The sequence below is a fragment of the Pelagimonas sp. KU-00592-HH genome (genome assembly GCF_040369695.1).
Lineage (GTDB): Bacteria > Pseudomonadota > Alphaproteobacteria > Rhodobacterales > Rhodobacteraceae > Shimia.
This window is the reverse complement of the sequence record NZ_BAABWM010000001.1, coordinates 838269-892870: the sequence shown is the minus strand read 5'-3', so window position 1 is coordinate 892870 and position 54602 is coordinate 838269. Positions and strand designations below refer to the sequence as shown.

53 protein-coding genes, 3 tRNA genes and 1 other RNA gene (1 of these 57 only partly in view) are annotated in these 54602 nt (G+C 62.1%); 29 read left to right on the top strand and 28 right to left on the bottom strand.

Going from position 1 to position 54602, the window contains the following annotated elements; translation table 11 throughout:
• Nucleotides 1-254, top strand: partial view of a T6SS phospholipase effector Tle1-like catalytic domain-containing protein gene (locus ABWV42_RS04410; protein ID WP_353339044.1) — the final stretch only. Its footprint begins 808 nt before the window's first position; the window shows 254 of its 1062 coding nt (coding positions 809-1062); its start codon lies off the left edge, out of view; the stop codon is at nucleotides 252-254.
• 6 nt (nucleotides 255-260) lie between these two features.
• On the opposite strand, the gene ABWV42_RS04405 is transcribed toward ABWV42_RS04410, so the two are convergent.
• The 7 genes from ABWV42_RS04405 to ABWV42_RS04375 form a co-directional block, all read right to left on the bottom strand.
• Complete coding sequence (locus ABWV42_RS04405) at nucleotides 261-938, bottom strand: nitroreductase (RefSeq protein WP_353339043.1); 678 nt, start codon at nucleotides 936-938, stop codon at nucleotides 261-263.
• Nucleotides 939-2045, bottom strand: a complete 1107-nt coding sequence (locus ABWV42_RS04400; protein WP_353339042.1) for a TFIIB-type zinc ribbon-containing protein — start codon at nucleotides 2043-2045, stop codon at nucleotides 939-941.
• Nucleotides 2046-2128: 83 nt separating this feature from the next.
• Nucleotides 2129-3259: an SPFH domain-containing protein gene (locus ABWV42_RS04395; protein WP_353339041.1), complete on the bottom strand. Its 1131-nt coding sequence runs from the start codon at nucleotides 3257-3259 to the stop codon at nucleotides 2129-2131.
• 20 nt (nucleotides 3260-3279) lie between these two features.
• On the bottom strand, nucleotides 3280-4200 hold the full coding sequence (locus tag ABWV42_RS04390; protein WP_353339040.1) for a DUF2927 domain-containing protein: 921 nt from the start codon (nucleotides 4198-4200) through the stop codon (nucleotides 3280-3282).
• An 8-nt stretch (nucleotides 4201-4208) separates the two neighbouring features.
• A complete protein-coding gene (locus ABWV42_RS04385) occupies nucleotides 4209-5408 on the bottom strand; it encodes a toxic anion resistance protein (protein ID WP_353339039.1) in 1200 nt (399 codons plus the stop codon).
• A 21-nt stretch (nucleotides 5409-5429) separates the two neighbouring features.
• Entirely contained in the window at nucleotides 5430-6308 is an 879-nt protein-coding gene (locus ABWV42_RS04380) for a 5-bromo-4-chloroindolyl phosphate hydrolysis family protein (protein WP_353339038.1), read from the bottom strand.
• 314 nt (nucleotides 6309-6622) lie between these two features.
• Nucleotides 6623-7495, bottom strand: coding sequence for a pseudouridine synthase (locus ABWV42_RS04375; protein ID WP_353339037.1), 873 nt, complete (start codon nucleotides 7493-7495; stop codon nucleotides 6623-6625).
• Between the two features lie 62 nt (nucleotides 7496-7557).
• Here ABWV42_RS04375 and ABWV42_RS04370 point away from each other — a divergent pair, with 62 nt between their 5' ends.
• Nucleotides 7558-8010 carry a nucleoside deaminase gene (locus tag ABWV42_RS04370; protein ID WP_353339036.1) on the top strand — a complete coding sequence of 151 codons (453 nt, stop codon included), beginning with the start codon at nucleotides 7558-7560 and terminating at the stop codon, nucleotides 8008-8010.
• Nucleotides 8011-8399: 389 nt separating this feature from the next.
• Here the strand turns inward: ABWV42_RS04370 and ABWV42_RS04365 are convergent, their stop codons facing one another.
• The gene (locus tag ABWV42_RS04365; protein WP_353339035.1) at nucleotides 8400-9575 is read right to left on the bottom strand and encodes a M24 family metallopeptidase; all 1176 of its coding nucleotides are present in this window, start codon (nucleotides 9573-9575) and stop codon (nucleotides 8400-8402) included.
• A gap of 82 nt (nucleotides 9576-9657) precedes the next feature.
• The gene (locus tag ABWV42_RS04360) at nucleotides 9658-10350 is read right to left on the bottom strand and encodes a metal-dependent hydrolase (RefSeq protein ID WP_353339034.1); all 693 of its coding nucleotides are present in this window, start codon (nucleotides 10348-10350) and stop codon (nucleotides 9658-9660) included.
• A 67-nt stretch (nucleotides 10351-10417) separates the two neighbouring features.
• On the opposite strand from ABWV42_RS04360, the gene ABWV42_RS04355 reads away from it, so the two are divergent.
• Nucleotides 10418-11071: a ceramidase domain-containing protein gene (locus tag ABWV42_RS04355; RefSeq protein ID WP_353339033.1), complete on the top strand. Its 654-nt coding sequence runs from the start codon at nucleotides 10418-10420 to the stop codon at nucleotides 11069-11071.
• A 46-nt stretch (nucleotides 11072-11117) separates the two neighbouring features.
• Here the strand turns inward: ABWV42_RS04355 and ABWV42_RS04350 are convergent, their stop codons facing one another.
• A complete protein-coding gene (locus tag ABWV42_RS04350; protein ID WP_353339032.1) occupies nucleotides 11118-11429 on the bottom strand; it encodes a cupin domain-containing protein in 312 nt (103 codons plus the stop codon).
• 190 nt (nucleotides 11430-11619) lie between these two features.
• Here ABWV42_RS04350 and gatC point away from each other — a divergent pair, with 190 nt between their 5' ends.
• From gatC to ABWV42_RS04315, 7 genes are all read left to right on the top strand, one after another.
• Entirely contained in the window at nucleotides 11620-11907 is a 288-nt protein-coding gene (gatC, locus tag ABWV42_RS04345; protein ID WP_255104557.1) for an Asp-tRNA(Asn)/Glu-tRNA(Gln) amidotransferase subunit GatC, read from the top strand.
• Entirely contained in the window at nucleotides 11907-13394 is a 1488-nt protein-coding gene (gene gatA, locus ABWV42_RS04340; RefSeq protein WP_255104559.1) for an Asp-tRNA(Asn)/Glu-tRNA(Gln) amidotransferase subunit GatA, read from the top strand. The genes gatC and gatA overlap by 1 nt, the downstream gene beginning before the upstream one ends.
• 35 nt (nucleotides 13395-13429) lie before the next feature.
• Complete coding sequence (locus ABWV42_RS04335) at nucleotides 13430-14233, top strand: hypothetical protein (protein WP_255104561.1); 804 nt, start codon at nucleotides 13430-13432, stop codon at nucleotides 14231-14233.
• Nucleotides 14234-14238: 5 nt separating this feature from the next.
• Nucleotides 14239-14904 carry an N-acetylmuramoyl-L-alanine amidase gene (locus ABWV42_RS04330; protein ID WP_353339031.1) on the top strand — a complete coding sequence of 222 codons (666 nt, stop codon included), beginning with the start codon at nucleotides 14239-14241 and terminating at the stop codon, nucleotides 14902-14904.
• Nucleotides 14905-14937: 33 nt separating this feature from the next.
• Nucleotides 14938-15355, top strand: an RNA gene (gene rnpB / locus ABWV42_RS04325) — RNase P RNA component class A.
• 184 nt (nucleotides 15356-15539) lie between these two features.
• Nucleotides 15540-15707: a 50S ribosomal protein L33 gene (rpmG, locus tag ABWV42_RS04320; RefSeq protein ID WP_007814563.1), complete on the top strand. Its 168-nt coding sequence runs from the start codon at nucleotides 15540-15542 to the stop codon at nucleotides 15705-15707.
• Between the two features lie 112 nt (nucleotides 15708-15819).
• Nucleotides 15820-16326, top strand: coding sequence for a GNAT family N-acetyltransferase (locus tag ABWV42_RS04315; protein WP_255104565.1), 507 nt, complete (start codon nucleotides 15820-15822; stop codon nucleotides 16324-16326).
• A 17-nt stretch (nucleotides 16327-16343) separates the two neighbouring features.
• Here the strand turns inward: ABWV42_RS04315 and ABWV42_RS04310 are convergent, their stop codons facing one another.
• From ABWV42_RS04310 to ABWV42_RS04300, 3 genes are read right to left on the bottom strand one after another with little or no spacing between them, the layout of a single operon-like run.
• The gene (locus ABWV42_RS04310; protein WP_353339029.1) at nucleotides 16344-17681 is read right to left on the bottom strand and encodes an aspartate aminotransferase family protein; all 1338 of its coding nucleotides are present in this window, start codon (nucleotides 17679-17681) and stop codon (nucleotides 16344-16346) included.
• Complete coding sequence (locus ABWV42_RS04305) at nucleotides 17678-18436, bottom strand: beta-keto acid cleavage family enzyme (RefSeq protein WP_353339028.1); 759 nt, start codon at nucleotides 18434-18436, stop codon at nucleotides 17678-17680. The genes ABWV42_RS04310 and ABWV42_RS04305 overlap by 4 nt, the downstream gene beginning before the upstream one ends.
• Nucleotides 18437-18441: 5 nt before the next feature.
• A complete protein-coding gene (locus ABWV42_RS04300) occupies nucleotides 18442-20835 on the bottom strand; it encodes a GcvT family protein (RefSeq protein ID WP_353339027.1) in 2394 nt (797 codons plus the stop codon).
• 139 nt (nucleotides 20836-20974) lie between these two features.
• On the opposite strand from ABWV42_RS04300, the gene ABWV42_RS04295 reads away from it, so the two are divergent.
• The 4 genes from ABWV42_RS04295 to ABWV42_RS04280 all read left to right on the top strand — a co-directional run bounded on the left by ABWV42_RS04295 (nucleotide 20975) and on the right by ABWV42_RS04280 (nucleotide 26050).
• Nucleotides 20975-21862: a MurR/RpiR family transcriptional regulator gene (locus tag ABWV42_RS04295; protein WP_255104572.1), complete on the top strand. Its 888-nt coding sequence runs from the start codon at nucleotides 20975-20977 to the stop codon at nucleotides 21860-21862.
• A 90-nt stretch (nucleotides 21863-21952) separates the two neighbouring features.
• The gene (locus ABWV42_RS04290) at nucleotides 21953-22924 is read left to right on the top strand and encodes a TAXI family TRAP transporter solute-binding subunit (protein WP_255104574.1); all 972 of its coding nucleotides are present in this window, start codon (nucleotides 21953-21955) and stop codon (nucleotides 22922-22924) included.
• Between the two features lie 85 nt (nucleotides 22925-23009).
• On the top strand, nucleotides 23010-25625 hold the full coding sequence (locus ABWV42_RS04285) for a TRAP transporter permease (RefSeq protein ID WP_353339026.1): 2616 nt from the start codon (nucleotides 23010-23012) through the stop codon (nucleotides 25623-25625).
• Nucleotides 25622-26050: a universal stress protein gene (locus tag ABWV42_RS04280; RefSeq protein WP_353339025.1), complete on the top strand. Its 429-nt coding sequence runs from the start codon at nucleotides 25622-25624 to the stop codon at nucleotides 26048-26050. The genes ABWV42_RS04285 and ABWV42_RS04280 overlap by 4 nt, the downstream gene beginning before the upstream one ends.
• A gap of 54 nt (nucleotides 26051-26104) precedes the next feature.
• Here the strand turns inward: ABWV42_RS04280 and ABWV42_RS04275 are convergent, their stop codons facing one another.
• The 4 genes from ABWV42_RS04275 to ABWV42_RS04260 all read right to left on the bottom strand — a co-directional run bounded on the left by ABWV42_RS04275 (nucleotide 26105) and on the right by ABWV42_RS04260 (nucleotide 28844).
• Nucleotides 26105-26536: a hypothetical protein gene (locus tag ABWV42_RS04275; protein ID WP_255104579.1), complete on the bottom strand. Its 432-nt coding sequence runs from the start codon at nucleotides 26534-26536 to the stop codon at nucleotides 26105-26107.
• Between the two features lie 88 nt (nucleotides 26537-26624).
• Complete coding sequence (locus ABWV42_RS04270) at nucleotides 26625-27623, bottom strand: LLM class flavin-dependent oxidoreductase (protein WP_353339024.1); 999 nt, start codon at nucleotides 27621-27623, stop codon at nucleotides 26625-26627.
• 109 nt (nucleotides 27624-27732) lie between these two features.
• Nucleotides 27733-28509, bottom strand: a complete 777-nt coding sequence (locus tag ABWV42_RS04265; RefSeq protein WP_353339023.1) for a Bax inhibitor-1/YccA family protein — start codon at nucleotides 28507-28509, stop codon at nucleotides 27733-27735.
• Nucleotides 28510-28634: 125 nt separating this feature from the next.
• On the bottom strand, nucleotides 28635-28844 hold the full coding sequence (locus ABWV42_RS04260) for a DUF1127 domain-containing protein (protein WP_255104585.1): 210 nt from the start codon (nucleotides 28842-28844) through the stop codon (nucleotides 28635-28637).
• A 126-nt stretch (nucleotides 28845-28970) separates the two neighbouring features.
• On the opposite strand from ABWV42_RS04260, the gene ABWV42_RS04255 reads away from it, so the two are divergent.
• Complete coding sequence (locus tag ABWV42_RS04255; RefSeq protein WP_255104586.1) at nucleotides 28971-29873, top strand: LysR family transcriptional regulator; 903 nt, start codon at nucleotides 28971-28973, stop codon at nucleotides 29871-29873.
• Here ABWV42_RS04255 and ABWV42_RS04250 read toward each other — a convergent pair.
• Nucleotides 29870-30832: an NADPH:quinone oxidoreductase family protein gene (locus tag ABWV42_RS04250; protein WP_353339022.1), complete on the bottom strand. Its 963-nt coding sequence runs from the start codon at nucleotides 30830-30832 to the stop codon at nucleotides 29870-29872. The two genes, ABWV42_RS04255 and ABWV42_RS04250, sit on opposite strands and share 4 nt — an antisense overlap.
• A gap of 307 nt (nucleotides 30833-31139) precedes the next feature.
• On the opposite strand from ABWV42_RS04250, the gene ABWV42_RS04245 reads away from it, so the two are divergent.
• The 3 genes from ABWV42_RS04245 to ABWV42_RS04235 all read left to right on the top strand — a co-directional run bounded on the left by ABWV42_RS04245 (nucleotide 31140) and on the right by ABWV42_RS04235 (nucleotide 33816).
• Nucleotides 31140-31514 carry a helix-turn-helix domain-containing protein gene (locus ABWV42_RS04245; RefSeq protein WP_255104590.1) on the top strand — a complete coding sequence of 125 codons (375 nt, stop codon included), beginning with the start codon at nucleotides 31140-31142 and terminating at the stop codon, nucleotides 31512-31514.
• A 45-nt stretch (nucleotides 31515-31559) separates the two neighbouring features.
• Complete coding sequence (hisN, locus tag ABWV42_RS04240; protein ID WP_353339021.1) at nucleotides 31560-32363, top strand: histidinol-phosphatase; 804 nt, start codon at nucleotides 31560-31562, stop codon at nucleotides 32361-32363.
• A gap of 118 nt (nucleotides 32364-32481) precedes the next feature.
• Nucleotides 32482-33816, top strand: coding sequence for an 8-oxoguanine deaminase (locus ABWV42_RS04235; protein ID WP_353339020.1), 1335 nt, complete (start codon nucleotides 32482-32484; stop codon nucleotides 33814-33816).
• A gap of 72 nt (nucleotides 33817-33888) precedes the next feature.
• Here the strand turns inward: ABWV42_RS04235 and ABWV42_RS04230 are convergent.
• A tRNA-Gly gene (locus ABWV42_RS04230) sits at nucleotides 33889-33963 on the bottom strand.
• Between the two features lie 27 nt (nucleotides 33964-33990).
• Nucleotides 33991-34065, bottom strand: a tRNA-Gly gene (locus tag ABWV42_RS04225).
• A 246-nt stretch (nucleotides 34066-34311) separates the two neighbouring features.
• On the opposite strand from ABWV42_RS04225, the gene ABWV42_RS04220 reads away from it, so the two are divergent.
• From ABWV42_RS04220 to ABWV42_RS04210, 3 genes are all read left to right on the top strand, one after another.
• On the top strand, nucleotides 34312-34434 hold the full coding sequence (locus tag ABWV42_RS04220) for a hypothetical protein (protein WP_353339019.1): 123 nt from the start codon (nucleotides 34312-34314) through the stop codon (nucleotides 34432-34434).
• A gap of 93 nt (nucleotides 34435-34527) precedes the next feature.
• Nucleotides 34528-35385 (top strand): glycosyltransferase family A protein, encoded by an 858-nt coding sequence (locus tag ABWV42_RS04215; RefSeq protein WP_353339018.1) that lies wholly within the window; start codon nucleotides 34528-34530, stop codon nucleotides 35383-35385.
• A 19-nt stretch (nucleotides 35386-35404) separates the two neighbouring features.
• On the top strand, nucleotides 35405-36286 hold the full coding sequence (locus ABWV42_RS04210) for a glycosyltransferase family 2 protein (RefSeq protein WP_353339017.1): 882 nt from the start codon (nucleotides 35405-35407) through the stop codon (nucleotides 36284-36286).
• Between the two features lie 60 nt (nucleotides 36287-36346).
• Here ABWV42_RS04210 and ABWV42_RS04205 read toward each other — a convergent pair whose 3' ends face one another.
• Complete coding sequence (locus tag ABWV42_RS04205) at nucleotides 36347-39787, bottom strand: pyruvate carboxylase (protein ID WP_255104603.1); 3441 nt, start codon at nucleotides 39785-39787, stop codon at nucleotides 36347-36349.
• A gap of 347 nt (nucleotides 39788-40134) precedes the next feature.
• On the opposite strand from ABWV42_RS04205, the gene ABWV42_RS04200 reads away from it, so the two are divergent.
• Nucleotides 40135-40515 (top strand): rhodanese-like domain-containing protein, encoded by a 381-nt coding sequence (locus ABWV42_RS04200; RefSeq protein WP_353339016.1) that lies wholly within the window; start codon nucleotides 40135-40137, stop codon nucleotides 40513-40515.
• Here ABWV42_RS04200 and ABWV42_RS04195 read toward each other — a convergent pair.
• Complete coding sequence (locus tag ABWV42_RS04195; protein WP_353339015.1) at nucleotides 40509-41645, bottom strand: alpha-hydroxy acid oxidase; 1137 nt, start codon at nucleotides 41643-41645, stop codon at nucleotides 40509-40511. The genes ABWV42_RS04200 and ABWV42_RS04195 overlap by 7 nt on opposite strands.
• A gap of 122 nt (nucleotides 41646-41767) precedes the next feature.
• Here ABWV42_RS04195 and ABWV42_RS04190 point away from each other — a divergent pair, with 122 nt between their 5' ends.
• Entirely contained in the window at nucleotides 41768-44197 is a 2430-nt protein-coding gene (locus tag ABWV42_RS04190; protein WP_353339014.1) for an ATP-dependent helicase, read from the top strand.
• Nucleotides 44198-44669: 472 nt separating this feature from the next.
• On the opposite strand, the gene ABWV42_RS04185 is transcribed toward ABWV42_RS04190, so the two are convergent.
• A complete protein-coding gene (locus ABWV42_RS04185) occupies nucleotides 44670-44885 on the bottom strand; it encodes a DUF1127 domain-containing protein (RefSeq protein ID WP_255104610.1) in 216 nt (71 codons plus the stop codon).
• A gap of 249 nt (nucleotides 44886-45134) precedes the next feature.
• Here ABWV42_RS04185 and ABWV42_RS04180 point away from each other — a divergent pair, with 249 nt between their 5' ends.
• Nucleotides 45135-46211 carry an Mrp/NBP35 family ATP-binding protein gene (locus ABWV42_RS04180; RefSeq protein ID WP_353339013.1) on the top strand — a complete coding sequence of 359 codons (1077 nt, stop codon included), beginning with the start codon at nucleotides 45135-45137 and terminating at the stop codon, nucleotides 46209-46211.
• 84 nt (nucleotides 46212-46295) lie between these two features.
• Here the strand turns inward: ABWV42_RS04180 and ABWV42_RS04175 are convergent, their stop codons facing one another.
• From ABWV42_RS04175 to ABWV42_RS04165, 3 genes are all read right to left on the bottom strand, one after another.
• A complete protein-coding gene (locus tag ABWV42_RS04175) occupies nucleotides 46296-46604 on the bottom strand; it encodes an EthD family reductase (RefSeq protein ID WP_353339012.1) in 309 nt (102 codons plus the stop codon).
• Nucleotides 46605-46711: 107 nt separating this feature from the next.
• Nucleotides 46712-47200: a DUF2244 domain-containing protein gene (locus tag ABWV42_RS04170; protein ID WP_353339011.1), complete on the bottom strand. Its 489-nt coding sequence runs from the start codon at nucleotides 47198-47200 to the stop codon at nucleotides 46712-46714.
• A 113-nt stretch (nucleotides 47201-47313) separates the two neighbouring features.
• Entirely contained in the window at nucleotides 47314-48984 is a 1671-nt protein-coding gene (locus tag ABWV42_RS04165; RefSeq protein ID WP_353339010.1) for a cytochrome c oxidase subunit I, read from the bottom strand.
• A gap of 284 nt (nucleotides 48985-49268) precedes the next feature.
• Here ABWV42_RS04165 and ABWV42_RS04160 point away from each other — a divergent pair, with 284 nt between their 5' ends.
• A complete protein-coding gene (locus ABWV42_RS04160) occupies nucleotides 49269-50114 on the top strand; it encodes an isocitrate lyase/PEP mutase family protein (RefSeq protein ID WP_353339009.1) in 846 nt (281 codons plus the stop codon).
• 55 nt (nucleotides 50115-50169) lie between these two features.
• Here ABWV42_RS04160 and ABWV42_RS04155 read toward each other — a convergent pair whose 3' ends face one another.
• A complete protein-coding gene (locus ABWV42_RS04155; protein ID WP_353339008.1) occupies nucleotides 50170-50604 on the bottom strand; it encodes a c-type cytochrome in 435 nt (144 codons plus the stop codon).
• A gap of 190 nt (nucleotides 50605-50794) precedes the next feature.
• Between ABWV42_RS04155 and ABWV42_RS04150 the strand changes: the two genes are divergently transcribed.
• Nucleotides 50795-51250, top strand: a complete 456-nt coding sequence (locus tag ABWV42_RS04150; RefSeq protein WP_353339007.1) for an Lrp/AsnC family transcriptional regulator — start codon at nucleotides 50795-50797, stop codon at nucleotides 51248-51250.
• A gap of 4 nt (nucleotides 51251-51254) precedes the next feature.
• Entirely contained in the window at nucleotides 51255-51884 is a 630-nt protein-coding gene (locus tag ABWV42_RS04145; protein ID WP_353339006.1) for a LysE/ArgO family amino acid transporter, read from the top strand.
• On the opposite strand, the gene lipB is transcribed toward ABWV42_RS04145, so the two are convergent.
• Nucleotides 51881-52537 (bottom strand): lipoyl(octanoyl) transferase LipB, encoded by a 657-nt coding sequence (lipB, locus tag ABWV42_RS04140; protein ID WP_353339005.1) that lies wholly within the window; start codon nucleotides 52535-52537, stop codon nucleotides 51881-51883. The two genes, ABWV42_RS04145 and lipB, sit on opposite strands and share 4 nt — an antisense overlap.
• Before the next feature lie 168 nt (nucleotides 52538-52705).
• On the opposite strand from lipB, the gene ABWV42_RS04135 reads away from it, so the two are divergent.
• Nucleotides 52706-54316 (top strand): peptidoglycan-binding domain-containing protein, encoded by a 1611-nt coding sequence (locus ABWV42_RS04135; RefSeq protein ID WP_502930936.1) that lies wholly within the window; start codon nucleotides 52706-52708, stop codon nucleotides 54314-54316.
• A 157-nt stretch (nucleotides 54317-54473) separates the two neighbouring features.
• Nucleotides 54474-54560: transfer RNA gene (locus ABWV42_RS04130), tRNA-Leu, on the top strand.
• Nucleotides 54561-54602 lie beyond the last annotated feature (42 nt).

The following is a 54602-nucleotide window of genomic DNA, read 5'->3' as shown; positions in this document are numbered from 1 at the left end:
CGCTGGCCAATGTACCGCTGGTCTGGATGCTGGAGAACGCCGAGACCTGTGGCTTGCCGTTGCCCGAGGGGTGGCGGGAGCGCTATCCGACGGACCCGGATGCGCCTTCGGTGGGCACCTGGCAGAGCTGGGGCAAGATGTTCCTGTTCCGCAAGGGCCGTGTTGTCGGCAATGACCGGTCAGAGCGCATTCACGAAACGGCGCGCGGCCATGTGGATGTCACATCCATCAAGGCCCTGCAGATGGCGGAGTAGCCCGGCCTAGTCGCGCCAGTCGACCATTTCCTCAAGCGTTGCCCGCTCGGTGCGAAAGCCGTTGGCGGGGTGCGCGTCATCCCGGTAGCCAAAGGAGATGGCGGCGAGGATCAGCTGGTCTTCGGGGATGTCGAAATGGGCGCGCACGGTATCGGCGTAGAAGGCGAGGGCCGCCTGCGGGATGGTGGCGATGCCCTGTGACTGGGCGCTGAGACAGAAGGCGGTGATGAAGCCGCCGCAATCCAGCGCACCGTAGGCACCGAGTTCCGCCGCCGTGGTGATGAGCGCGACGTGTGGTGCGCCAAAGAAGGCATAGTTCTCGCGCATCTGGGCGGTGCGGCCGGCCTTGTCCGCACGTTCGATCCCGACAGCTTCGTAGAGTTGCAGGCCGCAGGTCTGGCGGCGGGCCTTGCGGGCGCCGCTATAGCCGGAAGGGGGCGGGAAATCGGTGGCGGCGCTTTCGCTGTCAAAGGCCGTGAGCATGACTTTGCGAAAGGCCTCGGTTGCCTCTCCCGACGTGACGGTGACCTGCCAGGGCTGGGCGTTGCACCAAGAGGGCACGCGGCCGGCATCGGCGAGGATGGTTTCGATCACCTGGCGCGGCACGGGATCGGGGCGGAACCCACGGCAGGAATGGCGGGTGGTCAAAAGCTCTTGCAGGGCGGAATGCGGTGTCATTGTCATCTATTGGTTCTGGGCCACGAAATAGCCGATGGTTCCGGCAAGGATCAGGCCGAGGATCACCGCGAAGGTGATTTTCCAGGCCGACCAGGGGCGTTCACCCTGGACCCGGCCTGTCTGGCCGTTGACCACGAAGCGATAGCTCTTGCCGCGGTATTTATAGGCCGCGAGCCAGACCGGAAGCAGGATGTGCTTGAAGGTGACGTCGCTGACCGTGGTGTCGATGCGGTGAATTTGCTGACGGTCGCCGCCGATGTCAAAACGGACGTCGCGTTCGATGGTGCGGTCCATGATCGCGCGGGCCTCGTCATAGCCTTCGTCCAGCTCGACGGTGTAGGCCTCGGCGCGGAACCCGGCGAGGTACTCGGGGCTGTAAGGCTGGAGGGCGCCGAGATCCCAGGGTTGCAGCGCGTCGGTATAGCGTTTGGGCAGGGCGCGGGAGGCGAGGACCAGAACATCATCGAAGAAGCGTGCGGTGCGGCCCGAAACCGGCGTCCAGCGGATCTTTTGCACCTGCCGCTGTTCGCGTTTGCCATCGACCATCACGGACTGGGTTTCGTAGTAGACGATGCCGCGCTGGCCGGAGTAGCGCGACTTCGTGTCGGCGTCGTAGGTCCAGTAGGGGACATAGATGCCTTCGAGGCGACGGCCCTTGCGGGCGTATTCCTGAAGGCCGTTGGGGGCGAACCAAAGGCGGCCCAGCCAGTCGTTCATCGCCTCGCGGGCGGCGCGTTCGGTCATGGCAAAGGGCAGGACCGCGCGGGGTTTGATGTGCCGGTTGGTGCCGGTGTCGGCCACGATGGGTGTGGCGCAGAAAGGGCATTCGGCGGCATGGGTGGCGGGGTCGAATTCGACCGCTGCGGCGCAGTTCGAACAGGTGGCCACGCGGGTTTCCTCGATCTCCTGCGCGGGCAGCTGATCGGCCAGCGCCTTGCGGAAATCGAGTTCGCGGATCGCGGGGCCGCCTTCTTCCATCGCCAGGCTGTGCCCGCAGTGATCGCAGGTCAGCTGGCCGTTTGTTGGATCGAAACGGTAATCGGCACCGCATTGTTCGCAGGGAAAGCGGTGCAGGTCTTCTGGCGTTGGGGGTGGTGGCGGGGTCGCGACCATGAGTTTTCTTGCCTCCGGCGGGAGTATTTCAGGTGCATTGAAGGCGCAAAGGCCGGTTTGTGCAAGAGGGGGCGGCCCCGGTGTCAGGCACCGGGGGGAGGTGGCGGCAGGATGGTGAAGAGCTGCGCCAGTTCGGCCACGTCTTCGGCGTGTTTCCAGCCGTCTTGTCCCGCGGTCCAGACATAGGTTTCACGGGTGATCTCCCCGGCGGTTGCCATACGCCCCAGCGCGGCCTTGGAGAAGGGGCCCTTGGTGGCGCCGTTCTCGGCGATGTGCCAGACGTGTTCGACCGGTGGGGGCGGCGGTGGGGCCGCCTGTGCGGCTTGCGGTGCCGGGGCCGCAGTGGCCGGGGCCGCGCCCCAGGGGCCGGTGTTGGCCATCTGCTGGGCCATGGCCATGCCCATCCCCATGCCGAGGCCCGCGCCCATGCCGGAGTTCGGGGTTTGCGCCGCAGCGGTCATGGCTTCGGCGGCTGAGAACTGGGTGTAGCGGCCAAGATCACCGGCGATGCCCATCGAGGTGCGCTTGTCCATTGCCTCTTCGACAGCGGGGGGCAGCGAGACGTTCTCAATGTAGAGTTCGGGCATGGTGAGGCCGTATTCCGACAGGGTGCCGGAGATTTCGGCAGCAACCAGTTTGCCGAGGTCGGCGGTGTTGGCGGCCATGTCGAGGACGGGGATGCCCGAGCCTGCAATCACCCGCGAGAATTCCTGAACGATGATGTTGCGGATCTGGTAGGAGATCTCGTCCATGGTGAATTCACCGTCGGTGCCGACGATCTCGGTCAGGAAGCGGGCGGGATCGGTGATGCGGATGGCATAGGTGCCATAGGCGCGCAGGCGAACGGGGCCGAATTCCGGATCGCGGCAGATGATCGGGTTCTTGGTGCCCCATTTCAGATCGGCAAAGCGGGTCGTGTTGACGTAGTAGATTTCCGATTTGAAGGGGGATTTGAAGCCGTGATCCCAGTGGTTGAGGGTGGTCAGGATCGGCATGTTGTTGGTCTCGAGCATGTAGAGACCGGGGGTGAAGACATCGGCCAGCTGGCCTTCGTGGACAAAGACGGCGGCCTGGCCTTCGCGCACCGTCAGCTTGGCGCCGTATTTGATCTCGTGGCCTTCACGCTCGAACCGCCAGACCATTGTATCGCGGGTGTCGTCCACCCAGTGGATGACGTCGATGAATTCACCGGTGAGAAAATCGAAGATGCCCATGGGTCAGGTCTCCTTCAGGTTCAAAGGTTTTGGCCCGTCTGTTCGCGGGCGAGGATGCGGATGATGGGGCGGGCCTGATCAAGGGGCATGCCGATGGACAGGCGCGGATCGTAGAGGATGCGCAGGAGGGCCTCGTCGTGGGTGGTCAGCAGCGCGAATTCGTCATCGTCGTTGAAGATCGAGGGACGGGCTTCGGGGCTGTCGTTGGCGAGGCCGAGGCCCTGCGAGATTTCCTCGTGGTAGCAGGATTTGCGCAGGAGGTCGGGGTGTTCGGCGCGCACCAGCGCGATGGCGGTGCGGTAATCGTTGTCGTCATCGGGGCGCGAGAAGGCCACGACAAGGCAATGGATCGAGCGCGGCAGGTTGCGGAACAGCGAAAGCGTCGAGGTGCTGGCGCCGGGGATGATGGTGTTGACGCGGTCGAGCAGGTAGTCGCGGTCGTCCTCGCCCATGACCATGACGTGGAAGTTGGTGCGCCGGTTGGCCATGCTGATCGGGTGGCCGGTGATCGTGGCAAGGCGGGCGGTGAAATCCGAGACGATCGCGGTGTCTTCGCTGCGAATGGCCTGTGGCACGCTGGGGCCGAATTCGACGGCGAGGCGCACGGGGCGTGACCAGCGGCGCAGGGTGCCGGCTTCGCCGGAGGAGCGTTCGAGACCCTGACCACGGGCGTATTCGTCGAAAAAGGCGATCTGTTCGAAGTTGCGGGCCAGCATGTCGGCGGTGAAGGGCGTGTCCGGGCCGCCGCCATCGGTGCGCAGGAGGCCGCGGGTCAGGAGATCGGTCTCGGTATGGGCATAGTAGACACGCAGCTGTTCCGAAGCCGCCGAGGTGGTCGGCGGCTTGGGGGTGGTTTGGCCGGGGCGGCTCGGGAGCAGGTCGTCGCAGGCGGCCAGGGCCGTCAGAGCGATCAGAAGAAGGGTGGTCTTGAGCCGCGTCACTTGGGGTATCAGGCTCCCGGAACCGAGGTCGCGGCGGTGTCGCCGAGGCCGGTCTGCTTGGCCTTGGCAGCCGCGAGGGTATCGCGCAGGTCGGCTTCCATCTTCTTGAGGTCTTCTTCGGCGGCGGCACGGCGGGCCTTGCCTTCATCGGCGATTTGCAGGCTTTCCTCGATGGTGCCGATCAGGTCGGCGTTGGCCTGTTTGACCGCCTCGATATCAAAGACGCCGCGTTCCATTTCCTCGCGGATCATCTTGTTGGACTGGCGCAGGTTGGCGGCGTTCGAGGTCAGGAGTTCGTTGGTCAGGTCATTGGCGTCGCGCACGGCAGCGGCGGCTTCGGCGCTGCGCTGGATGGTGACGGCCTGTGCCAGCTGGGTTTCCCAGAGCGGCACGGTGTTGACCAGAGTCGAGTTGATCTTGGTGACCAGCGACTTGTCGTTTTCCTGAACCAGTCGGATCGAGGGCAGGGACTGCATGGTGACCTGACGGGTGAGTTTCAGGTCGTGGACACGGCGTTCGAGATCATCACGTGCGGCGCGCAGGTCGCGCAACTCCTGGGCTTTCATGACCTGATCGTTCTCGTCTGCGGCCTGAACCTCGGCTTCCTTGGCCGGGATGTCATTGGCATCAAGATCGGCGATCTTGGCCTCGCCCGCGGCGATGTAGAGGGCCAGTTCGTCATAGAAGCTCAGGGTCTTTTCGTAGAGCAGGTCGAGCGACTTGATGTCCTTGAGAAGCGTGTGTTCGTGTTCCAGAAGGTTGTCGGTGATGCGGTCGATCTGGTCCTGCACCTGTTCGTAGCGGGCGGTGAACTTGGCAAAGGGCGCGGCGCGGCCCAACAGCTTTTCCCAGAAGGAGCGTTCACGGCGCACGTCGAGTTCGGAGATCGAGAAACCGCGGATGGTGGTGACGATGTTGCGCAGGGAGTCACCCGCGGGGCCGACATCCTTGTTGCGGACGTCCTGAAGCATGGCCTGGCTGATTTCCTGCAGTTCGGCCTGCGCGGCCGAGCCGAAATGCACGATCGAGGTGGTGTCGGTCATGTCGAGTTCGCCCATGCGGCGGTTGATCTCGGCCGAAAGTGGCGCATCGGCATCGGCCAGGGCGATTACCGCGTTGGCCTCGGTGGGTTCGGGCAGGATCACGGCGGTCACCTGATCCACTTCGGCCAGCGCGGCCTCGGCCTTTTGACGAACTGTGTCAGACATAAAACTTCCCCCTTGTTGGGCTTACAGGGTGTCGCGGGCGACACCTTCGCGCTGCAACCTGTCGCGCAGCACTTCGATTTCGATTGTCAGGTCGCTCTTGTCATCCAGCAAGAGCTTTTCGGTGCGGGCGGCGAAATTCTGCTCCAGATCGTCGAGCAGCGCCTCGTAATCGTCCCGCGCGGCGGTATCGCGCTTGCGGGCGTAGATGTCGGCGAACTTGACCGTGGCATCGCGGGCACCGCGTAAATAAACGCTGAGGTACTTGCGGGCGGCGCTCAGGTCGCGGGGGTCTTCCTCGACCGTGCGGAAGAGATCGCGGACGGTGGTCTGGAATTGTGCGACGCGGCCTTCAAGGCGACGGTCGCCACAGCGCAGGATCGCGTCTGTCATGGCGGTGAGGTGTTTCTCGGCCTCTTCCACGGCGCGGGCGACGCGGTCGGTCTGGTATAGATCGACGCCTTCGATGCCCTTGTCCTTGAGCGGATCAAGGCCGAAGGCAAAGCCGTGCAGAAGGGTGCCGATCACCGCATAGATGGCCGGCGCGATGATGCCGCCGGTGGCGGCCCAGCCGGCCAGCGCCAGGCCGGTTCCGGTGAGCAGGGAGCCTGCCATTTTGCGCGGAAAGGCGGGACGTCGGGCAACCTTGCGGGCTTCATAAGCCTCTTGCGCCAGCAGGCCTTCGCGGGTCAGCCATGCGGCCAGCAGAAGAAGGCCAAGCGCGGCAAGGTTCAGGGCAAGCTGCACCGGGCCGTTGCCGAAGGCCTGCCAGATCAGGGGCAGTGGGGCGATGAACAGCAGGTTCACGCGGCCACCAACGCGGCTGCGGCGGGCGTTCTGGAAGGTACCCGAGGCCCCTGCGTTTCCATCGGGGCTGTACTTGCCGCCAAATTTCTGAGCCATCAGACGCCTCCTGCGATGGAAACGTAGACGATCAGTATGACAAGAAGACCAAAGGCAAGTTTTTGCAACGTCGTGCCGGTCATGTGGTTCCATCCCCTCGTAAACCTGCCAGAAACCTAGGAGTTTCGGCGGGTTTTCGCTAGGGGGAAGATTGGTGCTTGGGCGTCAGATTGCCAATGCGGTGTTCGGCATTTGGGCAAGTGGACCAGGAATGGTCGTCCATCGCGCATCTGGCCAACGCTGTTTCCGGCGCGGCCGGAGACGGTCCTGAGGGCTTCGGACGATCCTTGTGACCTGTCAGACTGCGGGACGACCTAGCGGCGCGGACCCTTGCGAGGTGGTTTGGCACTTTTAGACGTGCCGGGTTTGCCGGAGCGTGCGCCGTCTCGTGCGGTGGGCTTGGGGCCGGGTTTGCGCTTGCGGGTTGGCTTGGGGCGTTCCTCGGCGGGCTTGGCCCCGTCCAGGCCCAGCTGGTCGCGCATGACGCGGCGGCGCACTTCCTCGACCTCACCGGATTTCAGGTTGCCTAGCTGGAACGGCCCGTAGGAGACCCGCATCAGGCGGTTCACCGGCAGGCCGACGGCCTCCATCGCGCGGCGGATTTCGCGGTTGCGGCCTTCGCGGATGCCGACGGTGAGCCAGGCGTTGGCGCCTTGCTGGCGATCCAGAGAGACCTGCATGGGCTGGAAGGTCTCGCCGTCGATGGTGATGCCCTTGCGCAGGGGGGTGAAGGTGTCTTCGGTGGGCCTGCCGTTCACGCGGACGCGGTACTTGCGCAGCCAGCCTGTCGCTGGCAACTCGAGCTGGCGTTTGACGCCGCCGTCGTTGGTGAGCAGCAAGAGGCCCTCGGAGTTGAGATCGAGGCGACCAACCGACATCACGCGGGGCAGATCTTCGGGCAGGTGGTCAAAGATCGTCTCGCGGCCCTGTTCGTCCTTGTGGGTGGTCACGAGGCCGGTGGGCTTGTGATAGAGCCAGAGTCGCGCGGGTTCCGGTGCGGCCAGCGGCTTGCCGTCGACAAGGATGCGGTCGCGGCCGGTCACGTTCAGCGCCGGGCTGTCGATTGTCTTGCCGTTAACCGCAATGCGGCCAGCTTCGATCATGCGTTCGGCTTCGCGGCGGCTGGCAACACCGGCGCGGGCGAGGACCTTGGCGATGCGGTCGCCTTTGGGGGTATCTGTGCTCATGGCAGGGCCATAGCGTGGATTGGGGGATTGCGAAAGGGGGCTTGTCGGGGGTACGGGAGGGCATGGCGTTTCGCAGTTTCATGCATATCGCGCTGGAAGAGGCGCGGGCGGCGGCCGATCGGGGCGAGGTTCCGGTGGGGGCGGTCGTGGTCTCTCCTGCGGGCGAGGTGGTGGCGCGGGCGGGCAACCGGACCCGCGAGCTGAGCGATCCGACGGCACATGCGGAAATCCTGGCGATGCGCGCGGCTTGTCAGGCGATTGGCTCGGAACGTCTTGTAAATCATGATCTTTTTGTCACGCTAGAGCCGTGCCCCATGTGCGCGAGCGCGATTTCGCAGACCCGGATCGCGCGGCTTTACTATGGTGCGTCTGATCCCAAGTCGGGCGGGGTCGCGCAGGGTCCGCGCGTGTTTTCCCATCCGCAAAGCCACCATGTGCCCGAGGTCTATGACGGTCTTGCGGCGCAGGAATGCGAAGACCTTCTGAAGCGGTTCTTCGAGGCGAGAAGGGGCTGAAAATCAACGTCGGTATCACGTCGGTATTGCGACGGTATCACGGAGGTGCAGCTTTCCGGCATTGGTTGAGACCCTGTTAACCCGCGCCGTCTCCGTTCACACGCCATTAAGGTTAACGCCTTGTTCAGACATGCGGAAATCGCGGCGTTCGGGGTTTTCATTTCCTGTTCATTGCGCGAATTTGAGATCGGAATTTCAGGCAGGGATTGAGTGATGAAGGTTCAGAGGTTTCTTGATGGCGTGGCGATGAGAGGTTTTTTCGGAATTGGCCCAAAGTTTCAGACAATCGAGCCATTCAAGGAAATCAACTTGTTTGTTGGTGTGGACACCCTTTCGAGCTAGCGGGAAGGCGTTTCGAAACGCCTTGGGAAGCGGTTTGCAAACCGCTTCTAGGTTGCGACCACCACCAGGTCGCGCGGGATATCTGCCAGGGGTTTGCCGCCTTCGGGGGTGATCACGAAACTTTCGGTGATGGCGAGGCCCCAGTCCGGGGTCCAGAGGCCGGGCATGAGGTGGAAGGTCATGTTTTCCTCGAGCGGTGTGGTGTCGCCCGGGCGCAGGCTCATGGTGCGTTCGCCCCAGTCGGGCGGGTAGCTGAGGCCGATGGGATAGCCGGTGCGGTTGCCTTTGACATAGCCTGCGCGGGCGAAGCTGTCGTAGACGCAGGCGGCGACCTCTTCGCAGGTGGTTCCGGGGCGGGCGGCGGCAAAGGCGTCTTCGATGGCGCGCAGCACGGCGGTTTCGGCGCGGCGGATGTCGTCGGGTGGGGTGCCGAGGAAGAGCGTGCGGCTGACCGGGCAGTGATAGCGGTGGTAGCAGCCGGAAATCTCGAAATAGGTGGCCGCGCCGCGGGTGAGGGGGCGGTCGTTCCAGGTGATGTGCGAGGCCGAGGCTTCGCGGCCTGACGGTGCGATGGGTGCAATGGCGGGATAGTCGCCGGCGATGCCGGGCAGGCCCGCGACTCCGGCGGCCTGCATCTCGGCCACCAGTTCGTGTTTGGCGCGGCCTTCGCGAAAGCCCGCGCGCAGGGTGGCGTGCATATGGGCGCTGAGCTGGCCGGCTTTTGTCATCAGGGCAAGCTCGGCGGGGCTTTTGACGGCGCGTTGCCAGTTCACGAGGCCGGTGGCGTCGGTGATGGTGTCGCGGCCGAAGGCGGTTTCGAGGATGCGGTGGGCGGCGGCGGAATAGTAGTAGTTGTCCATCTCGACTCCGAGATGGCTTGTCCAGCCACGGTCGCAAAGCAGGGTGACGAGGGCGTCATAGGGGTGGTGGTCGGGGTGCTGGACATGTTCTTCCGGCCAGTCGAAGAGGGCCTCGGGTGCCAGATAGGTGGTCTGCGCGGCGCCGGGTTTGTCCTGCGTGCGGCCCCACCAGAGCGGGCTGCCGGAGGCGTGCAGGATGACGGCCTGCGGGACATAGAAGCTCCAGCCGTCATAGCCGGTGAGCCAGGCCATGTTGGAAGGGTCGGCGACGATCAGCGTGTCGATGCCGCGGGTGGCCATCTCGGCGCGGGTGCGGGCGAGGCGGTCGGCATATTCGGCGGGCGAGAAATCGGTGGCGGGCATGGGCTGTGCTTTGCGGGGGAGGGGTGGGCAAGGCGTTTCGAAACGCCTTGCGCAAGCGGTTTGGAAACCGCTTTGGCGTGGGCTAGAGGGTGATCGGCACCATGACCTCGGGTTCGATCACCTCGACGCCGGGCAGGCCGTCGACCAGCGCCTCAGCCGATTGTTCGAGGATCGGGAAGGTTTTGTAGTGACAGGGGATCACCGTCTTGAAGTCGAAGTAACGTTTGGCCGCATAGGCCGTGCCCTTCATGTCCATGGTGAAATGGCCGCCGGCCGAGAGGATGCCGATGTCGGGTTTGTAGTAGTCCCCCATCCAGTCCATGTCGGCCATGATGTCGGTGTCACCGGAGATATAGACCGTGCGGCCCTCGGCCATGAGCATGTAGCCGACCTCGGAGCCGGCGGCCTTGGGGCCTTCCTCGGTGGCGAAGGTCGAGCTGTGCGAGGCGGGCACCATTGTCAGCGCCGCGCCGCCGAGATCGACGGTGCCGCCCTTGTTGAAGCCCACGGTGTCGAGGTGTTCGTGTTCGTTCCAGTAGGACATCAGGTCGTACTGGCCGACGATGGGCACGCCGAGTTTGCGGGCCAGCGGCAGCATGTCGGCGACGTGGTCGAAATGGGCATGGGTGAGGATCAGGTGGGTGGCCCCTGCAATGGCGGCCTCGTGCTGGTCTTCGGGCAGGACGGGGTTGCCGGTGAGCCAGGGATCGACCAGCAGGACGAGGTCATTTGTTTCGATGCGGAAAGAACCGTGGCCAAGCCAGATGATTTTCATGAAAGGGCTCCCTATTTCATAAAGTGTTGGAGACAGGTTAGCACGGACTGGGATTGAGGGAAGAGCCATGGACTTGATGCAGGCGATTGACGGCTATTGCGAGCGCACCGGGCCGGAGTACTGGTCGGAGCCGGTGAACGCGGTGACCAATGCGGCCTTTCTGATCGCGGCCGTGGTGATGTGGCGGCGGCTGGGGGACATGCAGGCCCCGATGGCGCGGCTTCTGGTGGCGGTTCTGGCGCTGATCGGGTTGGGCAGCTACCTGTTTCACACCCACGGTCAGGTGTGGTCGGCGATTGCCGATGTGGCCCCGATTGCGGGTTTCGTGCTGATCTATGTCTTTGTCGCCAACCGGGCCTATTGGGGCATGCCGACCCTTTGGGCGCTGGGCGCGACGGCGCTGTTCTTTCCCTATGCGGCGCTGACGGTGCCTTTGTTCCAGAAGGTGCCGGGGCTTGGGTCGTCGGCGGGTTATGCGCCGGTGGCCTTGCTGATCTTTCTTTACGCCGTGGCCCTGTGGCGGCGGTTGCCCGAGGTGGCACGGGGGCTGGCGATCGGGGCGGGTATCCTGAGCCTGTCGATCTTTTTCCGCAGCCTTGACGAGCCGGTCTGCGGTGCCTTTCCGCTGGGCACGCATTTCATGTGGCACGTGTTGAACGGGATCATGCTGGGCTGGATGATCGAGGTGTACCGGCGCTTTCTGGTGTCGGGGCGGGCCTGACGGGCGGGTGCCTCCGGCGGGAGTATTTTGGGTGCATTGAAGCCGCTTATGTGGGGCGCGGTTCGAGGAGTTCGATCTCGATGAAGGCGCATTCGAAATCATTGCCGTTGATCACGTCATGTTCGACGCCGAGATCGCGGTAGTAGGGTACGCCCTTTTGCAGTGTGGCGGTGGTGCGTTCGCCATTGCCGAGGTCGATTTCGAGGATGCCGTCAAACTGTGGCACGACAATGTAGTCATAGGCGTGGCGGTGCCAGCCGGTGTTGTCGCCGCGTTTCTTGAAGCGCCATTCGGTGACGCGGACACGATCATTGTCGATCATGACGGTTGGAATCGCGGTGCCTGTTGCGTTGCACATGGCGTGGTCTCCTTGCTGGCTGTGTCTACTGTGCCGTTGATGCGCGGTTTCGGCTAGGGCCAAACTGCCGGAAGCGATGGCATCAGGGCGCGTCCGGCGGGCTTTCGGCGGGTGGTTCCGGGGTGAGTGCTTGCACCGCAGTTCCGGGGGCGCTAAAGGCTTGGGCCAAGTTGCAACCGGAGAACACCCGATGTCGATTGACAAGGACACCGCCGCGCGCGTGGCCAAGCTCGCGCGGATCAAGGTCGAAGATGACGCGCTGCCTGCGCTGGCGAATGAATTCAACACCATTCTCGGCTTTATCGAACAGCTGAACGAAGTCGATGTTGACGGCGTGGAGCCGATGACCTCGGTGACGCCGATGCGTCTGAAGCGGCGCGAAGACGTGGTGACCGACGGAAGCCAGCAGGAAAAAGTGCTGAAGAACGCGCCGGATGCGCGCGAAGGGTTCTTTGCCGTGCCGAAGGTGGTGGAATAATGACTGAGCTGAACAAACTCACCCTTGCCGAGGCCCGCGACAAGCTGCGTGCCAAGGACGTGACCTCGGTTGAGCTGACCGAAGCCTGCCTGTCGGCCATCGACGGCGCCGGTGCGCTGAATGCCTTTGTTCACAACACGCCCGAGCTTGCGCTTGAGCAGGCAAAGGCGGCGGATGCGCGTCTGGCGACGGGCGATGCGCCTGCGATGTGTGGCCTGCCGCTGGGCATCAAGGACCTGTTCTGCACCAAGGGCGTGCCGTCGCAGGCGGCCTCGGGCATCCTGGAAGGGTTCACGCCGGAATATGAATCGACCGTGACCCAGAACCTGTTCGATGCCGGCGCTGTCATGCTTGGCAAACTGAACATGGACGAGTTCGCGATGGGGTCTTCGAACGAGACTTCGGTTTATGGCAACGCGGTGAGCCCGTGGCGTCGTGGCAACGAAGAAACCCCGCTGACGCCGGGTGGCTCGTCGGGTGGTTCGGCTTCGGCGGTTGCGGCTGACCTGTGCCTTGCGGCAACCGGCACCGATACCGGTGGCTCGATCCGCCAGCCTGCGGCCTTTACCGGCACCGTGGGGATCAAGCCGACCTATGGCCGCTGCTCGCGTTGGGGCATCGTGGCCTTTGCCTCTTCGCTCGATCAGGCCGGTCCGATGACCAAGTCGGTGCGCGATGCGGCGATCATGCTGGAAGCGATGTGTGGTCATGACCCCAAGGATTCGACCAGCGCCGATCTGGCGGTGCCGAATTTCGAGGCCATGCTGACCGGTGACATCAAGGGCAAGAAGATCGGTATTCCCAAGGAATACCACATGGACGGTATGCCCGAGGAGATCGAGCAGCTGTGGGCCGACGGTCGTGCGATGCTGGAAGCCGCGGGTGCCGAGATGGTCGAGATCAGCCTGCCGCACACCAAGTATGCGCTGCCTGCCTACTATGTGATTGCGCCGGCGGAAGCCTCGTCGAACCTTGCCCGTTACGACGGCGTGCGTTTCGGCCACCGCGCCACGCTTTCTGCGGGGGATGGCATCACCGAGATGTACGAGAAGACCCGCGCCGAAGGGTTCGGTTCGGAGGTCCAGCGCCGCGTGATGGTTGGGACTTACGTACTGTCGGCGGGTTTCTATGACGCCTATTACAATCGTGCCCGTCGGGTGCGTGCACTGATCAAGAAGGACTTTGACGACGCCTTTGCCGCCGGGATCGATGCGATCCTGACACCGGCCACACCGTCGGCGGCCTTTGGTCTGGGCGAGATGAACGACGAAGATCCGGTCAAGATGTACCTGAACGACGTCTTCACCGTAACCGTGAACCTTGCCGGACTGCCGGGCATCTCGGTGCCGACCGGTCTGGATCATCAGGGGCTGCCGCTGGGTCTGCAGCTGATTGGCCGTCCGTGGGAAGAGGGTGATCTGCTGAACACCGCCTATGCGCTCGAGAGCGCGGCGGGGTTTGTAGCCAAACCGGGCAAATGGTGGTAAAGAAGCTCAAAACAAACTGAGCAGGCATTGCACCCATGTTGCGAGCATTTCTGAGCGGCTGTGCCCTTGTGGCCATGGCCGCCTGTCAACCCGCGATCCCCGATAGCGCGGCAGGTGTCGGTTTCGACAACCAGAACCTGTCGCCGCGACCCGTCAGGAACAATCGAACCGTGACATCGGCCATTCCGCCCGCGGATGCGGTGTCGGAAGAGGCGCTTTTGGCGCCTGCACCGGTACGGACCGCGCGGGTTGCGACGCCGCAACCGGTGGCGAGCCCTGCGCCAGAACCGGCCCCGGCTCCGCAGCCACGGGTGCGGACGGCGCCTGCGCCCGCTGCGACGGGAGAGGATACGCCGCGCGTGCGTCAGGCGGGGGCACCTCAGACCACCGAGGACGGTATCGTGCATGCCAGCCCGTCGAACCCTGCGCCGACGGTTGTGACCAATGCGGGTATCTCCGACGAGAATGATTTCGAGGCCGTGGGCGCGCGCCGTTCCATCGAGGATGACGCGCAGCGCCTTCAGGCGAACCGGCAGAATTACCAGGTGATTGCGCCGACGGCCCTTCCGGAACGCACCGGCAATGCGCCCAACGTGGTGCAATATGCGCTGTCGACACGGCATCCGGTGGGCACCAAGCTGTTCCGTCGTCTTGGACTGAATACCAAGGCGCGGTACGAGAAGGCCTGTGCGGCGTTCCCGTCGTCGGGCGAGGCGCAGGCGGCGTTTCTGGCGAAGGGTGGCCCGAAGCGGGATCGCCTTGGGGTGGATCCGGACGGTGACGGGTATGCCTGCGACTGGAACCCCGAAATCTATCGCAAGGCGGCGCGCGGCGGGTGAGCGGCTTGGGCGAGGTCATTCAGGCGCGCTGCGAGAGTTTTGGGCCGCGCAGGGATGGTTTGGAGCCGCGGTTCATCGTGCTGCACTATACCGCCATGGAAAGCGCCGAGGCGGCGCTGGAGCGGCTGTGTGATCCGGGCGTCGAGGTTTCGGCGCATTACCTGATTGGCGAGGATGGCCGCGTCTGGCAGATGGTGGACGAGGCGATGCGGGCCTGGCACGCGGGGGCCGGATCGTGGCGGGGGCTTGAGGATATCAATTCCCGTTCGATCGGGATCGAGTTGGCCAATCGCGGGGATCATCCGTTTTCTGAACCACAGATGGTGGCGCTTGAGGCGCTGATGGGTGGGATCATGGCGCGGTGGTCGATTGGCCCTGAGGATGTGATCGGCCATAGCTGCATGGCGCCGGGGCGCAAGATTGATCCGGGGCCGCGTTTCGACTGGCACCGGCTGGCGCGGCGGGGGCTGGCGGTCTGGCCGGATGTCGGCGCGGCGCGGGACGTTGATGCGGTGCGGTTCCGCGACGCCGCGCTGGCCTACGGGTTTCCGGATGTGCCGGATGATCTCTTGTTGCAGGCGGTGCGGTTGCGGTTTCGCCCCTGGGGGTGTGGCGCGCTTGGCGGTGAAGATATGGCCGTGGCAGAGGCGCTGGCCGCGCAATCCGTTTGACGGCGCGCATGTGACACCCTAAGTGGGGCGGGCGCAGAGGGCCGGATGGCCGCCTTCGGCGGGGCAACCCGCCTGGGAGGAAAGTCCGGACTCCACAAGGCAACGGTGCCGGGTAACGCCCGGCCGGAGCGATCCGAGGGAAAGCGCCACAGAGAACAGACCGCCCGGCGGCGTCGCTTGCGACAGGTCCGGGTAAGGGTGAAACGGTGGGGTAAGAGCCCACCGCGGGCCTGGCAACAGGACCGGCATGGCAAGCCCCACCGGGAGCAATGCCGAATAGGGACCGCGCGCGGGCTGATCCTTTCGGGGATATCGCCGCAGGGGCGCCTTGCCCCGAGCAGGTCCGGGTTGGCAGCTAGAGGGTGTCCGGTAACGGGCGCTCCAGATGAATGGTCATCACGGGCGGGGCGACTCGCCCGGACAGAATCCGGCTTACAGGCCTTCTGCGCATGAATTTTTCCAAGGTCGGGGGCGAAAACGGCCGCTGACGGGCCCGGTTTCGCGGAAGAAACCGGAGCTATGGCCGCAAAGTCATTTTTCTTGCATATACGGTGTTGACTCGGAGCGGTGCATCATTAAAAGGCAGGCTTCATGAGAATTTCACGGGCGCTGCTGCCCGGCGCAGGAGAAGAACAATGGCGAAGCCGACGACTATCAAGATCCGTCTGAACTCGACCGCGGGCACGGGCCATTTCTACGTGACCAAGAAAAACGCACGCACCATGACCGAAAAGATGGTCGTACGTAAGTACGACCCGGTGGTGCGCAAGCATGTCGAGTACAAGGAAGGCAAGATCAAGTAAGATCCCCTTTCGAGACCATGCAAAAGCCGCGCCAGACCAAGGCGCGGCTTTTTGCTTTTGAAGCTCCCGGTCGCGCCCTGAGACCCCAGATTTCTTTTCAGGACGCAGACCCATGTCAGAGCCCATACAGATCAGAGCCGCCAACCCCGCCGACAGATCGGCGGTGACGCAGCTGTTCCGGCGGTCCTATCCCCGCCTTCTGCCCGACCATTACGATGCCAAGACCCTGCAGGCGGTTTTGCCGCTGATCACCACGGCGCAACCGGCGCTGTTGGAGTGCGGCACCTATTTCCTTGCCCATGACGAGAGAGGCCGCGTGATCGGTGCTGGCGGGTGGACCGATGTCAGCCCGGCGCGGGGTGTGGGGGCGATCGACGAGGGCCATGTGCGCCATGTGGCGACCGACCCCTGCCATCTTAGGAAAGGGGTGGCCCGGCAGTTGATCGAGACCTCGGTGGCCTCTGCGGCGGCCTATGGGATGCGCAGGATGCATTGCATGAGCACGCGCACGGCGCGAGCGTTCTACGAGGCTATGGGGTTTCAGCCAACCGGCGAGATCGAGTTGACGCTGGCACCGGGGGTGTATTTCCCGGCGGTGCAGATGGTGCGGGAGCTGTAAGGCCCCCGCAGCCGGTGTCAGGTGGGTTGGACCGTCGCGAGGGTGCTGTCGATGGCGCGTGAGAGCGCGTCGAGCGCGCCGTCGAGTTCGGCCTCGGAGGCGATGAAGGGCGGGGCGAGCAGGATGTGATCTCCGTTGCGGCCATCGCGGGTGCCGGGCATCGGGTAGCAGATCAGACCTTCGGCAAAGGCGGCTTTCTTAAGCTTGCCGGCAAGCCCGTTGGCAGGATCGAAGGGGGCTTTGCTGTCGCGATCCGCGACGAACTCAAGCCCCCAGAACATGCCGCGTCCGCGGATATCACCGATATGGGGGTGTTGGGCAAAGCGGCTGCGCAATTGCTGTTCGAGATAGGTGCCGCGATTGCGGGCCTGGGTGACGAGATCCCCTTCGAGGAGTTCCTGAACCACGGCAAGGCCCGCGGCAGCGGCGACCGGGTGGCCAAGGTAGGTGTGGCCGTGCTGGAAGAAGCCCGAGCCGTTGGCGATGGCCTGATAGACCTCGGAGGAGCAGAGCATTGCGCCGATGGGCTGATAGCCCGCGCCCAGACCCTTGGCGATGCAGAGGATGTCGGGGGCGATGCCCTCGGCCTCGCAGGCAAAGAGATGGCCGGTGCGGCCCATGCCGCACATGACCTCGTCGAGGATCAGGAGGACACCGTATTTGTCGCAGATCTCGCGGATGCGTGTGTAGTAGCCTTCGACGGGTGGCACGGCGCCAAGGGTGGCTCCGACGACCGGTTCGGCAATGAAGGCCATGACGGAATCGGCCCCGAGGCGCAGGATTTCCTCTTCCAACTCGTTGGCGACGCGCTGGCCGTAGTCGTAGAGCGTTTCGCCTGTCGTGCGTTCAGCATATTCGTAGCAGGGGGCGATGTGGCTCATTTCCACCAGGAGCGGGTCGAATTGCTGGCGACGCCATGCGTTGCCGCCTGCCGAAAGCGCACCAAGGGTGTTGCCGTGATAGCTCTGGCGGCGGGCGATCAGGTGGCGGCGGTTCGGCTCGCCGCGTTCAAGGTGATACTGGCGGGCGAGCTTGATGGCGCTTTCCACCGCCTCCGAGCCGCCGGAGACGAAATAGACCCGATCCAGCGTGCCGGGGGCGTTGGCGATCAGCAGGTCGGCGAGTTGTTCCGCCGGTTCAGTCGTGAAAAAGCCGGAGTGGGCAAAGGCCAGTTGATCGACCTGCGCCTTGACGGCCTTGGCGACGCGCGGGTTGGAGTGGCCGAGGCAAGAGACGGCAGCGCCGCCCGAGCCATCGAAATAGCGTTTGCCTGTCTGGTCGATCAGGAAACAGCCGTCGCCGGAGGTGGCGGTGGGTAAGCTGGCGTGACAGTGGCGCGGGAATACGTGGCTCATGCGGCCTTCCTTTCAAGCATCTGGCAGAGGGTGGCCACGGATGTGGCGTTGTCTTTGTGAGGGGTACCGTTGGCGGCGGTGAGGCTGTTTTCAAAGCCGACGCGCAGGTTGCCGCCAAGGGCGGCTGCAGCGGCGAGGCAGGCGTGTTCCTGCGGGCCGAAGGCGCAGACCATCCAGTTGCTGACCTGCGGCAGGGCGGCGCGGAAGGGCGCGATGTCTGCCGGGGACGAGCCGTCGGCGGTGGCGTAGCGGCCCAGCACGAAGATGGCGCTGGTCTGGTGGGCGTGGACGATGCCCTGATCCCACCAGTCCCGTAGCAGGGCGGCGTCATCGGTGTTGTAGAGGATGTGTTGCACTTCGGTGCCCTGTGCGGCGCAGAGATCATAGACGCGGGGGGCGAGGGTCGGATCGCGGGCCATCTCGCGCACCGAGATCGAGGCCCATTCCGGTTTCACATCCCGCAAACAGGCATGTTGGGTGCGCACATCGAAAAGGCCTGCGGCCTCGGTGGTGATCTGGATGCGCAGGCTGGGCAGTTGCGCCCCGAGTTCGGCAAGCGCCTCGTTGTAGCGGCCCGCGTCGAGGGTGTGCTTGCCGTCGGCGTCGCGCACGTGCAGGTGCAAACCATCCGCGCCTGCAAGGTGGCAGGCGCGGGCGGTGTCGAGGATGTCGGTCAGGGTGACGGGCAGGGCGGGGTGATCCGCCTTGCCACGTCTGGCCCCGTTGGGGGCGACCATGATGAAGGGTCGGGACACTGGGGTCAGCCTTTCATGCGGGTGCCGTCCGGGTCGAACAGCGGCCCGTGGACGATGGTGGCATCAAAGAGGGTGCGGGCGATATCGATCTGCACGCGCGCGCCATCTTCGAGCGGGGTGTGAGTGTGGCCAAGGGCAACGGGTTTGCCGACCCGGTAGCCAAAGGCGCAGGAGGATGTCTGGCCGACGATCTCGCCCTCGAAATAGATCGGTTCGTGACCAAGGGGCATGGCGTTTTCGTCGTCGAGCCTGATCGAGACCACCTTGTTGATCGCGCCGCTTTCGCGGGCTTCGGCAAGGGCCTCAGCGCCGATGAAGCCGCCTTTCTTGCGGGTGGCGAAATCGAGGCCGGTGGCGATCGGGGTGGTATCGCCGTCGAGTTCATGACCCATCGCGCAGAAGCCCTTTTCGATCCGCATCGAGGTTTGGGCAAAGAGGCCCGCAGGCTTGGCCCCCGCCTCGGTGAGGGCGGCGTAGACGGCGGATGCGTTCTCGGCCTTCATGGTGATCTCCCAGCCAGCCTCGCCCACATAGGACATGCGGGCCGCGCGGACGTGTTTGCCCGCGATATGGGCGGGGCCGACCTTGAAGTAGCCCAGCTCGTTCAGCTCGGGCGCGCCGCATTCGGCGACGATGCGTGCGGCTTCGGGGCCCATGAGGCCAAGCACGGCATAGTCTTCGGTCGAGTCGGTCAGGGTGACGTCAAAGCCCTCGGAATGACGACGGAACCACGCGAGATCGCGTTTGATCGCGGCGGTGCCGACGAAGAGGCGATAGTGGTCTTCGGCGATGCGTTGGGCGGTGATGTCACTTTCAAAAGTACCACGTTCGTTGAGAACAGAGGTATAGATCACCGACCCCGGTGCGCGGCCGAGGAAACCGGCGCAGGTTTTCAGTAGGAAGGCTTCGGCATCAGGGCCTTGCACTTCGATCTTGCCAAAGGGCGAGGCGTCGAAGATGGCCGCGCTTTCGTGGGCGGCGGCGACTTCGGCCTTTACATTTTCGAACCAGTCGGGCCGTTCGAAGGTCATGCGCGGCTCTTCGGTCTTGCCAAAGTAGAGCGGGCGTTCCCAGCCGTAGAACTGGCCCATGTGCGCGCCTGCCGCGCGGTATTCGCTATCGAGCGGCAGGGCGCGGAGGTTCCGGGCGGTTGAGAGCTGTTTGCCCGGATAGGCGATGTCGTAGTGGGTGCCGAGGATCTCGGGCGCGCGGGCCATAAGGTGTTCGACCGAGTTGAAGATCGGGGCAAAGCGTTTGGCGTCGGCTTCGCCGAGATCATAGGCGGTGTGGCCGTGCACGATGGCATGGGCGAGGTTCATGCCCGCGCCGCCACCCGAGGCGATGCCGACCGAGTTCATGCCGCAGCCAAGGAACAGGCCCTTGGTCTCGGCGGTTTCGCCCAGCATGAAGGTGCCGTCCGGGGTAAAGCTTTCGGGGCCGTTGAGGAGCATTTTGACTTCGGCGTTTTCCAGCGCGGGCAGGCGGTGGAGCGCGTTCATCATCATCGGCTCAAAGTGGTCCCAGTCTTCGGGCAGGAGGCCGAATTCGAAGCTTCCATCGAGGCGGCCGGGTTCGATGGGTTTGCCCATGGGCTCAAAACAGCCGACCAGAAGGCCACCGGAATCGTCGCGGATGTAGAGATGGTTGTCGTGGTCCGAGAGGGTGGGGGTGTTGCCGACGATGCCGTCGATCGGCTTGGTCAGCAGGTAGAAGTGTTCACAGGCCAGTGCGGGAACCTCGGCGCCTGCCATCGCGCCCACTTCGCGGGACCAGAGACCGGTGCAGAGCGCGATGGCATCGCACATGACCGTGCCTTGGGTGGTCTCGACCCCCTTGATGCGGCCGTTTTCTGTCAGGATGCCAGTGACGCCAGTGCGTTCGAACAGTTTTGCGCCAAGCCCCTTGGCGGCCTTGATCAGCGCGGCACAGACATCGGAGGGCGAAACACGGCCATCGTCGGGCGACCAGACGGCGCCCAACACGTCATCGGCATTCATCAGCGGCCAGCGTTCCTTGGCCTCTTCGGGGCTGACGGACACGGCGTCGATGCCGTAGGCGTGGGCGAGGGCTTCCTGACGTTTGACGTGGATCAGGCGGTCGGGATTGGTGGCAATCGAGAGCGAGCCTTTTTGAATCCAGCCGACGTTCTGGCCGGTTTCCTGCTCGAGTTGCGAGTAGAGATCGACCGAATACTGGATCATGCGGGTGAGGTTCTGCGAGTGGCGCAGGGCGCGCACCTGGGCCGCCGAGTGCCATGTGGTGCCAGAAGTCAGCGCGTTGCGTTCCAGCAGGATCGCGTCGGAAACGCCCATCTTTGCAAGGTGATAGAGCGTCGAACAGCCCATGATGCCGCCGCCGATAACGACGACTGAAGCGTGTGCGGGCAGGGTTTGTGCCATGTTGGTATCTCTCGTGGCCTGCCGGTGGGCAGGGGTGGGGTGTGATACGAAAAGGATGGAGAAATTACGGAATCAGTCAATCTTTCGGAAAAATAACTTATGTTTTGAACCCGAGGATGGGCAAAGGGGATGATTCGCGATGGATCCGACATTAAAAAACAAAACGATTTCAGAGCTTAAGGCGACGCTGCCTGACCTGTCGCCGCGCCTGAAGTCGGTGGCGAAGTACATCGTGGACAACCAGTCGGACTTTGGATTGGACTCGATCCGGGAGACCGCGCGCAAGGCGGGAGTGAGCACTTATACCCTGGTGAGGATGGCCGAGAGGATGGGGTTCGAGGGCTATGACGAGATGCGCGAGCCGTTTCGCCATGCGCTTGTTTCGGCCACCGCGGTGGTGGACCGGCCCGAGTGGATCGACACCCTTCGAGAAGACGGGGAGCTAGGGCGCGTGCAGGCAGATGCCGCGTTCAACACGATGGCGATTGTGGAGCGGTCTCTGGAACGGCAGTCTTCGGACCAGATGGAACGGGTCGCAGAGATGTTGCTGGGTGCGCGAAATGTTTACCTGACGGCAGTCCGTGCGAGCTATGCGCTAGCGTACTACCTGCATTACGTTGGCCGTATGGCTTTGCCATCATTACAATTAATTCCCAGACACATGAACAGCGCCATCGACGAATTGAACTATGCCGGCGAGGGAGATGTGATGATTGCGATCACTTTCACGCCCTATTCGCGGGAAACAATCGAGGCCTGCAAGTTCGCGGTTCGCAAGGGCGTGAAGTTGATCATGATCTCGGACAGCGACGTGATTTCCTCAGAATTCACGGCCCAGGAGACGCTTGTTGCCTCGGTTCTGTCGACCCATCATTTCGGATGTTACGCAGGGGCAATGGCCGTCATCGAAAACCTGCTCGCGCTGTTGGTGGCGCAGGGTGGAGTTGATGCAAAACACCGAATCAAGTCTTATGAGAGTCTGCGCAAAGAAAATAACGCCTACTGGATCGCCCAAAAAAAACATTAGTTTTTAGGTGACATAAAAAATAACCTTGGCGACTCTGCGCATGTTCTTTAGGCGCCTCGGCGCTAGACCACTGACAGGGAGATTATCAGTATGTCGATCAAACAGACCATTTTTGGCGCAGTTGCCGTTGCGGCGATGGGCGTTGCGGGTGCGGCTTCGGCAGCAGACCAGCAATTCGTGACCATCGGGACCGGCGGTGTGACTGGCGTTTACTATCCGACTGGCGGCGCGATCTGCCGTCTGGTCAACAAGGGCCGCAAAGAGCACGGCATCCGCTGCTCGGTGGAATCGACCGGTGGTTCGGTCTACAACACCCGCACCATTCGCCAGGGTGAGCTGGACTTTGGTGTTGTTCAGTCCGACGTTCAGGCCGCTGCTGTTGCAGGTACCGGCAAGTTCGCGGAAGACGGTGCTTATCCGGGCCTGCGCGCGCTGTTCTCGGTACACCCGGAGCCGATGCACCTGATGGCGCGTGCCGACGCTGGCATCGCATCGGTTGACGACCTGAAAGGCAAGAAGGTCAACATCGCGAACCCCGGTTCGGGTACCCGCGTTCTGGCGGAAACCCTGATGAAATACTCGGGTCTGACCGCGGATGACTTCTCGCTGGCAGCCGAGCTGAAATCGTCGGAGCAGGCAGCAGCGCTGTGCGACGGCAAGATCGACGCGACCATCTGGGCCGCAGGTCTGCCGAACGGCTCTTCGCAAGAGGCCACCTCGACCTGTGACGTGACCCTGGTTCCGCTGGCCGGCGCCAACATCGACACCCTGCTGGGCGAGAACTCGGCCTATGCCGCAGCCACCATCCCGGGCGGCATGTACCCCAACAACCCCAACGACGTTCCGTCGTGGGGCCCGAAAGCCACCTTCGTGACCTCGGCTGACGTGTCGGACGAAGTGGCCTATGCCGTTGTTTCGGCTGTCTTCGAAAACTTCGATGCCTTCAAGAAACTGCACCCTGCCTTCGGTCGTCTGAAGGAAAGCGAAATGATCGTTGACGGTCTGACCGCCGAGATCCACCCCGGTGCGATGAAGTACTACAAAGAGCGCGGCTGGAAGTAAGCCTGTGATTTGACGAAGAAATCGCCTCCGGCGCCCAAGCGGTGCCGGGGGTTTTTGTGATACGTATAAACGCAACGAGGGTGGTATGGCTCAGAACGAGACCGCAGCGGCGCAGGATACCTCGCTAGAGGATTTTGTAGCTGACAGCGACACCGGCGGACGGCTTCCGCAAGACAAATTCGGGCGCAGTGCGCTTTGGTATATTCCTCTGGTTTGGTCGCTCTACCAGTTATGGATCGCATCTCCGCTTCCGTTCATCCTTGGGGTGGGCGTGTGGAACGACACGCAGACACGGGCCATTCACCTCGGGTTTGCGGTGCTTCTGGCCTTCATCGCCTTCCCGGGTTTCAAGAACAGCCCGCGCAACCGGATTCCGATTGATACCTGGGTGATCGCCATCGTGGGCGCGCTCTGTGCTTCGTACCTGTTCTATGCCTATAGCGGCGTGGCGGCGCGGACCGGGAACCCGAACACCACCGATGTTGCTGTGTCGGTTGTCGGCATCGTGCTTCTGCTGGAAGCGGCGCGCCGGTCTCTGGGCTTTCCGCTCATGGGGGTGGCCCTGTTCTTCCTGGCCTACGTGTTCTTTGGATCATGGGACGGGTTGCCGGAAGTGGTGCAATGGAAAGGCGCTTCGCTGAACAAGGCGATGAGCCACATGTGGCTGACCACCGAGGGGGTTTTTGGGGTCGCGCTGGGTGTGTCTTCCGGCTTTGTGTTCCTGTTCGTGCTGTTTGGTGCCTTGTTGAACCAGGCGGGCGCGGGCAACTATTTCCTGCAACTGGCCTTTGCTGCGCTGGGGCACCTGCGTGGCGGTCCCGCCAAGGCGGCGGTGATCGCGTCTGCGGCAACCGGCCTGATTTCGGGCTCGTCGATTGCCAACGTGGTGACGACCGGCACCTTCACAATCCCGCTGATGAAAAAGGTTGGTTTCCCAGCCACCAAGGCGGGCGCGGTTGAAGTCTCGTCCTCGATTAACGGGGTTCTGACACCGCCGGTGATGGGGGCCGTGGCCTTCCTGATGACGGAATATGTTGGCATCTCTTATGTCGAAGTGGTGAAAACCGCGATCGTTCCGGCGGCGATTTCCTATGTCGCGCTGGTTTATATCGTGCACCTTGAGGCCCTGAAGATGGGCATGACCGGCACCAGCCGGATGCACCCTCTCAAGTTCATCCTTGGCGCGATCTTCATCATTGCCTCGTCGATCGTGATTGCCGGTGGCACCCTGTTCCTGTGCGGTGTGATCGTGGATACGCTGCAAGGCATGTTCGGCGGCGCGTCGACATGGATTATCGTGGTGGCGATGGCCGTGCTCTACGTGCTGGCCGTGCGCTTTGCCGCGAGCCGTCCGGACCTTGAGATGAGCATCGAGTCGATGCAGCATCTGCCGCCCGCGCGCGAGATCTTCAAGACCGGCATCCACTATATCATGCCGATCCTCTTGCTGATGTACCTGCTGATGATCGAACGGAAATCGCCGGGTCTGTCGGCCTTCTGGTCGGCGATTGCGATGCTGGTGATCCTGGCAACGCAGAACCCGCTCAAGGCGTTCTTCCGTGGCAACAGCGACATCATGGGCGAGTTGAAGCGCGGCTTTGACGATATCGCCGAGGGGTTGATCATCGGTGCGCGCAACATGATCGGCCTTGCGGCCGCGATGGGTGTTGCCGGGATCATCGTTGGCGCCGTGACCCTGACCGGGATCGGGCAGGTGATGGCCGAGTTCGTCGAATTCCTGTCGGGCGGCAACCTGCTGGCGATGCTGTTCTTCGTGGCGCTGATCTCGATCGTGTTGGGTATGGGGCTGCCGACCACTGCGAACTATATCGTGGTGTCGTCGCTCATGGCGGGTGTGGTTGTTGAACTGGGCGCGCAGTCTGGCCTGATCGTGCCGCTGGTTGCGGTGCACATGTTCGTCTTCTACTTCGGGATCATGGCGGATGTGACGCCACCTGTGGGGCTTGCGAGTTTCGCGGCTGCGGCGATTTCGAAAGGCGATCCGCTGCGCACCGGTTTCCAGGCGTTCTTCTATTCGATCCGGACCGCGCTGTTGCCGTTCCTGTTCATCTTCAACACCGATCTTCTGTTGATCGACGTTGGGCCTGTACAGGCGGTGTTCGTGTTCGTGGTGGCGCTGATCGCGATGCTTTTGTTCGCGGCGGGGACGATGAACTATTTCATGGTCAAGTCGCAGATTTGGGAAAGCGCGGTTCTTCTGCTGGTGGCCTTTACGCTGTTCCAGCCGGGGTTCTGGCTGGATCGGGTGTCGCCCAAGTATTCGGTTGTCACCGGGGCTGATGGTCTGGCTCAGATGAGCGCGCAGGCCGATGGTCACGAGGTGCGATTGTCGATCTCGGGGCCGGACTTTGGCAGCGGAGAGATCACGCCAACCACGATCATCGTGCCCACCAAGGCAGGTGATGCCGAAGGGGCGCTGATGGATCAGGGGCTTGCCGTGATGGTAGACGGTGGCCAGCTGGTTCTGGAAGAGCCGTTCCCGGGCACGCCGCATTTCGAAACCCTTGGCAATGATTACGACTTCTATGGCGATACGCCGGTCACGATCTCGGCCATCGAGATCGAGAACGAGCGGATGCCGAAAGAGGTGTTCTATCTGCCGGGATTCCTGTTGCTGGGTCTTGTGTACCTGCTGCAGATGCGCCGCAAACGTAAAGAGACGGAAGGAGTGCCAGCATGACCGAACATGTTCTTTGCGCAATCGACCTGACCCACCTTGAAGACGAGGCCGGCCTGCTAAAGCAGGCCGCCGCCCTTGCCAAGTTTCACGATGCCAGCCTGAGTGTGGTGACCGTGGTGCCGGACTATGGGATGACCATTGTGGGGTCGTATTTCAAGGAAGGCACGATGCGGGAGGCGCTTGATGCGGCGAACGCGCAGTTGCACGACTTTGTCGCGCGGACCCTGCCGGATTTCGGATCGGTCCAGCATATTGTCGAGAAGGGGACGGCCTATGAGCAGATCCTTGCGGCGGCAGAGCTGAGCAAGGCGGACCTGATCGTGTTGGGGGCGCACAAGCCGAACCTGATGGATCACTTGCAGGGGCCGAACTCGGCCCGCGTGGCGCGTCACGCCAAGTGTTCCGTGCTGGTTGTGCGGGACTAAGAGAAGGCGGGCCGCCTGTTCCTTGCCCGGTTTCGGGATGGGCGGCCTGACCGATTATTCGACGAGAATTGTCGCGTTCTCGAGAATGGCCGACTGCCAGGTTTCCGGGTCGGTCACCGGGGTCAGAGCACCCCGCAGTGTCATGCGGCGGCTTTCGTCAAAGGTTTCGATCGGATCGGCCAGCGTGATTTGCAGGCTGGCACCATGTTCGGCGCTGCCGCAGAGCGGGCAGAGGCCCATGTCAGACACAAGGATCAACTCGCGGATGGCTTCGCCCGGCAGGGCAGGGACGGCATAGCCGGTGATCTCCACGTCCAGAGCGCCCTGTTGCAGGGCCTCGGGGAAGGTTTTGCGCACCTCGTAGGAGGTTTCGGTGACGATCTCTTCGATCTCGATCTGGTCGAGGATCTGCCAGGCATCGGCATGGGCCGTGGACCCGTAAGCGGCGGCGAAGGCGGCGGCAATGGCAATGGGTCTGGTGGTCATTGATATTGGTCCTGCGTGTCGTCTTGTCCGGCGCATATGACACCAGGGACGCGCGGTTTTGAAGTCTCTTTGTCGACGCAGGCGGGAATTAGGCCGATTCTTGCAGGTCGGAGAGAATTTCCGCAGCCATTTCAAAGGATTTGATGCGGGCGGCGGGGGCGTGGATCATGCCGGTGACCATCAGCTCATCAGGTTGGTAGCTGTCGATGATCTGTTTCAGACGCGCGCGGGCGGTGCTGGGGCTGCCGGTGGCCGATACCGACAGGGCGTGCTGAACCTGCGCGAGCACCGGGCCGGGGATGTGATCGGCGATGGTGTCGACGGGCAGGGGGAGCTTGCCGGGCTTGCCGGTGCGCAAGCGGGCAAAGGCGAGCATCTGGGAAGAGCGCAGGAAGGCGGCCTCTTCATCGGTGTCGGCAATGCAAACGCCGGCGGCCACGATGGCGTAGGGCTCTTTCAGGGTGTCGGACGGGCGGAAGGTGGTGCGGTAGACGTGCAGGGCCTCTTCCAGCATGGCGGGCGCGAAATGCGAGGCAAAGGCATAGGGCAGGGCCAGCATGGCCGCGAATTGTGCGCCATAAAGGCTTGAGCCGAGCAGCCAGATCGGCACGTTGGTGCCCTGGCCGGGAATAGCACGGACGCGGGAGGTCTCGTTGGTGTCGGTCAGATAGCCCATGAGTTCCTGGACGTCCTGTGGAAACCCGTCTTCCGGGGCCATGTGGCGGCGCAGGGCGCGGGCGGTGGCCATGTCGGTGCCGGGGGCGCGGCCCAGTCCGAGGTCAATGCGGTCGGGGAAGAGGGTGGCAAGTGTGCCGAATTGTTCGGCCACAACGAGGGGCGCGTGGTTGGGCAGCATGATGCCGCCCGCGCCGATGCGCATGGTGTTGGTGGCGGCGGCGACCTGTCCGATCATGATGGCGGTGGCGGAGCTGGCGATACCGGGCATGTTGTGATGCTCGGCCAGCCAGTAGCGGTGATAGCCCGCAGCCTCGGCCGCGCGGGCGAGGTTCAGGGTGTTGGTCAGCGCGTCGGCGGCGGTGCCACCTTCGGGGATCGGGACGAGATCGAGCAGGGAAAAGCGTTTCATGAATGGCAGTTAGGTGTGAAGGGGCGGGGCTGCAAGGTGATGGAGGACACAAAAAATCCCGCCGGGGCAGGGCCACGGCGGGATCGGGATTGTCAGCTGTGCGCGAGGATTATTCGCGGTTGCCCAGCAGGCTCAGCAGCATCATAAACAGGTTGATGAAGTCCAGGTACAGGTTCAGCGCACCCATGATCGCCGCCTTGCCCAGCCATTCGGTATCACCGTGGTGGGCATGGGCCAGGTAGGTGTTCTTGATGTTCTGGGTGTCGTAGGCGGTGAGGCCTGCGAATACGAGAACACCGATCACCGAGATGGCGAATGCCATTGCCGAGGACGCCAGGAAGATGTTGACGATCGAGGCAACGATCAGGCCGATCAGACCCATGATCAGGAAGGCACCGATCGGGCCGAGATCACGCTTGGTGGTGTAGCCGTAGAGCGACAGGCCCGCGAATGCGATCGAGGTGATCAGGAAGACCTGAACAATCGAGTCACCGGTGAAGACCAGGAAGATAGAACTGATCGACAGGCCCATGACGGTTGCGAAGATGTAGAACACCAGCTGTGCGGCAGCGGCCGACATGCGGTTGATGCCCGCGCTGAAGCCGAAAACGAAGAGCAGCGGTGCGAACATGATGACCCATTTCAGCGGCGAGGTGTAGATCGCGGCACCGAAGCTGGTCAGGTATTTGGTTGCGCTGATCTGGGCCGCGGCATTGGCCGGATCAGTGGTGACAGCCAGGCCGGAAATTGCCCATGCAGCCAGGAAAGTGATGAACGTACCTACGGACATGGTGCCGTAGACCTTGTTCATGTGGGCGCGCAGCCCGGCGTCAATCTCGGCAGCGCGTGCACCGGCAACGCCGCGGATTGTGTCAAATTCAGCCATTCAAGCCTCCGATATTGAACCTTTTGGCCACCGCAACGTGGCGATGGCCTTTGGGGGGAATATCGGTGAGCTTGACGCCGTTTTCAAGAAAATCCGCCCCAAAAGACGCGAATTTTCCGTACCTTTTAGCGCAGCCAGGTGCTGGGCACGTCCCAGATCTTGCGGCGGGCTTCGGTGATGGCTTCCTGACGGGTCAGGCCGAGGTCGCGCAGGGCGGCATCGTCGAGGCGGGCCAGGGCCTTGCGTTGACGGCGCAGTTCCGCGAGCTGGCCGAAGGTCGGGGCTTTCGGCGAGGAGAGGCCGACTTGGCGACCGAGGGTTGCAATGAGGGTCATCGTCTTGTCCTTTCTCTGCTTGCGATGAATTTTCAGTTTTTCATCAAGTTGCTTGATGTATATGGCGATGTGTGGTTATTTTGAAAACGAATGTTTGTGAGATGATACATCAAGGATGTTGATGAAATGCGGAATCTCGATGTCACCACGTTGCGTAGTTTCGTTGCGGTCGCCGATCTGGGCGGTGTGACCAAGGCTGCAGGGTTTCTTCACTTGACCCAGTCAGCGGTTTCCATGCAGTTGAAAAGGCTGGAGGAATTGATTGGCGTGTCATTGCTTGACCGGTCGGGGCGCGGGATCGCGTTGACGCCGGCGGGTGAGCAGCTGTTGGGCTATGCGCGGCGCATGGTGTCGCTGAATGATGAGGTGATCCGCCGCCTGACTCATGATGAATTCGAGGGATCCATTACGCTTGGTGTGCCGCATGACATCGTTTATCCGGTGATCCCGCGCGCGATGCAGCAGTTCGCGGCAGCCTATCCGCGGATCAAGGTGCATTTGATTTCGTCTTATACGCGGGCCTTGCGTGGCCAGTTCGAAAAGGGCGAATGCGATCTTATCCTCACGACCGAAGCGGAAACCGGGGCCGGGGCAGAGTTGCTGTGCACCCTGCCGATGGCCTGGATCGGTGCGCCGGGCGGGGCCACCTGGCGGCGACGTCCGTTCCGGTTCGCAACGGGCGAGAACTGTCTGTTCCGTACGCCGTCTATCCGGGCCTTGGACGAAGCGGGAATCGAATGGGAGATGGCGGTCGAGACCACATCCGAGCGCACAGTGGAGGCAACGGTCAGTGCTGACCTTGGCGTGTGTGCGATGATCAAGGGAACCGAGCCACCCTTTCTGGAAGTGATCGAGCATGGCGGCGCCTTGCCTGATCTCGGATGCCAGAACATCAACATGTATGGGGCGCAGGCCGGCAAGGGGGACGTGATCGCCTATCTTGCCGATCTGCTGAGAGCGGGGTTCCATCCGATGCGGGGCAACCTGGAACTGGTCACGCCGAAGCGGATGTCCGCCGTCGGACGTTAATCCATCGTCACCACGACTTTGCCGGTGGACTTGCGCGTGCGCAGCAGGTCCATCGCGTCGTTTGTCTGCTCGAGTGGCAGGATGTTGCTGACGTGTGGTGTGATCTTGCCTTGGGCGTACCAGTCAAAGAGCGTGGACAGGCTATCGGTGATGACCTTGGGGTTGTGAGCAAGATAGGCCCCCCAGTAGAGGCCGATCACGGTCAGGTTCTTGACCAGCAGGTGGTTGGCCGGGATTTGCGGCACGTCGCCGCTGGCGAAACCGATGGGCAGCAGGCGCGCGTCGGGGTTGCAGGCCCGGAAGGCCGCTTTGAACTGATCTCCGCCAACCGGATCATAGACAACGTCAGCGCCGCCGAGGGATTTTACAACCTCGCGGATATCTTCCGTCGTGGCGTCGATCAGGTGATCCGCGCCCGCCTGCTTGGCAATCTGAAGCTTATCAGCGCCACGTGCGCAGGCGATCACCTTGGCGCCCATGACCTTGCCGATCTCGACAGCAGTGAGGCCGACACCACCGGCCGCGCCAAGCACCAAAAGGGTTTCGCCGGGCTGCATGCGGGCCCGATAATCAAGCGCGACGTGACTCGTTCCATATGCGACCAAAAAGGCAGCTGCGTCGGTAAATGACATCGTTTCCGGAATCGCGACACATCGTTTCACATCAAAGCAGCCATACTCGGCCAGGCCGCCTTTTCCCCCGAATACCGCTATGCGTGTGCCAACCGCAGGCCCTTCGGTGTCCGGCCCGAGGGCATCAACGACACCCGCCACTTCGAGACCGCCAACAAAGGGCAGAGGGGGGGTATCCTGATAGGTGCCCTTCTGCATCAGCAGATCGGCGAAATTCAGCCCGCATGCACCAATTTTAACGCGAATCTCGCCTTTTTGGGGTATTGGGAGGGGTAAATCGACGATTTCGGGCTTGGTTTCGAAAGAGGCGACCTGATACGCGCGCATTGATTTTCTCCTGGCTGGGTGACTGGCTTTTTAATGGGATATGACGCGCCGTCAAAAAACAATTGCTATCACGCACTTTACGTTTGTTCCGTTGCGTGCGGAAAACGCGCTATGATTGTATTGTTCACAACTTCGCTAGCGGCACACTTGTGTCAAAATTCTTGATCCGTGAGGAAAAACTGTTACATTGCCCATATCGCTGTAGGGATGCATAGCGACGCATAAAGGTACCCGGAATAGGCCAGTTTAATGTCCTGACGGGGTTAAATTCGGCGGGGAGCCGGGAAGGTAATTAAGGAGTCGTGTGATGGCCCACCCAGTGGACGTGCATGTAGGTAAGCGGATTCGGCAGCGCCGATGGCTCACCGGAATGACGCAGCAGCAGCTTGCAAACCAGGTTGGAATCAAATTCCAGCAAATTCAGAAATACGAAACCGGTGCGAACCGCGTGAGTGCATCCCGTCTTTGGGACATCGCTGACGCACTGGATGTTCCTGTCAGCTTCTTCTTCGAGGGCATCGAAGGCGACGAGGGCGCGAACGAAGCGGCATCGGCAAAAGTGCCTGCGGACATCATGGGCGACAAGGAAGCTCTTGATCTGGTCCGTTCGTACTATGCGATTCCGGAAAACCAACGCCGCCGACTGTTCGAGCTGGCGCGGGTCTTATCTGACGTCGCTTGAGTTTAAGCCTTTGCTGCGATAGCGGGGATGCAAAGCGGCAAAGGGATGGCTCAGGTGGATCAAGACACTCAAAGAGATATTGTACGGGCGGCACACGCGATGGCGGATGCCGCCCGATCTGCGATCATGCCCTACTTTCGGCAATCGGGCCTTTCGGCGGACAACAAGCTGGAGGGCGGGTTTGATCCGGTGACCGAAGGCGATCGCGCGGGCGAGTTGGCCATGCGGGCGGTGTTGGCCGAGATGCGGCCCAATGACGGAATTCTTGGTGAAGAGTTCGGCCAGAGTGAGGGGACCAGCGGTCTGACCTGGGTTCTGGACCCGATCGATGGCACGCGTGGGTTCATCAGCGGTACGCCGACATGGGGGGTGCTGATTGCCGTGTCGGATGCGAACGGGCCGGTTTTCGGGATCATCGAACAACCCTATATCAAGGAGCGGTTTGTCGGCGGTTTCGGCGAGGCCTATGTGGATGGGCCTTACGGAAAGAGCGACCTTGCCGTGCGCAAGGACAGCCGGCTTGGCGATGCGATTGTCTTCACCACCTTCCCCGAGGTCGGCACGCCTGCGGAAGCGGCCGGGTTCAAGGCGGTTTCGGAGCAGGCGAAGCTGACGCGCTATGGCATGGACTGTTACGGTTACGCGCTCTTGGCGCTGGGGCAGATCGATCTGGTGATCGAGGCGGGGCTGCAATCCTACGATATTCAGGCACCGGTGGCCGTTGTCGAAGCGGCGGGCGGGATCGTCACGGACTGGCAGGGTGGCCCTGCGCATGAGGGCGGACGAGCCCTTGCGGCGGCGAACCCGGAAATCCATGCGGAAGCCTTGAAAATCCTCAAAGAATATTGAGTTGCGCGCGGCGCCGGTCTAACCTGTTCCGGCGTCGAGTCCTTTGCCCGTCTTCTGTCGGCGCGTTTCACACTTCACCTTACCGAAGCGGGCCACAGGAAGTGTGAAAGGACGTCTTATGCCCGAAATTCTGATCCGAAATGCCGACCACGTTTTGACAATGGACGACGACCGCCGCGAGCTGCGCGGCGCAGATGTGCGGTTGCGCGACGGGATGATCGTCGAAATCGGTGTTGGGCTGGCAAGCGAGGGTGAGGTCGTGGAGGCCGCGGGCTGTGTTGTGACGCCGGGCTTGGTGAACACGCACCACCATCTTTACCAGACCCTGACGCGGGCTGTGCCGGGCGGGCAGGATGCGCTGTTGTTTGGCTGGTTGCAAACGCTCTACCCGATCTGGAGCCGGTTTGGTCCGGACGAGATGTTTGTCTCGGCGCAGGTGGGGATGGCCGAGCTGATGTTGTCGGGCTGTACGCTGACGTCGGACCACCTGTATCTCTATCCCAACGGCGCGCGGCTGGAGGATACGATCCATGCGGCGCGCGAGATCGGGATGCGGTTTCATCCAACCCGCGGCGCGATGAGCATCGGCGAGAGTGATGGCGGTCTGCCGCCGGATTCGCTTGTCGAGCGGGAGGAAGACATCCTGAACGACATGGTGCGCGTGGTGGATGGGTTCCATGATGCCAGCGAGGGATCGATGTGTCGCGTTGGTCTTGCGCCCTGTTCGCCCTTCTCGGTCAGTCGGGGGCTGATGCGGGATGCGGCGATCCTTGCGCGGGACAAAGGGGTGATGCTGCACACCCACCTTGCCGAAAACGACGAGGATATTGCCTATTCGCTCGAGAAATTCGGCTGTCGGCCCGGGCAATATGCCGAAGACCTTGGCTGGACCGGAGACGACGTGTGGCATGCCCATTGCGTGAAGCTGGACATGCAGGAGATTGATCTTTTCGCACGCAGTGGCACCGGGGTGGCGCATTGCCCCTGTTCCAACTGTCGCCTTGGCAGCGGCATCGCGCCGGTGCGCCAGATGCGGGATGCGGGGGTGACTGTCGGTCTTGGTGTGGACGGGTCGGCCAGCAATGACACCAGCAACATGGTGCTTGAGGCGCGGCAGGCGATGCTGTTGCAGCGGGTCAGCCAGGGTGCGGATGCGATGAGCGCGCGCGAGGCGCTTGAGATTGCCACACGCGGCGGGGCCGAGGTTCTGGGGCGTGATGACTGTGGTCAGCTGGCTGTGGGCAAGCGGGCCGATCTGGCGCTTTGGGATGTCACGGGAATCGAGAGCGCCGGCAGTTGGGATTCGGCGGCGCTGTTGCTGGCGGGGCCAAGCAGGGTGCGTGATCTGTTCATCGAGGGGCGACAGGTGGTGCGGGATGGGCATGTAACGACGGTTGATTTGCCGCGCGTGATTGAGCGCCAGAATGCCTTGGCGCGACAGCTGGCCCAATAAATCGCGGTCTTGAAACGATGCCCTGAAAAACGAAAAGGCGCTGGAACATCCAGCGCCCTTTTCGGTTTCTTTTGGAGCGGGCGAGGCGATTCGAACGCCCGACCCTAACCTTGGCAAGGTTATGCTCTACCCCTGAGCTACGCCCGCATGCCAAAAGACAACTTTTTTACTCAATGGAGCGGGCGAGGCGATTCGAACGCCCGACCCTAACCTTGGCAAGGTTATGCTCTACCCCTGAGCTACGCCCGCCTCCTTGAGTGAGGCGTGAGATATAAAGTCTGGGCCGGAGCCGCAAGAGGAAAAATGCGGTCAGGCGAAAAAAATTTCGAAACGGGCGACGGGATTTAGCGGGCGGCGCGTATCACCTGGCAGATGTTCAACAGGATGCGTCGTCGGGTGGTTGTCGAAGGGCCTTTGCTTATTGGGCTTTGCCGATCCCCGAGGCCGCGACGCGGGGAAATTGCCGGTCAACGGCGTGGGAGAGAGAAGATGTGTGTGAGTCAAAATCTGCGAATGGGGCTTTTGGTTCTGGCGATCATGGCGGGGCTGGCGGCCGAGCGTCACATGCAGGAGATCGTTGCCGATCTTGATGCGGTGGTGGTTGTGCGGGTCGGCTGATTTCCGGTTGGTTTTCCAAGGCTTCCCACGCTTTGACGCATCGCCTGGATATGCTAGGGGAGAGGGCAAGAGCAGCCTTGGAAGGAACGGGATTTGAGCAGGTACATCATTACGCTCTCGTCGATCCCGCCACGATTCGACACCCTGTCGGAGACGCTGGACAGCCTTCTGACGCAGACCGTTCCGGCAGAACGGATCATTCTTTACATCAACGACAGTTATCTGCGGTTCCCTGACTGGGATGGCACCCTGCCCGTGGTTCCCGACGGGGTGGAAATTCGCCGCGTGGCCGAGCATTGGGGACCGGCGACCAAGGTTTTGCCGGCGCTGCGCGATTTCGCGGATGAGGATGTCGATATCCTGTTCTGTGATGATGACCAGATCTATGCGCCCTACCTAGCCGAACGGATGCTGAACGAACGCAAGCGGCGGCCCGAAGACTGTATCGGTATCAGCCCGATGGATGACTATGCCCCCCCAGAAGGGGAGACCCGCAGGACGTGGGATGCGCGGCCGCGTGTGCTGCGACTCTGGAAAGTGACCAACGTGCTGCATCGTCTCCAGCTCGGCCTTGCCAACTGGCGGGCGCGGCGCACGGGTGTGTTTCATGAGCCGCTGCGTCGGCATGTCATGCGGTCGGGCTATGCCGATGGGTTCGAGGGCTTCATGGGGGTGCTGGTGCGGCCCCGCTTTTTCCCGCCGGAGGTGTTCGACCTGCCCGATTTTGCGCGGCCTGTGGACGATGTCTGGCTGTCTGGTCATGCGACCCGTGCGGGGCACCCACCGTGGATTCTGGGCGGGTTCTCGGAGCCGGTGCTGATGCCGCGGTCAAAACCGGCACATCTGGATGAAACGGCGCTGCATCGCAACGATTTCGACGGGCGGGACCGGGATGATTCCAACCTAGAAGTGGTGCGCTACTTCCAGGAGACCTATGGTCTCTGGCGCTAGGATGGCGGGGAGCGTGTGAATGACGGCGGATGCGGGGACTTTGGGTAAGGTGAACTCCGGGCAACGGCCCTATGTGATTTCGCTGTCATCCATTCCGTCACGCTTTGACCGGCTGAGCGCCACGCTCGAGCTTCTGGTGCGCCAATCGGTGCCTCCGCTTGAGGTGCAGGTGAACATTCCGCACAGCTATCGCCGGTTCCCCGACTGGGACGGTGTTCTGCCAGAGGTGCCGGAGGGCGTGACGATCTTTCGCTGCAACGAGGATTTCGGCCCGGCGACCAAGCTTTTGCCGACATTGCAACGCTTTGAGGGGCAGGATGTCGATATCCTGTTTTGTGACGACGACATGCGCTATCCGCGCCACTGGGCCTCGTGGTTCCTGCGCCAGAGGGCCCGCCAGCCCGAGGCCTGTATCGCGCTATGTGGCGAGGATATCGAAGACATTGCGCTGGAAGATCGTACGGATGCCGCCTTTCCCCGCCCCAAGCTGATGTGGAAGATCACCGATCCCGAGCATTGGGTGCATCGGGGCATCGATGCCTTTGGCAAGCGGTGGCTTGGCTGGCCGGAGCGGTTCCTTGGCCGCAGGCAGTATCTGACCGGCGGCTATCTCGACATGTTTCAGGGGTTTGGTGGCGTCATGGTGCGTCCGCATTTCTTTGACGAAGGCGTCTTTGATATTCCGCCGGTTCTGTGGTCGGTCGATGACTTCTGGCTGTCCGGGAATGCGGTGAAGAACGGGCATCCGACATGGGTGATACCCTATCGCCGCGCGCCGAACTCGCATCAGCATTACATCGCGGATGCGCTGACCACCTCGGTGATTGACGGGCATGACAGGGACTCGGCCAACCTGTTTGCCGAACGCTATCTGCGCGAGCATTTCGACATCTGGCGGTAGTTTCAGGCGATGTGAGGCCCAGAAAAAAGCCCCGCCGGAGTGGCGGGGCTTTGTTTTGTCTTACTCGAACTCGACGAGGAGGTCTTTTGCGTCGATCTGCGATCCGGCGCTGGTGTGGACCGCCTTGATGGTGGCGTCCCGTTCAGCGTGGATGCCGGTTTCCATCTTCATCGCCTCGATGGTCAGCAGCAGGTCGCCTTCCTTGACGTCCTGGCCAGCCGAGACCGCGACCGAGGCCACGACGCCCGGCATCGGCGCACCGATGTGGTTGGCGTTGCCGACTTCGGCCTTGGGCCGCGCGGCGGTCGAGGATTTCACCAGACGGTTCGGCACGCGGATCACGCGGGGCTGACCGTTCAGTTCGAAGAACACCTTCACTTCGCCGTTCTCGTCGGTCTCGCCGATGGCCTGAAGGCGGATTTCCAGCGTCTTGCCCGGATCGATCTCGGCGTTGATCTCTTCGCCCGGCTCCATGCCGTAGAAGAAGGTCTTGGTCGGCAGGGTGCGGACCGGACCATAGGCGCGGTGGCGGCCCATGTAATCCAGGAAGACCTTGGGATACATCAGGTAGCCGTTGAGATCCTCGTTATCGACCTTGAAGCCTTCGAGTTCCTTCGACAGCTCCTTGCGGGTTGCTTCGAGATCCACCGGTTCGAGGTGGGCGCCGGGGCGTTCGGTGTTGGGTGCTTCGTCCTTCAGCACCTTCTTGATGATGCCTTCGGGGAAGCCGCCCGGAGGCTGGCCGAGGTTGCCGCGCATCATGTCGATGACCGAGTCGGGGAAGGCCACGTCGTGTTTGGGATCTTCCACTTCCTCGCGGGTGAGGCCCTGGCTGACCATCATCAGCGCCATGTCGCCAACCACCTTGGAGGAGGGTGTCACCTTGACGATGTCGCCGAACATCTGGTTGACGTCCGCATAGGACTGGGCCACCTGCGGCCACTTTTCCTCGAGGCCGAGGCTGCGGGCCTGTGCCTTGAGGTTGGTGAACTGACCACCCGGCATTTCGTGCAGGTAGACTTCGGAGGCCGGTGCCGCGAGGCCGGATTCAAAGGCGGTGTACTGTGCGCGCACGCCTTCCCAGTAGTCCGAGATTTCGCGGATCGCTTCGATGTCGAGGCCGGTGTCACGATCAGTGTGGCGCAGGGCTTCGACGATCGAGCCGAGGCAGGCCTGGCTGGTGCCGCCCGAGAAGGCGTCCATGGCCGCATCGACCGCATCCACGCCGGCATCTGCCGCCGCAAGGATGGTTGCCCCGGCAATGCCCGAGGTGTCGTGGGTGTGGAAGTGGATCGGCAGGCCGACCTCTTCCTTGAGGGCCTTGATCAGAACCCGTGCCGAGGCCGGTTTCAGCAGGCCAGCCATGTCTTTCAGGCCGAGGACGTGTGCGCCTGCGGCTTCAAGTTCCTTGGCCATGCCGACATAGTAGTTGAGGTCGTACTTGGCGCGGTCGGGGTTCAGGATGTCACCGGTGTAGCAGACGGTGCCTTCACAGATCTTGCCCGACTCGACCACGGCATCCATGGCAACGCGCATGTTTTCGACCCAGTTCAGCGAGTCGAAGACGCGGAAGACATCAACACCGGTTTCCGCCGCCTGGCGCACGAATTCCTGCACCACGTTGTCGGGATAGTTGGTGTAGCCGACGCCGTTGGAGGCGCGCAGCAGCATCTGGGTCAGGAGGTTTGGCATACGCTCGCGCAGGTCGCGCAGACGCTGCCAGGGGCATTCCTGAAGGAAGCGGTAGGCCACGTCGAAGGTCGCGCCGCCCCAGCATTCCACCGAGAACAGCTCGGGGATGTTGGAGGCATAGGCCGGGGCCGCCTTGATCATGTCGATCGAGCGCATCCGGGTTGCCAGAAGCGACTGGTGGCCGTCACGCATTGTGGTGTCGGTCAGCAGCAGGCGCTGTTGGTCTTTCATCCAGTCGGCAACGGCCTGTGCGCCCTTGTCTTCCAGAAGGTTGCGGCTGCCGTAGGCCGGCTCTGCGCGTTTCGCGGGCGGGATCGGGGCCTTGAGATCCGCAGCCGGGGCCGGACGATCGGTGGTTTCCGGGTGACCGTTCACCGTGATGTCGGCTATGTACGTCAGAACCTTGGTGCCCCGGTCCTTGCGCTTGGCAAACTGGAACAGGTCCGGCGTCTCGTCGATGAACTTGGTGGTGTACTGGTTTGTCAGGAACGTCTTGTGCTTGAGGAGGTTCTCGACAAAGGCGATGTTGGTGCTTACGCCGCGGATACGGAATTCGCGCAGGGCGCGGTCCATGCGGGCGATGGCCTTTTCCGGGGTGGGGGCCCAGGCGGTCACCTTGGTCAGCAGCGAGTCATAGTAACGGGTGATCACGCCGCCCGCATAGGCGGTGCCACCATCCAGACGGATGCCCATGCCGGTGGCCGAGCGGTAGGCAGTGATGCGGCCATAGTCGGGGATGAAGTTGTTCTGCGGGTCCTCGGTGGTAATCCGGGTCTGCAGCGCGTGGCCGTTCAGGCGGATGTCGTACTGCGAGGCCTTGCCGGTGGCTTCGGCAATGGATTTGCCTTCGGCGATCAGGATCTGGGCCTGCACGATGTCGATGCCGGTGACTTCTTCGGTCACGGTGTGTTCCACCTGAACGCGCGGGTTCACCTCGATGAAGTAGAACTTGCCGCTTTCCATATCCATCAGGAATTCGACGGTACCAGCGCATTCATAGTTCACGTGGGCGCAGATCTTGCGGCCAAGTTCACAAAGCTCTTCACGCTGTGCTTCGGACAGGTACGGGGCCGGGGCGCGTTCGACAACTTTCTGGTTACGACGCTGGACCGAGCAGTCACGCTCGTAAAGGTGATAGATGTTGCCCATCTTGTCGCCAAGGATCTGGACCTCGACGTGACGGGCGCGGGTGATCATCTTTTCGAGATAGCCTTCGCCGTTGCCGAAAGCGGCTTCGGCCTCGCGGCGACCTTCGAGTACCTTTTCCTCAACCTCGTCTTCGGAAAAGATTGGGCGCATACCGCGGCCACCGCCGCCCCAGGAGGCCTTGAGCATCAGCGGGTAGCCGATTTCGGCGGCCTCTGCGCGGATCGCATCCATGTCGTCGCCCAGAACCTCGGTGGCGGGGATGACCGGAACACCAGCGGCAATCGCGACCTTGCGGGCCGAAGCCTTGTCGCCAAGCGCGCGCATGGTTTCGGCCTTGGGACCGATGAAGGTGATGCCGTTGGCGGCGCAGGCGTCCACGAAGTCCGGGTTCTCGGACAGCAGGCCATAACCCGGGTGGATCGCGTCGGCGCCACATTCCTTGGCGACGCGGATGATTTCGTCGATGCTGAGATAGGCCGCGACCGGACCCATTCCTTCACCGATGCGATAGGCTTCGTCGGCCTTGAAGCGGTGCAAGGACAGCTTGTCCTCTTCCGCAAACACCGCGACCGTGCGTTTGCCCATTTCGTTGGCAGCACGCATGACGCGGATCGCAATCTCACCACGGTTGGCGATCAGGATTTTCTGAAAATCAGGCATGGGCAGGCTTCCCCTTCTTTGCTCTGTCCAAAACAAGTGCCCTTGGGTAGGGCGCGAGAAAATTCCGCGCAATACCAAGGACTGCGTATTTTTGTAACTTTTATGAAAGGATTTGTTCCCGTTTTTGCTCATCTCAACGGCAATTCTTTCTGCAGTTGCGACATGAGGGGGCAAAGGTGAAAGAATCTTCGATGGTTTTTTCACTGTTGAGTTGGGAAAGCATGTCTGGCACTGCTGTTTTGTATTTAGAAATTGGAATGTGAATCATGCAGAATCGCCGATCTTTCCTAATGGCCGTTGGGGGACTTGCCCTTGTCCCGACTTTTGGCCGTGCTGACGCCGGCCACTTGACGGCACAAGCTGCGATGGACGGGATGGCGCGGGGCGAGTTGATCCTGATCGACATTCGCAGGCCGGAAGAATGGCAGCAGACCGGGGTCGCGAAAGGCGCCTGGCCGCTGGACATGACCGCGCGGGATTTCGGGCCGAAACTTCTTGCCGTGCTTGAGCGCAACCCGAACCGCAAGATCGCGATCATCTGTCGGACGGGGAACCGTTCGAACTACCTCAGGGGCGTTCTGGCCAAGAATGGCATCAAGGGCGTTCTGGATGTGGCCGAGGGGATGGCCGGCGGGCCACGCGGCAAAGGCTGGATACCCTCGGGTCTTCCGGTTGTAAGCGGGGCAGAGGCGGTTGAGGCCCTGCCTCAGGACTTGATCGCTCAGTGATCAACCAGCGCGTTGCGGGCGTCTGACGGGGTCTTGAGGCCCATCTGTCCCATGTTGGCCTCGAGGTCTTTGCGCAGGATGTCGATAAGGTGGTCGGGGCCTGCCTGTCCAAGGGCGGCAAGGGCATAGTGAAACCCGCGTCCCAGCATGACCAGATCCGCGCCAAGGGCCTTGGCGCGCAGGATGTCGAGGCCGGTTTCAAAGCCGCTGTCGATGACCAGCGGCAACGAGGTGGCGGCGCGAATGGCGGGCAGGGCCGAGATGCTGGCTGGGGCGGCGTCGAACTGGCGGCCCGCATGGTTTGACACCCAGATGGCATCGGCACCTTCGGTTTCCAGACGGGCTGCATCTTCGGCGCGCATCACGCCCTTGATGATCAAGGGGCCGTCCCAGTGGTCACGCACCCATTTGTAATAGTCCCAATCGGGCGCGGCACGCAGTTGATAGCCCGCGTGGGCCGTGGACCCGAGGCCGGTCAGGTTGCCGGCGTACTCGTCGATCAGCCGCATGCGGGGCATGCCGTGCCGGAGCGTGGCCAAAGCCCAGGCCGGGCGTTGCGCCACTTGCCACATCAGGCGCGGTGTCAGGCGGGGTGGCGTTGTCAGGCCTGAACGGACTTGCCGTTCGCGGCGGCTGGCTGCGGGGAGATCGACGGTGAGCACCAACGTTGAGAAACCGGCGCGTTTGGCGCGGGCCAGCATATCCTTGCGGATGTCGATGTCGCGGGGCGGGTAGAGCTGGAACCACGCGTGCGGGCCGATATGCGGGGCAACCTCCTCGGGTGTTTGGGCTGCGACCGTGGATAATGTGTAGGGAATGCCAAGGCGGGCGGCGGATTGGGCGAGGAGAAACTCGGCACCGGGCCACATCAGGCCCGACATGCCCACGGGGGCGATGCCGATGGGCAAGGCATATGTTTCAGCCAGAAGGCGGGTCGTGAGATCGGGGGTGATCTCGCCATGCAGGATGGACGGGTTGAACAGGATTGCATCCAGAGCCGTGCGATTGCGGGCCTTGGCGCGTTCTTCCCCCGTGGCGCTGTCGAGGAATTCCCAGACAAAGGTGGGCAGGCGTTTGCGTGCCTTTTGGCGCAGATCGCTGAGGGCGGGATATTTGGCGTGCAGATCCATATGATCTTTGTTGGCAAGACGGCGGGATTTGTCTAGCGGGAGTATTCGGAAAGATGGGAAAATGCGAAAAGGGAACATAATGGGAACTTTTCATCAATTCCCGCAGGGAGTAGAGTGTCGCCATGAGCAGTTTCGACGAATTCGACGCCTTTGAAGGCGCTTCCCTGTCCGCGCGTGCGATGGCGGCGCGGCCGATGCCCTATCTGGACGAGCTGAACCCGGCGCAACGCGAGGCCGTGGAGCAGATGGACGGGCCTGTGCTGATGCTGGCCGGTGCGGGGACAGGCAAGACCAAGGCGCTGACGGCGCGGATCGTGCATCTGTTGAACACAGGGCGCGCGCGACCCAACGAGATTCTGGCCGTGACTTTCACCAACAAGGCCGCCCGCGAGATGAAAAACCGCGTGGGCGGCATGCTGGGCGGCAACATCGAAGGGATGCCGTGGCTGGGTACGTTCCACGCGATCTGTGTGAAACTGCTGCGTCGCCATGCCGAGCTTGTCGGGTTGAAATCAAATTTCACCATTCTGGACACCGACGATCAGCTGCGTCTGCTCAAGCAGTTGATCCAGGCAAACAACATTGACGAAAAACGCTGGCCGCCGCGCATGTTGTCGGGGCTGATTGATGACTGGAAGAACAAGGCGCTGACACCGGACAAGTTGCCGGCGGCGGATGCCGGGGCGTTCAACCATCGGGGTGGGGAGCTTTACGCGCAATACCAGACACGCCTGAAGGACTTGAACGCCTGCGATTTCGGGGATCTGTTGCTGCACGTTGTGACGATCTTCCAGACCCATGGTGATGTGCTGGAGCAATACCAACGCTGGTTCCGCTATATCCTTGTGGACGAATACCAAGATACCAACGTTGCCCAGTACCTGTGGCTGCGCCTGTTGGCGGGGGGGCACAAGAACATCTGTTGTGTCGGCGATGATGACCAGTCGATCTATGGCTGGCGCGGGGCCGAGGTGGGTAACATTCTGCGCTTTGAAAAGGATTTCCCGGGCGCACATGTTGTACGACTGGAACAGAACTATCGCTCGACACCGCATATCCTTGCGGCCGCGTCGAATGTGATCAAGGGCAACGAGGGCCGGCTGGGCAAGACGCTTTGGACTGATCGTGATGACGGGGAGAAGGTGCGTCTGATCGGCCATTGGGACGGCGAGGAAGAAGCGCGCTGGATCGGGGAAGAGATCGAGGCGATGCAGTCGGGTACGCGGGGCATGACGCCCCTGTCGCTGGATGACATGGCGATTCTCGTGCGGGCCTCGCACCAGATGCGGGCCTTCGAGGATCGTTTCCTGACGATTGGCCTGCCGTACAAGGTGATCGGTGGTCCGCGATTCTATGAGCGGCTCGAGATTCGCGATGCGATGGCCTATTTCAGGCTGGTGGTGTCGCCAGAAGATGACCTGGCGTTCGAGCGTATCGTGAATACGCCCAAGCGGGGCCTTGGCAACGTGGCGCAGCAGAAGATCCAGACCTGCGCGCGTGACAACGGCGTGCCGCTGGTGGAAGGCGCGCGTATCCTGCTGGCCGAGAAGGGGATTGGCGGCAAGGGGGCGAAGGAACTTCAGATCCTTGTCGACAGCCTTGCGCGCTGGCATGCGATGCTGGCGGTGCCCGAAATCCCGATGCCGAATGACGATGACTTGCTGGATGACGATTCCGCGCCGATGCCACAGGCCTTGCCGCTTGGCCAAAGCGACGTGAGCCATATCGAGCTGGCCGAGATCATTCTCGACGAATCCGGCTATACGACGATGTGGCAGAACGACAAGACGCCGGAAGCGCCAGGGCGGCTGGAGAACCTCAAGGAACTGGTCAAGGCGCTTGAGAATTTCGACAACCTGCAAGGGTTCCTCGAACACGTCAGCCTGATCATGGACAACGAAAGCGAAGACGGGGAAGCCAAGGTCACGATCATGACCCTGCACGCCGCCAAGGGGCTTGAGTTCCCGGCAGTGTTCCTGCCGGGCTGGGAAGACGGGCTGTTCCCCTCGCAGCGCAGCATGGATGAAAGCGGTCTCAAGGGCCTCGAGGAAGAACGGCGGCTGGCCTACGTGGGGATCACCCGCGCCGAGGAGCTGTGCACGATTTCCTTTGCCGGCAACCGTCGGGTCTATGGCCAATGGCAGAGCCAGATGCCCTCGCGCTTTATCGATGAACTGCCCGAAGACCATGTGGAAGTGCTGACACCTCCGGGGCTTTATGGTGGGGGCTATGGCGCGGCAGCAGCACCAAGCGCGACGAGCTTTGATCAGCGGGTGGCCAGTGCGAACACCTATAACTCTCCCGGCTGGAAGCGGATGCAGGCACGGGCGGGGCAGCGTGGGCTGTCGCAACCCAAGGAAAGCCGCACCACGGTGATTGACCTGTCGGCGGTGTCGAGTTTCACGCTGGGGGATCGCGTGTTCCACCAGAAATTCGGCTATGGCACCGTTGAGCACATCGAAGGCGACAAGCTTGAGGTGGCGTTTGACAAGGCAGGCATCAAGAATGTCGTGGCCAGCTATGTGACAGCGGCGGACGACATCCCGTTCTAGGGCAGAGACACGAGACAGACATAAGGCGCGTCCCCTTTGGGGGGCGCGTTTTTCGTTTGGCATCCGGGCAAAGAAAAACGGCGACGCCAGGGAGGAGGAAGGCGCCGCCGTTCTTGTCAACAAGATGCTTAGGGAGGAGGAGAAAGCACCTTGGTAGTCTGGACCCTTGGGCCCGTATTTTTGAGCGGCAGCACCAGGGAGGAGGAGAGGTGCTGCCGCTTAGTTACAAGATGCCAAAGGGAGGAGGAGGCATCTTGATCTCGTGGACCTTGCGGCCCGGTATTCTGTTGCGGCGACACCCAGGGAGGAGGAGGGGTGCCGCCGCTTAGTCACAAGACGCTAGGGAGGAGGAGAAGCGCCTTGATCTCGGTTGGGTCGTTCAGACCCGGAATTTTGGCGGCGACACCAGGGAGGAGGAGAGGTGTCGCCGCATGAATCGGAAAGCAGAGGGAGGAGAAGCTTTCCGAATTCGTTAACCTTCGTAGACCGCCTGATATGCCATCCGGCGGATCATCGAACGGTGCAGGCCCATATCCTTGAGCTGGGCGTCAGGAAGAGCGGCAAGCTCACGGTATGCCTTGTTGAATGCCCGGGCTTTCTGGATGTGCGCGAAAAGGTCGGTGACAAAAGTCGCGACGCGTTCGGCAAAACCATGCTTTGCGGGGCTGTATTCAGAGGCCAGAGCCATTACGTTTCCTTCAAATCCTGACAGCGTTCGCTGCTGTGTTGTTCGTGTTGAAAGAGATATAGGACTATGCTGCAGCTGCACAATGGATAGCTATGCAATGCTGCTATGCAGCAGGGGAATAGGCGACGCAAGGTCAGGTGTGGGTGGTTGTTTTTTATGCAAGTATCTGAAAATGGTTGCGAAAGTTGAAAAGAGGACTTCCAGATGAAGCTTTTTAAGCGCATGGGATGGTCGCAAAAGGAGAAAGAAATGGCGGTTTCAGAAGGGGCTGTTTTGGAGGCGCTCGGGCGTCTTGCCTTGCCTGATGGAGGCGACCTTGTTTCGCGCGATATGGTGCGTGCAGTTACGGTTGACGGCGAGTCGGTTCGCTTTGTGATCGAGGCGCCGAATCCCGATATCGCGCGCCAGATGGAGCCGCTGCGCAAGGCGGCGGAAGAGATTGTCGGGGCGCTGGACGGGGTGTCGTCGGTGTCTGTTGCTCTGACGGCGCACGGGCCGGCACCTGCGCCGCAGAAGGAGCCGCCAAGCCTCAAGATCGGTGGCCACCCGAAACCCCAGCAGGGGCCGATGAAGGTTGCTGGTGTGAAAAGCATCATCGCCATCGGGTCCGGCAAAGGCGGCGTGGGCAAATCGACCGTGTCGAGCAACCTTGCGGTGGCGCTGGCCAAGCAGGGGCGGCGTGTCGGGCTTCTGGATGCCGACATCTACGGGCCGTCGCAGCCGCGCATGATGGGGATCAACAAACGGCCTGCCTCGCCGGATGGCAAGACGATCATTCCGCTGAAATCCCACGGGGTAACGATCATGTCGATCGGCTTCATGCTGGAAGAGGATCAGGCGGTGGTCTGGCGCGGGCCGATGCTGATGGGCGCCCTGCAGCAGATGCTGGGCCAGGTGCAGTGGGGCGAGCTGGATGTTCTGCTGGTCGATCTGCCGCCGGGCACGGGTGACGTGCAGTTGACGCTGTGCCAGAAGACCGAGATCAGCGGTGCCATCGTGGTGTCGACCCCGCAGGACGTGGCGTTGCTGGATGCCCGCAAGGCCTTGAACATGTTCGACAACCTCAAGACGCCTGTATTGGGGCTGATCGAGAACATGTCGACCTATGTCTGCCCGAGCTGTGGCCACGAGGCGCATCTGTTTGGTCATGGGGGCGTCGCGAGCGAGGCCGAGAAGCTTGGTGTTCCGCTGCTGGGGGCCTTGCCGATTGATCTGGACACCCGTCTGGCGGGCGATGGCGGTACGCCGATTGCCGCGGGAGACGGGCCGATGGCCGAGGCTTATGCGCGGATTGCCGACGGGCTGGTGCGCGGCGGAATGGCCTGATTTTCCCTATCGGTATAACGTCGGTATTACGACGGTATCGCGGCGGTGCGGATTTCGCACCGCCGCTTTTTTATGAAACCGCCTTTAGGCGATGACCTCGCCGATCAGGGTATGCGGTTTCGAATTGGTAAAGTTCGGAATGTCACCAACCACCGGACCAGCATTGGCCATCGCGGCCTTCATCGCGTCCTGATCGGCAAAGACGATGGTTGCGATGGCGTGGAAGGCGGGCGGGGTCTTGGGGCCACCGGTCAGACCCTTGGTGGCTTGTGCCGATTGCATGTGCGGGCCGAAGTGTTCCGCCACCAGCGCCATGTGGGTCGAGGTGTAATAGTCATAGTCGAAATGGCTGTCTTCGGTGATGGGATAGATCACCTGCATGGAAACGGGCATCGTGGCGCTCCTGTTCGTTAGGGTTGGAGGTCAGGATAGCCTTGGTCTCGGGTCAGGGATAGGCCCGTTTCATGCGGGTTGTGTCTTCGTCGCGATGGCGCGCAACGTCACTTTGCCTGCTTCAGGTAGTCGTCCAGTTCGGTGAAAAGCACCTTGCGTTCGTCCTCGGAGAGGAAGCTGCCGATCTCGACCGTGCGGCCGTTGCCGGTGAGGGTGACGTAGTGGGGCAGGGGACCGCCGTGGACGTGCATTTCGGGGCGGGCCCAGTAGATGTTGCAGTCCCATGACTGGGTCTGGCCGCGGGCGGGGCGGTGGGTGAGGGTGAGGATATCGCCGTCGCGGCGCAGTTCCTCGAGGATGTCGCCATCCCTGTAGGAACGTTCCAGCCCGTACCAGAGTGCCCCGACCATCAGCAGGATGAAGGGCAGGATGCCCCAGAGCACGACCGAGCCCAGGAGGCCGTAGAGCGGCACGGTGCCGAGGGTGAAGGCCATCATGACCATTGCGGCAAAGCCACGGCGCGGCAGGGACCGGTGCGGCCAGAGCGTGAGAACAGTGTGGGTGTCGGGGGTGTCGACGGTCCAGGTGTAGGGCATTGGGTTCGCGCGGATGATTGACGGCTAGGACGCCATCTAGAGTGTTGCCGGAAAAGAAAAGGCCCCGGGGCAGTGCCCGGGGCCTCTTGTTCATTTTGCCAGAGGCGTGGCGCTTAGTGCGCGTGGCCCTTGTCCCAGTCTTCCTGCTTCGGGAGCTGCTCGAAGGTGTGTTCGGGCGGCGGCGAAGGGAGGGTCCACTCGAGGGTGTCGGCGTATTCGTTCCAGTAGTTGTTCTCGGTGACGCGGGCACCACGCAAGAGCGTGTAGATCACGATGCCGAAGAACAGAACGAAGGATGCGAAGGAGAGCATCGCGCCCCAGGAGCTGATCTTGTTGAAGTAGGCGAATGCCTCGGGATAGTCGATGTAACGACGCGGCATGCCCTGACGACCCAGGAAGTGCTGGGGGAAGAAGGTCACGTTCACGCCGATGAAGAACATCCAGAAGTGAATCTTCGCCGCGAATTCCGGGTACTGACGGCCGGTCATCTTGCCCATGTAGAAGTAGATACCGGCAAAGATGGTAAAGGCCGCACCCATCGACATGGTGTAGTGGAAGTGCGCCACGACATAGTAGGTGTCATGGTAGGCACGGTCGACACCGGCCTGCGACAGGACGATGCCGGTCACACCACCGATGGTGAAGAGGATCAGGAAGCCGAATGCGAAGAGCATCGGTGCCTTGAACTCGATCGAGCCGCCCCAAACGGTGGCGATCCACGAGAAGATCTTAACACCGGTGGGCACCGCGATGACCATGGTGGCCAGCATGAAGTAGGACTGCTGGGTCAGCGACATGCCGACGGTGTACATGTGGTGCGCCCAAACGACGAAGCCCAGTGCGCCGATCGCGATGATCGCCCAGACCATCGGCAGGTAGCCGAAGACGGGTTTGCGCGCGAAGGTGGCGAACACGTGGCTGACGAGGCCGAAGCCGGGCAGGATCACGATGTACACTTCCGGGTGGCCGAAGAACCACAGGATGTGCTGGTACAGGATCGGGTCACCGCCACCAGCGGGATCAAAGAAGGTGGTGCCGAAGTTACGGTCGGTCAGCAGCATGGTGATGGCGCCTGCCAGAACCGGCAGCGACAGCAGGATGAGCCATGCGGTGACGAAGATCGACCACGAGAACAGCGGAACCTTGAACAGGGTCATGCCAGGGGCGCGCATGTTCAGGAAGGTGGTGATCATGTTGATCGCGCCGAGGATCGACGAGGCACCCGAAACGTGAACCGCGAAGATCGCGAGGTCCATCGAGTAGCCGCCTTCGGTGGTCGACAGCGGTGGGTAGAGAACCCAGCCAACACCCGAACCCAGTTGGTCGTTGCCGCCGGGAGACAGGAGCGAGGCCACGCCAAGCGCCACACCGGTGACATACATCCAGAAGGACAGGTTGTTCATGCGCGGGAACGCCATGTCCGGAGCACCGATTTGCAGCGGCATGAAGTAGTTGCCGAAACCGCCGAACAGTGCCGGAATCACGACGAAGAACATCATCAGGACACCGTGGTAGGTGATCATGACGTTCCAGAGGTGCCCGTTGGGGGTACATTCTGCGTCGGATGCGATGAAACGTGCGCCTTCAAGGCACATGTACTGAACGCCGGGCTCCATGAGCTCGAGGCGCATGTAAACGGTAAAGAGGACCGCGATCAGACCGACCAGAGCCGAAACGATCAGGTACAGAAGACCGATGTCCTTGTGGTTGGTCGACATGAACCAGCGCGTGAAGAAACCGCGCTCGTCTTCATGGTCGTGGCCGTGAATGGCTGCGTCTGCCATCAATTGCCTCCCTGAATGGTGGGTTGAGGGCGCACGAGTCTCCCCGCGTCCCAAGTTCATCATCGTTTTTAGATGTGAAGGGATGTAGCCGCAATCACCGTATTTGACACAGATCAAAAAAAAGTGTCGCACCCAGATTGATTTGGGTCAAAACGAACAGGTGTCCCGAGCGAGAAAAGCGGGTTTTGTGGGGTTGCTGGGCCGAATTGGTGGGGAAAGCAGCATTTTCTTGCGGTGTTCTCAATTTGTTCTATTTTGAAGGCGAGTTATCGCGAGGAGGTGTCATGCGGGACCAGAAGGCAAAATTCGCAGCGTTCAAGGCGTTGCATGAAGGAGAGGGCGCTTTCGTGATGCCGAATCCCTGGGATGCGGGGTCGGCAAGGGTGCTGGCATCGCTTGGTTTCGAGGCACTGGCGACCACCAGTGCCGGATATGCCTTTGCCAAGGGCAAGCGCGACAGTTTCGCGGGATTGTCGCGGCGCGAGATCCTCGAGAATGCGCGTGAGATTGTCGAGGCGGTGGACCTGCCGGTGTCGGCGGACCTCGAAGACGGGTTCGGGGCTGCGCCCGAGGCCTGTGCCGAGACCGTGCGCCTTGCGGCAGAGGTGGGGCTTGTGGGCGGGTCGATCGAGGATGCGACGGGTGATCCCGATGCCCCGATCTATGATTTCGATCTGGCGGTCGAGCGTGTGCGGGCCTCGGCCGAGGCTTCGGCGGACCTGTCGATCCTGCTGACGGCGCGAGCGGAGAACTTTCTGTGGGGGTGCGATGACCTTGGCGATACGATTCGCCGGTTGCAGGCGTTTTCCGAGGCCGGGGCGGATGTGCTTTATGCGCCGGGGTTGCCGAGCCTTGAAGCCATCCGGACGGTCTGTGCCGAGGTGGAAAAACCGGTGAACGTGGTGATGGGGTTGCGGCCGCCGTTCTTTCCGGTGGCCGAGTTGCAGGCGGTTGGCGTCAAGCGGGTGAGCGTGGGGGGATCCTTTGCGCGGGCGGCCTTTGGTGCGCTGCGGCGGGCGGCGGTGGAAGTGATGGAGAGAGGCACTTTTTCCTACACCCTAGATGCGATGCCGGGGGCCGAGATTGCCGCACTGATGGCGCAGGATCATCTTGACGGGCGTGATGACTAAAGAAAAACCCCGCGCCAGCGGCACGGGGTTTCAAATTCTGTGAAGGGGATCGGGTTTATTCCGAAGCCGCTTCTTCCGCAGCCGGTGCTGGTGCAACCGATGCGAGGTAGGCCGCAACGTCTGCGCCGCCTTTTTTCAGCTTGAACGACATTTTCGATTTTGCCGCATAGCCGTTGTCGCCCAGCCAGGCTTTGGGGTCTGCAACGTAGGCTGCGACCAGCTCTTCGGTCCAGACAACGCCGGCTTCGCCAGCTTCGACCAGGCCTGCGCCGTATTTGAAATCTTCCGAGCCAACTGCGCGGCCGATTACGCCGTACAGGTTCGGGCCGGTTTTGCCACCTTTGTAGATGGTCTCGCCTTCCGGCGAAACGATGGTGTGGCAGGCCTTACATTTCTTGAAAGCTTTCTCGCCCTTGGCGGCGTCGCCCTCGGCGAAAGCAGGTGCAGCAAAAGCGATCGTCGCAGCGGCTACAGCGAAAAGGGTTTTCATCAGTTTACCTCTTTAAGGTTTGCGTACGCGTCCGAGGCGCACAATCGTTGATGTAGCGTGGATGTGCAACGGTCAAATCCGCGCGGTTGCGCGTCTCGGCGGAATTGTGATTGTCGGAACTTTTTTCGAAACCCTGCATTTGATCGAAATTTGTCTTGAAAAATTCTGTATAATCGCAAATATTCCGGGCATGGATATGATTGATCGAAAAATATGTGAAATTCTCCAGTGTGACGGGAAAACGTCCAGCGCCGAGTTGGCCGACTCGGTGGGGGTTTCCCTGTCGACAGCGAATGAGCGGGTGCGTCGTATGGCGGCCAATGGCGAGATTCTGGGCTGGCATGCGCGGGTGAAGCCCGAGGTGGCCGGCGCTGGCCTTTGCTGTTTCGTGCTGATCGACATGGCCTACGACGGCGAAGAGGCGGCCTGTGCGGCATTGGTGCAGCGCGACGAGGTGATGGAGTTGCATCACATCAGCGGGGCGCATTCCTACATGATGAAGCTGCGGGTGCGCGATACGCGGGACTTGCAGCGGTTCCTGTCCGAGGTGGTGAAGCCGATCAGGGCGGTTCTGAAGACCGAGACGATCATTTCAATGGATGCGTTGAAGGAAAGTGCCGCAGTGAGAATCGCGGACGAGGGGTAACCCGATGGACATGGATGTATTGCTGCGCGGGATCGTGATGGGATTCGCGATTGCCGCGCCGGTGGGGCCGATTGGCCTTTTGTGTATTCGCCGAACGCTTGCCGACGGGCGCGCGGCGGGGCTGGCGACCGGAATGGGGGCGGCAACCGCGGATGCGGTCTATGGCATGATGGTGGCGGTCGGTTTCGCCGCGACCGGGCTCTTGGTGAGCTATGCCACGCCGATGGCAATTGGCGGCGGGGCGTTGATTGTATGGCTCGGGGCCATGTCGCTGCGCGGTTTCTGGAATAGCCGTGGTGGGGACGTCGCACCTGCGCCGGCGCGGGCACATAAGACGGTGCTGACCTCCTGGGCGACAACCTTCCTGCTGACGATGTCGAACCCGATGACGATCCTTGCCTTTGTCGGCATGGTGGCGGGGCTGGGCGCTGCGGCGGAAGGATCGGTCTGGGCGCCTTATTGGCTGGTGGCCGGTGTCTTTACCGGATCGGCCCTGTGGTGGCTTTTCCTTGTCCACCTTGCACTGTTCGCGCGCACGCGGATCACGCCCGGCGTGACGCGCTGGTTCGACGCGGTGTCGGGGGCTGTTCTGGTGATCTGGGGCGCGAAGATCGTGTTCGGGGCCGTGGCCTAGGCCTCGTCGCCGAAAATCTCTTCGAACGTGCGTTTCAGGGCAACGTCGAGATCTTCCATCGTCACGGGAAGCCCGAGGTCAACCAGCGAGGTGACGCCGTGTTCGGTGATGCCACAGGGGACGATGCCGCCGAAGTGATCGAGATCGGGTTCGACGTTGACCGAGATGCCGTGGAAGCTCACCCATTTGCGCAGGCGGATGCCGATGGCGGCAATCTTGTCTTCGGGTTTCTGGCCGGTGATGGTGAGGGGCTTGTCATCGCGTACGATCCAGACGCCGACGCGCCCGTCACGGATTTCGCCGCGCAAGTTGAATTCGCCCAATGTTGCGATGACCCATTCCTCAAGCTGATGTACGAACTTGCGGACGTCGTGGCCGCGCTTGCCGACGTTCAGCATGACATAGGCCACGCGTTGTCCCGGACCGTGGTAGGTGTATTGGCCGCCGCGTTTCGAGGGATAGACGGGGAAGCGATCAGGGTCGGTCAGGTCTTCGATCTTCGCGGAGGTGCCCGCAGTATAAAGAGGCGGGTGTTCGACCAGCCAGATACATTCCTCTGCCTCGCCCTTGGCGATGGCTTCGGCGCGGGCCTCCATGAACGCCACGGCCTCGTCATAGTCAAGAAGACCTTCGTGTACGATCCATTCCACCATTTTGCGCATCCCATATCCGAACTGCCAGAGAGATAGGGGAGTTGGCAGGGGAATGTCCAGTTGGCGGCACAATGAAAACTTCTCGCCAGATCGCGGAAGCTGGGCTAGGCTGGGTGGGTATTCAGAGCAGTGCTTGAACTCAATTCTTATCCCAAAGGGGGGATCGTTATGTTTGCAAAACCATTGAAGACTGCAATGGCTGCAGCCCTGATCGCGACAACCAGCACCGTGCCCGCCGCCGCGGACAACCTTGGCGCCGCCATCGTGGGGGGCATTCTTGGTGGTGTCATCGTGAACGAGGCCAACAAGAACAAGAAGCGTCCGCGCACCGTCGCGTCGTCTTCGACCCGCGCCTACAATCGCGAAACGCAGGTGGCGTTGAACTACTTCGGGTTCAATGCCGGGACGCCGGATGGCGTTATGGGCCAGCGCAGTCGTTCCGCGATCACGCAGTATCAGGTCTATGTCGGGTTTCCGGCAACCGGCCGCCTGTCGCAGTACGAGCGTGATTTCCTCGTGTCGTCCTACAACCGGGCACAGGTGGGTGGCCCGCAGGTCGTGAAGGCCATGCAGACCCATCAGCACGGTGTACGCAGCCTGCTTGCGGTCTGGCATGACGAAGCCACGGGCGCGCGGACGGCAACCTCGACCTATGGTGGTATGCCGGTGGAAGTGTCTATGGCCATCGACGAAGTGGCCGCGAGCTCGGATCCGAGCGCCGAACAGCTGTTGCAACGCTCGGGCTTTGTCCAGCTTGCCGATCTGAACGGCGACGGCAAGACCGACTATATCCTTGATACCTCGGTCTCGGGCAGTTCGTTCTGGTGTGGCGCGCAAAGCTGTACCGTGATGGTCTTTGCCTCGACCCCGCAGGGCTATTCGCGCAACGACTTCCTGTCGCATCAGGCCACGCCGGCCACCTTCTCGTGCCACCAGGGTGTGTGCCGGATGAACGATGCGGGCAACACGCAGATGGCGGTTGCGCCCGCGCCGGTGGCGCCTGCACCGCAACAGCCCGAAACCGTGATGGCCTCGACCGAGCCGGTGGTTCAGGAACCGGCCGCGCCGCTTGGGGGGATCACCCTGTTTGAAACGGCGAAACCTGCCGATGCCGGCCCGTCGCTGGCAAGCCTGTGCAGCAAGGTGTCTCTCCTGACCAGCTCGAACGGCGGCTTCATCACCGCGGCCTCGATGACTGATCCGGAACTGGCGCTGAGCGAACAGTTCTGCCTTGCGCGGACCTATGCGATTGGCACCGGCGAGCAGATTGTCAGCGGTCTTGGCAACGTGACCCCGGCGCAGGTGGATGCGCAGTGTGACGCCTTCGGTCCCGCGACCGAGCCCTATATTGCCAAGCTGGCGACCCAACCGGCCGCGCAGGTTATCGGCGAGGTACAGCGGTTCGTGCTGAAATCGAACATGTCGGTCGAGCAACTGGCGGGCACCGCGAAGATCTGCCTGTTCTCGGGCTATCGTCGTGACCGCATGGACGTGGCGCTTGGTTCGGCGCTGCTGATGGTGGGTCTTGGCCAGAAGCCTTATGCGGAACTGGTGGGTCACCACGTTGGCCAGGGCTTTGGTCTTGGCGCGGATTCGGGTCAGGCGAAAGATTGGTACCTGACCGCGATCGAAGCGATGGAAGGTGGCGCCGAGGCGGTCTTTGCCCCGGGTCAGCCCGAGCGCGTGGCGCTTTTGCGGGCGGCCGTGACGGCGGATGATGCGGCCATGGCGGCACCGCAACCAGCAGCGGCCCTGCCAACCTTCAACATCACCGAATGACCTTTCAGGCGGGCGGGGATTTCCCCGCCCGTTTTGCCTCTGGCGGGCCTGTCCCGGAGCCGCCAAAGGAATTTTGCAAAACCGCGTTTTAAGTGCGTTTTCCGGGTTGGCATCCCCAGAACGACTCGTTATAGAACCCGACACCAAGCCTAGGCGTGCGGCCGTGGCGGAATTGGTAGACGCGCAGCGTTGAGGTCGCTGTGGGGTAACTCCCGTGGAAGTTCGAGTCTTCTCGGCCGCACCATTTCACTCCTTGAGAGTGGTCTTTCCCAGACATACCAAGATC

What these genes read in the sequence shown, in the direction of transcription:
- ABWV42_RS04405 (WP_353339043.1), bottom strand. Translation starts at nt 938, where the DNA reads ATGACAATGACACCGCATTCCGCCCTGCAAGAGCTTTTGACCACCCGC.
- ABWV42_RS04400 (WP_353339042.1), bottom strand. Translation starts at nt 2,045, where the DNA reads ATGGTCGCGACCCCGCCACCACCCCCAACGCCAGAAGACCTGCACCGC.
- ABWV42_RS04395 (WP_353339041.1), bottom strand. Translation starts at nt 3,259, where the DNA reads ATGGGCATCTTCGATTTTCTCACCGGTGAATTCATCGACGTCATCCAC.
- ABWV42_RS04385 (WP_353339039.1), bottom strand. Translation starts at nt 5,408, where the DNA reads ATGTCTGACACAGTTCGTCAAAAGGCCGAGGCCGCGCTGGCCGAAGTG.
- ABWV42_RS04380 (WP_353339038.1), bottom strand. Translation starts at nt 6,308, where the DNA reads ATGGCTCAGAAATTTGGCGGCAAGTACAGCCCCGATGGAAACGCAGGG.
- ABWV42_RS04375 (WP_353339037.1), bottom strand. Translation starts at nt 7,495, where the DNA reads ATGAGCACAGATACCCCCAAAGGCGACCGCATCGCCAAGGTCCTCGCC.
- ABWV42_RS04370 (WP_353339036.1), top strand. Translation starts at nt 7,558, where the DNA reads ATGGCGTTTCGCAGTTTCATGCATATCGCGCTGGAAGAGGCGCGGGCG.
- ABWV42_RS04365 (WP_353339035.1), bottom strand. Translation starts at nt 9,575, where the DNA reads ATGCCCGCCACCGATTTCTCGCCCGCCGAATATGCCGACCGCCTCGCC.
- ABWV42_RS04360 (WP_353339034.1), bottom strand. Translation starts at nt 10,350, where the DNA reads ATGAAAATCATCTGGCTTGGCCACGGTTCTTTCCGCATCGAAACAAAT.
- ABWV42_RS04355 (WP_353339033.1), top strand. Translation starts at nt 10,418, where the DNA reads ATGGACTTGATGCAGGCGATTGACGGCTATTGCGAGCGCACCGGGCCG.
- ABWV42_RS04350 (WP_353339032.1), bottom strand. Translation starts at nt 11,429, where the DNA reads ATGTGCAACGCAACAGGCACCGCGATTCCAACCGTCATGATCGACAAT.
- gatC (WP_255104557.1), top strand. Translation starts at nt 11,620, where the DNA reads ATGTCGATTGACAAGGACACCGCCGCGCGCGTGGCCAAGCTCGCGCGG.
- gatA (WP_255104559.1), top strand. Translation starts at nt 11,907, where the DNA reads ATGACTGAGCTGAACAAACTCACCCTTGCCGAGGCCCGCGACAAGCTG.
- ABWV42_RS04335 (WP_255104561.1), top strand. Translation starts at nt 13,430, where the DNA reads ATGTTGCGAGCATTTCTGAGCGGCTGTGCCCTTGTGGCCATGGCCGCC.
- rpmG (WP_007814563.1), top strand. Translation starts at nt 15,540, where the DNA reads ATGGCGAAGCCGACGACTATCAAGATCCGTCTGAACTCGACCGCGGGC.
- ABWV42_RS04315 (WP_255104565.1), top strand. Translation starts at nt 15,820, where the DNA reads ATGTCAGAGCCCATACAGATCAGAGCCGCCAACCCCGCCGACAGATCG.
- ABWV42_RS04310 (WP_353339029.1), bottom strand. Translation starts at nt 17,681, where the DNA reads ATGAGCCACGTATTCCCGCGCCACTGTCACGCCAGCTTACCCACCGCC.
- ABWV42_RS04300 (WP_353339027.1), bottom strand. Translation starts at nt 20,835, where the DNA reads ATGGCACAAACCCTGCCCGCACACGCTTCAGTCGTCGTTATCGGCGGC.
- ABWV42_RS04295 (WP_255104572.1), top strand. Translation starts at nt 20,975, where the DNA reads ATGGATCCGACATTAAAAAACAAAACGATTTCAGAGCTTAAGGCGACG.
- ABWV42_RS04290 (WP_255104574.1), top strand. Translation starts at nt 21,953, where the DNA reads ATGTCGATCAAACAGACCATTTTTGGCGCAGTTGCCGTTGCGGCGATG.
- ABWV42_RS04285 (WP_353339026.1), top strand. Translation starts at nt 23,010, where the DNA reads ATGGCTCAGAACGAGACCGCAGCGGCGCAGGATACCTCGCTAGAGGAT.
- ABWV42_RS04280 (WP_353339025.1), top strand. Translation starts at nt 25,622, where the DNA reads ATGACCGAACATGTTCTTTGCGCAATCGACCTGACCCACCTTGAAGAC.
- ABWV42_RS04275 (WP_255104579.1), bottom strand. Translation starts at nt 26,536, where the DNA reads ATGACCACCAGACCCATTGCCATTGCCGCCGCCTTCGCCGCCGCTTAC.
- ABWV42_RS04270 (WP_353339024.1), bottom strand. Translation starts at nt 27,623, where the DNA reads ATGAAACGCTTTTCCCTGCTCGATCTCGTCCCGATCCCCGAAGGTGGC.
- ABWV42_RS04265 (WP_353339023.1), bottom strand. Translation starts at nt 28,509, where the DNA reads ATGGCTGAATTTGACACAATCCGCGGCGTTGCCGGTGCACGCGCTGCC.
- ABWV42_RS04260 (WP_255104585.1), bottom strand. Translation starts at nt 28,844, where the DNA reads ATGACCCTCATTGCAACCCTCGGTCGCCAAGTCGGCCTCTCCTCGCCG.
- ABWV42_RS04255 (WP_255104586.1), top strand. Translation starts at nt 28,971, where the DNA reads ATGCGGAATCTCGATGTCACCACGTTGCGTAGTTTCGTTGCGGTCGCC.
- ABWV42_RS04250 (WP_353339022.1), bottom strand. Translation starts at nt 30,832, where the DNA reads ATGCGCGCGTATCAGGTCGCCTCTTTCGAAACCAAGCCCGAAATCGTC.
- ABWV42_RS04245 (WP_255104590.1), top strand. Translation starts at nt 31,140, where the DNA reads ATGGCCCACCCAGTGGACGTGCATGTAGGTAAGCGGATTCGGCAGCGC.
- hisN (WP_353339021.1), top strand. Translation starts at nt 31,560, where the DNA reads ATGGCTCAGGTGGATCAAGACACTCAAAGAGATATTGTACGGGCGGCA.
- ABWV42_RS04235 (WP_353339020.1), top strand. Translation starts at nt 32,482, where the DNA reads ATGCCCGAAATTCTGATCCGAAATGCCGACCACGTTTTGACAATGGAC.
- ABWV42_RS04210 (WP_353339017.1), top strand. Translation starts at nt 35,405, where the DNA reads ATGACGGCGGATGCGGGGACTTTGGGTAAGGTGAACTCCGGGCAACGG.
- ABWV42_RS04205 (WP_255104603.1), bottom strand. Translation starts at nt 39,787, where the DNA reads ATGCCTGATTTTCAGAAAATCCTGATCGCCAACCGTGGTGAGATTGCG.
- ABWV42_RS04195 (WP_353339015.1), bottom strand. Translation starts at nt 41,645, where the DNA reads ATGGATCTGCACGCCAAATATCCCGCCCTCAGCGATCTGCGCCAAAAG.
- ABWV42_RS04190 (WP_353339014.1), top strand. Translation starts at nt 41,768, where the DNA reads ATGAGCAGTTTCGACGAATTCGACGCCTTTGAAGGCGCTTCCCTGTCC.
- ABWV42_RS04185 (WP_255104610.1), bottom strand. Translation starts at nt 44,885, where the DNA reads ATGGCTCTGGCCTCTGAATACAGCCCCGCAAAGCATGGTTTTGCCGAA.
- ABWV42_RS04180 (WP_353339013.1), top strand. Translation starts at nt 45,135, where the DNA reads ATGGCGGTTTCAGAAGGGGCTGTTTTGGAGGCGCTCGGGCGTCTTGCC.
- ABWV42_RS04175 (WP_353339012.1), bottom strand. Translation starts at nt 46,604, where the DNA reads ATGCCCGTTTCCATGCAGGTGATCTATCCCATCACCGAAGACAGCCAT.
- ABWV42_RS04170 (WP_353339011.1), bottom strand. Translation starts at nt 47,200, where the DNA reads ATGCCCTACACCTGGACCGTCGACACCCCCGACACCCACACTGTTCTC.
- ABWV42_RS04165 (WP_353339010.1), bottom strand. Translation starts at nt 48,984, where the DNA reads ATGGCAGACGCAGCCATTCACGGCCACGACCATGAAGACGAGCGCGGT.
- ABWV42_RS04160 (WP_353339009.1), top strand. Translation starts at nt 49,269, where the DNA reads ATGCGGGACCAGAAGGCAAAATTCGCAGCGTTCAAGGCGTTGCATGAA.
- ABWV42_RS04155 (WP_353339008.1), bottom strand. Translation starts at nt 50,604, where the DNA reads ATGAAAACCCTTTTCGCTGTAGCCGCTGCGACGATCGCTTTTGCTGCA.
- ABWV42_RS04150 (WP_353339007.1), top strand. Translation starts at nt 50,795, where the DNA reads ATGGATATGATTGATCGAAAAATATGTGAAATTCTCCAGTGTGACGGG.
- ABWV42_RS04145 (WP_353339006.1), top strand. Translation starts at nt 51,255, where the DNA reads ATGGACATGGATGTATTGCTGCGCGGGATCGTGATGGGATTCGCGATT.
- lipB (WP_353339005.1), bottom strand. Translation starts at nt 52,537, where the DNA reads ATGGTGGAATGGATCGTACACGAAGGTCTTCTTGACTATGACGAGGCC.
- ABWV42_RS04135 (WP_502930936.1), top strand. Translation starts at nt 52,706, where the DNA reads ATGTTTGCAAAACCATTGAAGACTGCAATGGCTGCAGCCCTGATCGCG.